Source organism: Brevibacillus parabrevis (assembly GCF_003710905.1).
In the GTDB taxonomy this organism is placed as follows: Bacteria; Bacillota; Bacilli; order Brevibacillales; family Brevibacillaceae; genus Brevibacillus; species Brevibacillus parabrevis.
Genome location: NZ_RHHV01000001.1, coordinates 57307 through 98376, shown reverse-complemented (window position 1 = coordinate 98376; position 41070 = coordinate 57307). Strand labels below are relative to the sequence as shown.

General features: G+C 53.0%; 36 protein-coding genes (1 of these 36 only partly in view). 5 read left to right on the top strand and 31 right to left on the bottom strand.

Annotated elements, in window-relative coordinates:
• Positions 1-189 (top strand): hypothetical protein (locus tag EDM60_RS28900; RefSeq protein WP_208715188.1); only part of this gene is annotated, 189 nt, incomplete at its 5' end.
• 124 nt (positions 190-313) lie between these two features.
• On the opposite strand, the gene EDM60_RS00495 is transcribed toward EDM60_RS28900, so the two are convergent.
• The 13 genes from EDM60_RS00495 to EDM60_RS00435 all read right to left on the bottom strand — a co-directional run bounded on the left by EDM60_RS00495 (position 314) and on the right by EDM60_RS00435 (position 15846).
• Complete coding sequence (locus tag EDM60_RS00495) at positions 314-1099, bottom strand: 3-hydroxybutyrate dehydrogenase (RefSeq protein ID WP_122962218.1); 786 nt, start codon at positions 1097-1099, stop codon at positions 314-316.
• Between the two features lie 74 nt (positions 1100-1173).
• Positions 1174-2556: a GntP family permease gene (locus EDM60_RS00490; protein WP_122962217.1), complete on the bottom strand. Its 1383-nt coding sequence runs from the start codon at positions 2554-2556 to the stop codon at positions 1174-1176.
• Positions 2557-2943: 387 nt separating this feature from the next.
• Positions 2944-4326 carry a sigma-54 interaction domain-containing protein gene (locus EDM60_RS00485; protein ID WP_122962216.1) on the bottom strand — a complete coding sequence of 461 codons (1383 nt, stop codon included), beginning with the start codon at positions 4324-4326 and terminating at the stop codon, positions 2944-2946.
• Positions 4327-4371: 45 nt separating this feature from the next.
• Positions 4372-4851 (bottom strand): MmcQ/YjbR family DNA-binding protein, encoded by a 480-nt coding sequence (locus EDM60_RS00480; RefSeq protein WP_229049794.1) that lies wholly within the window; start codon positions 4849-4851, stop codon positions 4372-4374.
• Entirely contained in the window at positions 4841-6067 is a 1227-nt protein-coding gene (locus EDM60_RS00475) for an MFS transporter (protein WP_122962215.1), read from the bottom strand. Before EDM60_RS00475 ends, EDM60_RS00480 begins: the two co-directional genes overlap by 11 nt.
• A 288-nt stretch (positions 6068-6355) precedes the next feature.
• Positions 6356-6922 carry a nitroreductase family protein gene (locus EDM60_RS00470; RefSeq protein WP_122962221.1) on the bottom strand — a complete coding sequence of 189 codons (567 nt, stop codon included), beginning with the start codon at positions 6920-6922 and terminating at the stop codon, positions 6356-6358.
• A 101-nt stretch (positions 6923-7023) separates the two neighbouring features.
• The gene (locus EDM60_RS00465) at positions 7024-8043 is read right to left on the bottom strand and encodes a FecCD family ABC transporter permease (protein ID WP_122962214.1); all 1020 of its coding nucleotides are present in this window, start codon (positions 8041-8043) and stop codon (positions 7024-7026) included.
• The gene (locus EDM60_RS00460; protein ID WP_122962213.1) at positions 8036-9043 is read right to left on the bottom strand and encodes a FecCD family ABC transporter permease; all 1008 of its coding nucleotides are present in this window, start codon (positions 9041-9043) and stop codon (positions 8036-8038) included. Before EDM60_RS00460 ends, EDM60_RS00465 begins: the two co-directional genes overlap by 8 nt.
• 20 nt (positions 9044-9063) lie before the next feature.
• A complete protein-coding gene (locus EDM60_RS00455; RefSeq protein WP_122962212.1) occupies positions 9064-10071 on the bottom strand; it encodes an iron-hydroxamate ABC transporter substrate-binding protein in 1008 nt (335 codons plus the stop codon).
• Between the two features lie 111 nt (positions 10072-10182).
• Positions 10183-11829, bottom strand: a complete 1647-nt coding sequence (locus EDM60_RS00450; RefSeq protein WP_122962211.1) for an AraC family transcriptional regulator — start codon at positions 11827-11829, stop codon at positions 10183-10185.
• A 226-nt stretch (positions 11830-12055) separates the two neighbouring features.
• Positions 12056-13684: a DUF3880 domain-containing protein gene (locus tag EDM60_RS00445; RefSeq protein ID WP_122962210.1), complete on the bottom strand. Its 1629-nt coding sequence runs from the start codon at positions 13682-13684 to the stop codon at positions 12056-12058.
• On the bottom strand, positions 13681-14907 hold the full coding sequence (locus EDM60_RS00440) for a DUF3880 domain-containing protein (protein ID WP_122962209.1): 1227 nt from the start codon (positions 14905-14907) through the stop codon (positions 13681-13683). Before EDM60_RS00440 ends, EDM60_RS00445 begins: the two co-directional genes overlap by 4 nt.
• A gap of 39 nt (positions 14908-14946) precedes the next feature.
• Positions 14947-15846 carry a phosphotransferase family protein gene (locus EDM60_RS00435; protein WP_122962208.1) on the bottom strand — a complete coding sequence of 300 codons (900 nt, stop codon included), beginning with the start codon at positions 15844-15846 and terminating at the stop codon, positions 14947-14949.
• A 288-nt stretch (positions 15847-16134) separates the two neighbouring features.
• On the opposite strand from EDM60_RS00435, the gene EDM60_RS29360 reads away from it, so the two are divergent.
• Entirely contained in the window at positions 16135-18138 is a 2004-nt protein-coding gene (locus tag EDM60_RS29360; RefSeq protein ID WP_122962207.1) for an ABC transporter ATP-binding protein, read from the top strand.
• An 83-nt stretch (positions 18139-18221) separates the two neighbouring features.
• On the opposite strand, the gene EDM60_RS00425 is transcribed toward EDM60_RS29360, so the two are convergent.
• From EDM60_RS00425 to EDM60_RS00410, 4 genes are all read right to left on the bottom strand, one after another.
• A complete protein-coding gene (locus EDM60_RS00425; RefSeq protein WP_122962206.1) occupies positions 18222-20453 on the bottom strand; it encodes a heavy metal translocating P-type ATPase in 2232 nt (743 codons plus the stop codon).
• Between the two features lie 1066 nt (positions 20454-21519).
• A complete protein-coding gene (locus EDM60_RS00420) occupies positions 21520-21819 on the bottom strand; it encodes a hypothetical protein (RefSeq protein WP_063229105.1) in 300 nt (99 codons plus the stop codon).
• 275 nt (positions 21820-22094) lie between these two features.
• Positions 22095-23507, bottom strand: coding sequence for an MBL fold metallo-hydrolase (locus tag EDM60_RS00415; protein WP_122962205.1), 1413 nt, complete (start codon positions 23505-23507; stop codon positions 22095-22097).
• 49 nt (positions 23508-23556) lie between these two features.
• The gene (locus EDM60_RS00410; protein WP_122962204.1) at positions 23557-24765 is read right to left on the bottom strand and encodes an FAD/NAD(P)-binding oxidoreductase; all 1209 of its coding nucleotides are present in this window, start codon (positions 24763-24765) and stop codon (positions 23557-23559) included.
• Between the two features lie 217 nt (positions 24766-24982).
• Between EDM60_RS00410 and EDM60_RS00405 the strand changes: the two genes are divergently transcribed.
• Positions 24983-25348, top strand: coding sequence for an ArsR/SmtB family transcription factor (locus tag EDM60_RS00405; protein WP_122962203.1), 366 nt, complete (start codon positions 24983-24985; stop codon positions 25346-25348).
• A 12-nt stretch (positions 25349-25360) separates the two neighbouring features.
• Here EDM60_RS00405 and EDM60_RS00400 read toward each other — a convergent pair whose 3' ends face one another.
• The gene (locus tag EDM60_RS00400; protein ID WP_122962202.1) at positions 25361-27547 is read right to left on the bottom strand and encodes a heavy metal translocating P-type ATPase; all 2187 of its coding nucleotides are present in this window, start codon (positions 27545-27547) and stop codon (positions 25361-25363) included.
• Between the two features lie 138 nt (positions 27548-27685).
• Here EDM60_RS00400 and EDM60_RS00395 point away from each other — a divergent pair, with 138 nt between their 5' ends.
• Positions 27686-28132 carry a FixH family protein gene (locus EDM60_RS00395; RefSeq protein ID WP_122962201.1) on the top strand — a complete coding sequence of 149 codons (447 nt, stop codon included), beginning with the start codon at positions 27686-27688 and terminating at the stop codon, positions 28130-28132.
• Positions 28133-28153: 21 nt separating this feature from the next.
• Here EDM60_RS00395 and EDM60_RS00390 read toward each other — a convergent pair whose 3' ends face one another.
• The 12 genes from EDM60_RS00390 to EDM60_RS00335 form a co-directional block, all read right to left on the bottom strand.
• Positions 28154-28840 carry a sulfite exporter TauE/SafE family protein gene (locus tag EDM60_RS00390; RefSeq protein ID WP_122962200.1) on the bottom strand — a complete coding sequence of 229 codons (687 nt, stop codon included), beginning with the start codon at positions 28838-28840 and terminating at the stop codon, positions 28154-28156.
• A gap of 123 nt (positions 28841-28963) precedes the next feature.
• The gene (locus EDM60_RS00385; protein WP_122962199.1) at positions 28964-30358 is read right to left on the bottom strand and encodes a sensor histidine kinase; all 1395 of its coding nucleotides are present in this window, start codon (positions 30356-30358) and stop codon (positions 28964-28966) included.
• On the bottom strand, positions 30355-31035 hold the full coding sequence (locus EDM60_RS00380; RefSeq protein ID WP_122962198.1) for a response regulator transcription factor: 681 nt from the start codon (positions 31033-31035) through the stop codon (positions 30355-30357). Before EDM60_RS00380 ends, EDM60_RS00385 begins: the two co-directional genes overlap by 4 nt.
• A gap of 212 nt (positions 31036-31247) precedes the next feature.
• The gene (locus EDM60_RS00375) at positions 31248-31859 is read right to left on the bottom strand and encodes an alpha/beta hydrolase (RefSeq protein ID WP_122962197.1); all 612 of its coding nucleotides are present in this window, start codon (positions 31857-31859) and stop codon (positions 31248-31250) included.
• Positions 31856-32806: a ring-cleaving dioxygenase gene (locus tag EDM60_RS00370; RefSeq protein ID WP_122962196.1), complete on the bottom strand. Its 951-nt coding sequence runs from the start codon at positions 32804-32806 to the stop codon at positions 31856-31858. Before EDM60_RS00370 ends, EDM60_RS00375 begins: the two co-directional genes overlap by 4 nt.
• A gap of 42 nt (positions 32807-32848) precedes the next feature.
• Positions 32849-33484, bottom strand: coding sequence for a nitroreductase family protein (locus EDM60_RS00365; protein ID WP_122962195.1), 636 nt, complete (start codon positions 33482-33484; stop codon positions 32849-32851).
• Positions 33485-33739: 255 nt separating this feature from the next.
• Positions 33740-34828, bottom strand: coding sequence for a saccharopine dehydrogenase family protein (locus tag EDM60_RS00360; RefSeq protein ID WP_122962194.1), 1089 nt, complete (start codon positions 34826-34828; stop codon positions 33740-33742).
• A gap of 86 nt (positions 34829-34914) precedes the next feature.
• Positions 34915-36327, bottom strand: a complete 1413-nt coding sequence (locus EDM60_RS00355; protein WP_244226797.1) for an MFS transporter — start codon at positions 36325-36327, stop codon at positions 34915-34917.
• Positions 36328-36332: 5 nt separating this feature from the next.
• A complete protein-coding gene (locus tag EDM60_RS00350) occupies positions 36333-37049 on the bottom strand; it encodes a class I SAM-dependent methyltransferase (RefSeq protein WP_122962193.1) in 717 nt (238 codons plus the stop codon).
• The gene (locus EDM60_RS00345) at positions 36994-37761 is read right to left on the bottom strand and encodes an ABC transporter ATP-binding protein (protein ID WP_122962192.1); all 768 of its coding nucleotides are present in this window, start codon (positions 37759-37761) and stop codon (positions 36994-36996) included. Before EDM60_RS00345 ends, EDM60_RS00350 begins: the two co-directional genes overlap by 56 nt.
• Entirely contained in the window at positions 37737-38519 is a 783-nt protein-coding gene (locus tag EDM60_RS00340; RefSeq protein ID WP_122962191.1) for an ABC transporter permease, read from the bottom strand. Before EDM60_RS00340 ends, EDM60_RS00345 begins: the two co-directional genes overlap by 25 nt.
• A complete protein-coding gene (locus tag EDM60_RS00335; RefSeq protein WP_167470222.1) occupies positions 38494-39489 on the bottom strand; it encodes an ABC transporter substrate-binding protein in 996 nt (331 codons plus the stop codon). The genes EDM60_RS00340 and EDM60_RS00335 overlap by 26 nt, the downstream gene beginning before the upstream one ends.
• A 145-nt stretch (positions 39490-39634) precedes the next feature.
• On the opposite strand from EDM60_RS00335, the gene EDM60_RS00330 reads away from it, so the two are divergent.
• The gene (locus tag EDM60_RS00330) at positions 39635-40726 is read left to right on the top strand and encodes a helix-turn-helix transcriptional regulator (RefSeq protein ID WP_122962189.1); all 1092 of its coding nucleotides are present in this window, start codon (positions 39635-39637) and stop codon (positions 40724-40726) included.
• 55 nt (positions 40727-40781) lie between these two features.
• Here EDM60_RS00330 and EDM60_RS00325 read toward each other — a convergent pair whose 3' ends face one another.
• On the bottom strand, positions 40782-41070 hold the 3' portion of the coding sequence (locus EDM60_RS00325) for a VOC family protein (protein WP_122962188.1). 98 nt of this gene lie beyond the right edge of the window; the window shows 289 of its 387 coding nt (coding positions 99-387); its start codon lies off the right edge, out of view; its stop codon occupies positions 40782-40784.

Below are 41070 nucleotides of genomic sequence, written 5' to 3'. Positions count from 1 at the left end.
TACTGGTTCAAAGCTGGCAAATCATTAATGATAGACTCATCAACGCTTTCGCTGTTCAGTTTTCAAAGAGCATTTTTTGTCGAACGTTTTACATCTTATCACGTTCGTTATTTGCGAGTCAAGAAGTTTTTTGTTGAATCTTGTTTTCTTTTCTTGTGTTTTGTCGTCGTTCTTGGCGACAAGGAATAATCTATCACATCTAAAAATAGAATACAAGGTTTTTTTGCTAGTTTTTTAAAAAACCTTTGTACAAATCAAAAAGGGCCCCTCTAAACAAGAGGCCCCGCTACCCTTTCTCTTCTCTATATGGAGCTTACTGCGCCGTATATCCACCATCGATGACGACTGCTTGCCCTGTAATGCCTTGCGCTCTCTTGCTCGCCAAAAATGCAGCGTAGTCCGCCACCTCCTGCACTTGCAGCAGCCGCTTTTGCGGAACGAGCGGATAAATGACTTCCTCCATGACTTTTTCCAATGGCACATTCCGCGTTTTGGCCAGATCAGCCAATTGGTTCTGAACTAGCGGCGTATCGACATAACCTGGGCAGATGGCATTGACCGTAACCCCATCTGCTGCCCCTTCAAGCGCTGCTACTTTGGTCAAACCGATCACCCCGTGCTTGGCACTGTTGTAAGCGGCCTTGCCTGCAAAACCGATCAGGCCATTGATCGACGCCATGTTGATGATCCGTCCATACCCTTGCTGTTTCATGATCGGAAATGCATGCTTGATGGCGATGAAAGGGGCCGTCAGCATGATTCTGATCATTTGCTCGAACTTGGCGGTAGGAAAGCCTTCAATAGGCGAAACGAACTGAAGCCCTGCATTGTTCACCAAAATATCGAGCTTGCCGAATGTCTGCACCGCTTGCTGGATACTTTGCTGCATCTGCTCCTCGTTCGTCACGTCGGCACTCACGCTCACAGCCTCGTAGCCTTCGTTTTGCAACTGGAGCGCTGCTTGCTCGGCAGCGTCCCGATTCAAATCCAGCAGCATGACTTTTGCACCCTCAGAAGCGAACGTCCTCGCGATCTCCAGCCCGATCCCGCTCGCTGCACCTGTCACCAAAGCCACTTGATTATTCAACAGTTTCTCCATACTCCTGCTCCTCTCCAAAACACTCTCTCTTCCCGTTCAAGGCGGGCTGCTATGTTGCAAATGACCAAGCCAATCTAGAAAATCGATACCGCGAAAGCCAACAGAAAGACAGCGGCTGTTTTCAATACAGTGATCGCAAAAATGTCCTTGTACGACTGACGATGTGTCAAGCCAGTGATAGCCAGCAGGGTAATGACTGCTCCGTTGTGCGGCAGCGTATCCATCCCCCCAGAAGCCATCGAAGCAATCCGGTGCAACAGCTCAGGACTGATTCCAGCAGCATTGGCCATCTCCAGGTATTGCTTGCCCATGACCTCCAGCGCAATCGACATCCCGCCAGAAGCGGAACCGGTCACGCCTGCCAACACGTTTACGGCTACGGCTTCGGACACCAGGGGATGATCGCTTGCCCCCAAAATCCAGCCTTGGATCAGCTTGAAGCCAGGCAATGTTTTGACGACGTTACCAAAACCTACTTCGGACGCGGTATTGAAAATCGCCAGCAAAGCTCCCATCGCAGCAGCAGTCAGTCCGCTCGCCAGCTTGTTTTTCACCTGCTTGACGTTGATGAGCAGCGCTGCGAGAATCCCCAGGCTAAGGGAAATGATCAACGCCCAGGACGACACGACGTTTTTCACTTTTTCGATTTTGAACGAGTCTTTGAGCATGGTGGCATCATACCAGCCCTCCACTGTCCAGATGCCCCGGCTGAACAAGTAATTGCCGACAAGGACAAGCGCCAACGGCAAAATCGCTACCCAGATGTTCATGTAGGACTCGGTTTTCAGAAGCTCTGGTTCATTCGAATGCCCCTCGCCGTAACCTTCTCCGGCGGCTGCGGCTTGCTTGCGTCTCCGCTCCAGCCACGCCATCCCTCCGACGAATACGATAATCGCTCCGATAATGCCGACGACCGGAGCCGCATAAGCGTCTGTACCAAAATAAGTAGTAGGAATGATGTTCTGAATTTGCGGCGTACCCGGCAAAGCATCCATTGTGTACGTGAACGCACCGAGCGCGATCGTTCCCGGGATCAGACGTTTTGGGATGTTCGCTTCACGGAAAATCGCTGCGGCAAACGGGTAGACAGCAAAGGCAACGACGAACAGCGAAACCCCGCCATACGTCAAAATCGAACATGCCAGCACGACAGCCAAAATCGCACGGTTGGAGCCCAGCGCCTTCACGATCGTATGCGCGATCGACGAAGCTGCTCCACTCAACTCCATGACTTTTCCGAAAATGGCACCCAGCAGGAAAATAGGGAAAAATGATTTCACATAGTTTGCTGCATTGGTCATGAACGTTTCCGTATAGCTTGGCAGAAGCGCGATTCCCGACAAAACGACCGCGAGCAGCGTAAAGATCGGGGCAAAGACGATAACAGGGTAGCCCCGGTACGCAAAAAACATCAGAAGGCCGAGCGCGATCACGATAGACAACACTTCAATGATCATAGGATTCTCCTTTCAGATTGCCCTCCAGCTTGGAGGCGCAGTGTTTATAATCACCGCAAAAGAAACCGCTTACAACCGTTTCTGAATTGCATGGATCGTGCCAACTCTGTCACCTTTTCGACAAATCCAGCATTCGCGCCACTTTGTAGTCACCGGGCACCGACACCCGAATGATAGCGCTTGCAAAATTTCCGGATTTCCGGAATTATGCGTCCGCTTTTTTGGAATCTAGCAAAAAACTAGCCAAAAACAGCTCCGGCAAAATGTCAAAACCTTCTGCCGTCGACACCTTTCTCCTTTTTTCTATTCCGGAAACGCGGAATCTGGCAAAAATAATAGCCGGGAACTCGGCCTTGTCGCCCTGTCCCGGCTTTCAGTACGCATCCATTATTTCCGTTGGGAATACTTCTCCCACTTTTCATAAAAGCTGGACTTGCTGATTTGCAGCAACTTGGCTGCCTCCAGCTTGTTTCCGCCCGTTTGCTGCATCGCAAGCGCAAGCGCCTCCTGCTCCGTCTGTTCCATGAGCTGCTTTAAAGGCATAAGCTCTCTGAACGGCGCATCCGCCACAGGAACAACTGCCGTCTCGTCCGATGCCGGCAGCCAAATGTGCTCTTTTTTCAGCACATCGTCCTCCATCAGATGCAATGCTCTCTCCAGCACATTCCGCAGCTCGCGTACGTTCCCCGGCCAAGCATAGCCCCGCAGCACATTCCAGACCTCTTCGTCGATCACTTTGACCGTGATGCCTGTAGACTCGCCCAGTTGCTTGAGCAGGTTGGATACCAGCTCCGGCAAATCTTCCAGCCGCTCTCTCAGCGGAGGGATCGACAAGGTGACTACGTTCAGACGGTAGTAAAGGTCGGCGCGGAACTTCCCTTCCTTGATGCTCTGCAACAGATCGAGGTTCGTGGAAGCAATCACCCGCACGTCGATTGGCGTCGTCCGGACAGCGCCAACCCGCTCCACTTCCTTTTCCTGCAAAACGCGCAAAAGCTTGGCCTGCAAAGGCAGCGGCATATCCCCGATCTCATCGAGCAGAATCGTCCCGTGATTGGCCAGCTCGAACTTGCCCTTTTTCCCGCGGCGAACCGCTCCGGTGAACGCTCCTTCTTCATAGCCAAACAGCTCCGATTCCAGCAAAGTATCCGGGATCGCCGCACAGTTCACGCGAATGAACGGCCCCATCTTCCGTTTGCTCTGCGCGTGAATCGCGTGGGCAAACAGCTCCTTGCCTGTCCCGCTCTCCCCGGTAATCAATACCGTCGAATCGCTGGTCGCCACCTTTTGGGCAAATTTTTTCAGTTCCTGCAGCTTTTGGCTGTATCCGACGATCTGGTCAAAATGATAGGTCGCCCCCATCCTGCGCCGCAGTTCTTTCTTATAGTAAGTCAGCTCGTCCTTCAGCTGATCGACCATCGCAGCCAGGGCAGTCAGCTCCTGCACATCCTGAAACAGCACCGTTCCGAGTACAGCGATCACGTTGCCCTCGTCCATGATCGGAATGCGGTGGGCGATCATCTTTTGTCCCTTGATTTGCTGGATATCCGCAATCTCCGCTACACCTGCCTGGCCGACAATGTGCATCCGCGTATTTTCGATCACATCTGTAACGGGTTTGCCGATGACATCCTGCACGTTCAAAAATTCCCGATAGCTCCGGTTCATCAAAAGGATTTTGCCGTCCCTGTCCGTCACGATCATCGGCTCATGGGCATTCTCGAAGACGACCTCAAGCAACTTGCTGATTTGTTGGAGATTCCAATCCAACTGGGGCTCCCCCTTTGTCTGGTAGATCGCTTGAATGACAGCTCCTCATGATTCCATGAGCGACGGAAGCTGCGCCTGCATTTGTTTTGCCAAACGCTTGGGAGCTGCACACAAGTAACCCTCCAGCAAATAGTCCGCAAGCAGGCTGTAATCCGCAACGTTTTGGGCGCGAATGGAAACCCAGCCGTGGTGACCGATATACGGCGTCTTGTAAAAGTGCTCCTGGGCGAGCAACAGCTCTTGTGTCGTCTTGAGCACTTTGAAGGAGAGGGCGGGGCCTTCTGCGCCCCCCTCTCCCATAATGACAAACGGCTTGTCGCTTACCCGAAACGACGTATGCCCGAAGCCATCGACCTTTTCCGTCACTTCAGGCCAGCGGATCGCAAGCTCCCTGACCGCCGCTTCCATTTCCAGCCCTTCCTTGGACGTAATCCGCTCATGCGTCATCTGATCGCAACCCCCATCCTCTATCACCAATTTTCCTTGCCGCTTTTCCGCCGTTACGGCTGTTTCCTCATGATCCAATCTGTTCTGCGCTTGGCATCGGCTTTCCTTCTTTTACGCGATACAGCGGCAGTATAAAGCTCAGGCCAATCAAAAACAGAATCGCCGCGATTTCATACACAAGCATGAGGGAAAGATGCAGCTTCAGCACCCCTGCCACGCTCATCATGATCACCATGGAACCTGTAAACAGCGGGGTCAAAATGCCGTTTACCCGTCCGATAAAGGAGCTTTCCGTATATTTGAGCAGCATCGTATTGATCCCGATCTGAATGCACGGCAACAGCAATCCGGCCAAAAGCTGGGCGAGCAGCGTCAGCCACAAGTGAGTAGACACCCCGCATACGCCAAGGGCAACGGCATTGCCCAGCATTCCGAGAACGAGCAGCCTTTGCGGAGGCACATTTTTCGCCAGCGCCATCGTCAGCGCCCCTCCTACAATCATGCCCACACCTTGAACCATCAACAGCCATTGCAGGCTCTCCTTAGGCAGCTGGAGCTGTTCGGTCACCAGGAATATCGCCAGAGGCTGCACCATTCCTATACCTAGCCCCGCTGCCATGAAACAGATGCCCAACAAGGATAACACGCGACTTCTGAGCACATAGCGAATCCCGCTCGCCATCTCTTCCAGCAAGGCAGATTCCTGCTTTTCTCCCTCTTCCACCCGATCAGGCGGCAACATGTACAGCACCCCGGCAGAAGCCAGAAAGGCAACGGCCGTAATGATCATAGATACTTCCATCCCCCATTGCTGGAACACAAATGTACCCAAGATTGGCCCCAGAACCATAAAGATGGCAAAAAGCGTCTGATAGGCGGACATCCCCGCTTGCATCTGCTCCGCCGGAACATGCAGCTTGAACAGTTTCATGCCCGATGGTTGGGAAAACTGCGAGAGCACGGCCGAGATCAGCGTTGCGAAAAAGATCGCCTTCCACGTTCCGAAGACAAACGTGACCAGTACGGCAATCACGGACAAGGCACTGAGCACATCGCACCAGACCATCGTTCGTTTCGGCCGCCAACGGTCAGCAAACGTTCCCGCGAGAAAAGAAAACAGAAAGATCGGCGCGTATTCCGCGACAGAAATCATGGAAACAGCGAACGGATCGCCTCCGGTATGGTCCATGACATACAGCAGTATGGCAAAATTGCGTACCCATATCCCGATTTGCAAGAACAAGCCCGACAACAAAATCGCCCTGACGTACCGATTTTTAAGCATATTTGACATAAAAAAGCCTCCTTATCCATTTGCGATCTGGACAGGAGGCACAGCATATCATCGTCAAAAAGATATAGAAACCCTCTGCAAAGAAACATCAAAGGCTCTACCATCCATTTGCCAATATGCACACATACTACTCCCATCCAAAAAACGCATCGTCTTATCCGATTGTTTTTGTGGAAACAGGAGTTAGTAAATCATTGGCTTGATGGTCACCCTTTCTTGTAGAGTGTCCCAAGAGTACCACAAAAAGTAACTGCCTGACAAGAAAAAATGTTCCCCTCTTGTCCTGCGCTACGCTTTATCCACAAACGTGATCCGCTCGGCTGCCGGAACGCGCGGCTGCGGGCTTGGAATCGCTGCCGGATAGCCGATGTGCAGGTTACCCAACACTTTTTCTCCCGGAGCAATGCCCATCGCCTCACGAAATTCCGGCTCGTGAATCCAAGGGTAAGTCTCCCAGGTCAGACCGATGCCTTTTTCCCACGCCAGCAAGCTGAAATTGTGGATGACGATGCTGGTGGACGCGAAATCATCCTGACGCTCGATCAGGTTGGGGCTTTCCTTCATAATAACTGTCATCAGCATCGGAATCGCCATGATTTTGTTGTAGAACTTTTCCCCTACTTCTTTCTTTTTGGCAGGGTCCACTTCGCGTTTTTCCTTCATGATCCGCACCGCTTCAGCGATTCTTCTGCGGCCTTCGCCATGCGTCACAATAAAACGCCACGGCTGGGTCATATGGTAGTTAGGCGCCCAAACGGCTGTATCCAACAGCTCGGCCACCAGCGCCCGGTCTACCTCGCGATTTTCAAAACGGTGAATCGAGCGGCGTTCTCTGATCAATTTTGCCAGTTCCATTTTCGTTCCTCCCTTTTTGCTTTCTCTCCCAAAATCAGAGGAGCGCCCCTTGCTCAAAGTGGCGCCCTCCTCCCGACTCTATCCAAATGGACTGCTTTTCTCTATTTTTTGGCTCTGCTAAGCAGATAGAAGAAATACGGCACCCCGATGATCGAGATGACAATGCCAACCGGCAGTTCAACCGGAGTGAATACGGTCTTGGCGATAAAGTCCGCCGCAATCACCATCAACATCCCGATTGTGCCGGATAGCGGCAAAACATGTCTGTGAGCAATACCCGTCAGGCGCTTGGCTATATGCGGAGCCATCAGACCGACAAAACCAATGCTGCCGGAAACGGAAACGCACGCGCTTACGATCCCGATACTGGACAGCAAGAGCCGATTGCGTTCTTTTTCCACCGACACCCCAAGGCTTTTCACCGATTCCTCGTTTAGCTGCATCAAGTCGAGAATATGCCCTTTGCGCAACAAGACAGGAACAAGCAGGATCAACCAGGGGAGCATTCCGCTAATATGCGTCCAGTTGGCGTTCCAGATGCTTCCGGTCAGCCAGACAGTAGCCATTTCAAAATCGTTCGGGTTCATTTTCAGCGACAAGTACAAAGCTACTGCTCCCAGCCCTGATCCGATCGCGATCCCGACCAGGATCAGCCTTTGCGGGTCAAGTGTTCCGTTGCGCCAGGCAAACATGTAAATCAACGCGGCGGCCAACAAGCCCCCGGCCAGACCAAACAGCGGCATTGCCATGATGGAGAACCAACTGGCATCCGTAAACTGTCCCTGGAAGAAAAACATGAATGCTACGACAGACGCACCTGCCCCGGCGTTGATCCCCAAAATCCCCGGATCAGCCAGACCATTGCGGGTAATGCCTTGAATGACAGCACCTGCAACACCCAAGCCATAGCCGACCAACGCTGCAATGACAATCCGCGGCAACCGAAATTCAAAAATAACGAGGTCCTGCTCAGGAGACGACCCGAGCCGCAACAAAGTGCGAACCACATCCATCACGGACATGTCGAACACGCCGTTTGTGATGCTAATGTAAGTTGCCAGTACAATCAGGATTATCTTGACTGTCAGAACCAGACGAAATCTGCTTCTGTTATCACGCATGCTTGCCTCCCCCTCTCTTGTAAATCAGATAGAGGAAGAACGGCACACCGATAAATGCGGTAACAACTCCAATTGGCGTCTCAAACGGGCTGTTCATGAAGCGGCTGAAGACGTCAGACAAGCCAAGGAAAACGGCTCCCATCACGCCTGCGCACGGAACAATCCAGCGATAGTCCAGGCCGACCAGGAAACGGGTCATATGGGGAATAATTAGCCCGACAAATCCGATTTTTCCGGCTAATGCTACCGAAATGCCTGTAAGAATAACGACAGCCGTCGTTGCCAGCACTTTGACCAAGACCGTCTTTTGTCCCAGACTGAGCGAGATTTCCTCCCCCAACGACAAAATCGTAATGGACTTGGACAAGAACAGAGCCATGATAATGCCGACGACAGCAAAAGGAACCGCCAGCCAAATCAGCCCCGGTTCAAGCTGATGCAACCGCGCGTTATACCAGAAGCTTACATTTTGCGAGACTTGAAAATAAGAAGCGATAGCCGCAGAGACACCGCTCAAAAACGTTCCCGTAATCGTCCCGATTACCGCCAAAGCGACAGGCGAAAATCCATTGGGCAACAGCCTGGACAATCCGAGTACCATCACAACTGCCAGCGCCGAACCAGCCAACGACATGAAAATCATTGTCGTATTCGACGAAGCAGGCATCAGCACCATGCACAAGGTAATGGCAAAGGCCGAACCATCGGATACCCCCATAATAGAGGGGGACGCGAGGTAGTTCCTCGTCATCCCCTGCATCAATGCTCCTGATATTGCCAAAAACGCTCCGATCATGAGTGCGCCCAACACTCGTGGCAAACGGGAATGCATAATGATTTGATGATTCACATTCCCTTCGTCAAACTGGAAGAGAGCTTGATAGACGGTGTATGCGTCAATCTGCTTAGCCCCGTACAGAATAGACAACACGATCACTAGCGCAATCGCTACGGGCGAAATCGCAAGTATGAGGATAGGTACTGCTTTTTTTGATTGCATGCGATTAACCTCGCCTACTATTACTTGGCAGACAATTTTTCAACAGCAGCTTTCAGGAAGTGTACTTTACTCCAAGCTGTTCCGCCTTGTGCGAGCGGATCAACCACGTTTACGAATACTTTGCCGTTTTTCACAGCGTTGATGCTCTTCCAGATCGGGTTGTTTTCCAAATCTTCCAGTGCTTTTGGATTGTCTTTGTTCTCATCCGCAGAGAATTGGACGAAAATGTAATCCGGGTTCATTTCGCTGAATTTCTCCAGCGAAACCACTTCTTGTGCCTTCGCTGCTTTTACTTCTGCTGGTGCTGTGAAACCCAATTCAGAGTAGAGGGATGGGTTGAAGAACACTTTTTCCGGATAAATGTTGATACTACCTTGGCGCAAACGGATTGCTACCACTTTCTTGTCTTTCACGCCCTCACCCAATTGAGTTTTTGCTGCCTCGACTTCTTTTTTGTAGTCGTCGATCACTTTTTGAGCCTCAGCTTGTTTGCCAGTCAATTCACCCAGCAAGAGCAGGTTTGCTTCCCAGTTGGTGGAAATGTGGGAAACCGGGAACGCTGTAGTGATTTTGGTCAATTTCTCAAAAGTTTCAGGCGGGAACTTGCTGCTGCCCAGAATGACTTCTGGTTTCATGGACACGATGCTTTCCAGGTTCAGCTGGATTTTCTCGCCAGTGGATTTTGCTTCTCCGGTGATCGGAGCAAACATCTCAGGGAACTTGCCACCGATGGAAATGGCCCCAACCGGTTTTACGCCGAGCACGAGCGCATCTTCCATGGACTCCATGCTGCCTGTGATAGCGATCCGTTCTACTTTGCTTGGGACAGTGTATTCTTTATCGAGGTATTTGATCGTGCGTGTCTCTTGTTTGGCACCCTCTTCAGCAGGTTTTTCCGCTGTTGTCGTAGTCGCAGCAGGTGTGGTGCTGTTGTTCGTGGCTGTGGAGTTTGCAGCCTGGTTGCCGCCGCACGCAGTCAGTGCAATTGCCAGCATGGCGATGCTAAGACCCAGATATACCTTTTTCATTACTTGAAAAGCCCCTCTCATATGTTTGTATATGATCTTTATTGATAACGATTATCATTCGTGATTATAATGCATCTGCTTATCCGCGACCATGGACGATATCCAGAATCGTCATGGACGATCTCCTGAAAATAGACGCAAGCATTGGTCAAGAACCCGATTATGGGCAAGGGCTGAATACTCTCGCCACGGATCGGAAGTAATCAGGTACGCCCGGTTGTTTCGCACCGCTTTCAAATCCCGCCACTGCGCAGACAGCTTCAACTGTTTGAAGGTTTCCAAAGTCTCGGCTTCCTGGCAAACGAGCATCAGCACCCTGTCAGGATTAAGCGCAGCCACATCGGCAAGCGATACGGTCTGATCGTAAACATCCTCTGTCGTAACAAAAGCCGGCTTCACTTGCAGCCCTTTGTAAAAAACCTCGTTCATGCTGCGATTGCAGTGCACAGTCAGCTCATTTTTGAACACGCGCAAAATGAGAAACGTTTCTTCCTCAAGCGTTTTTCGCAGCCCTTCCCGTCCTCTGGCCATTTTCTCGTCATAGGCAGCCAGCCAGTGTCTGGCCTCCACCGACTCTCCCAAAAAATCGCCGATCATCAGCAACTGCTCTCTCCATCCTTGCGCTTCGTATGGCACGAACAAAGTTGGCGCAATGCGAGCAAGCTGCTCGGTCTCCTGTTCATTGGCCTTGTCCAGCGAAATGATTACATCGGGCTTGGCTTCTTGCAGCATTTCGATGTTTGCCTTCCAGTTTTCATTCTGGCGAAACGCGCTCAGATGGACGGGGATGTCGTTTCGGTAGTTTTGGTAGTAATAGGCCGTCCATTTCGGATGCAGTGGAGCTGCGAACGGCATCATTTTCAATGCCAGCATCTGCCCAATGATCGGGGCGCGATAGGCGGCGATTTTGCGCTGGCGGCTTTTCATATAAAAGGTAGGCGAAACTCCCACCTCTTTTTTGAATTTGCGGCTGAAGTAAAACTCGTCGTTGTATCCTACCTGGTGAGCGATTTCACGCAGCTTTACGTGGGATTGCGCCATGAGCTGCTTCGCCCGGCTAATGCGCAGCTCCGTGACGTAATCCATCGCGGATACACCGTATGTTTTCTTGTACAAATCCACGAAGTATTTCGGGCTGACTTCGGCAATCCGGGCGAGCTGCTCAATCGTGATATTTTGCGAGTAATGCTCTTCCATGTAGGCACGTGCTCGTTCCAGCGCTGTAGCTGAATCTTGCGCCGTGAAATCGACGTTCTTCACGATGTGGTACCACATTTCTTGAAACATGGTCTGGCTGCGAAAACGGTCGATCCCGCCTGCCTGCTGCCATAGCTCTGCAATCGAATCGCAGTACAGCACAAGCTGCCCCGCGGAGCGGACAGATACTTCCCCCATTAATGGAAACTCGTGCTCTTCCCGCAATACGCGAAGACGTCTCCTTCTCTGCTTGGACTCGCTAAACGCGTCGAAGCGCATGACGTACATCTGCAATTCGTCAACCGAGTCTGGATCGATCCCGAACGTGCTCATCGGGGGGCATATATAAATCGCATCCTGACGCAACTGATGCTCGACATTTTCCAATCGCAAACGACCTCTCCCGCCGGTTACGATCAGCAATATGTGTGAATTTGTAAACTGTTGGCGCAGACGTTCATGCTCGTCTCCTTTTATCCAGGCAATATCGCGGAGCTTGAACATGACATCGGCCATCACATGCTCGGTAAACTCCTGGAACATCGCTTGTCTGTCATTCATCTTGGTCACACCTTCAGTCTTGCAGAATATTTCTTCACGGCTCTCTATGTACAAACAAATGGATCGATTGGTTTTTTGATAACAATTCTCATTTCTGTGCTAAAAGTATATCAAACTCATCCATCTCTTCCTATCTTCAATTATTAGCAGCGCCAACAGCGCCAAAAAAGCCCCACCTCCACAAAGCCGGGCTTTCTGACGCTGTATCATGCACCTGCGGGCCTTGTCATACGCTGCCCGCTTCGCTCATATATTTTACTATTTTGGCGACGTAGTGCTGCGTTTCTTCGGGAGCCAGCAACAGCCACTGTTTGTCCGCTTGCTGAGCGGCCATCCGAACGTGGTTTTTCCCCCAGTTGTACGCCCCTAGAGCCATGGGCAGATCGCCTGCAAATTCATGCAACAGCTCCTTGATGTACATGGCTCCGCCTACGATGTTTTGCCACGGATCGTTCCGATCCACGCCCAGCCCCTGCGCTGTCTTCTGCTTGAGCTGCATGATTCCGAACGCTCCTGCTGTACTCATGCCCGCATTTTGGCCGAAATCGGACTCTGCATAGGCGATTCCGTAGAGCAGACACGGATCGAGTTGAAACAGGCGCGCTGCTTTGTCCAGCCACTTTTTCACTCGCCTGCACTGCTCGTCATCTTCTGCGATTCGCTGCGGAATGCGCAAAAACTGGCCGATCTGGATCAGATCAGAGACGAGTCGGTTCGCCTCGCGCAGCCTCTCGATACTTATCCCGTAAGTCTGGGCAATTCCCCACAAACTCTCTCCTGGCTTGACCGCATGCACCGTGTCGCTGCTGCAAATCGGCTGGCCCAGCCGCAAGAACTTTTCTTCTCGCTGCATAGATGCTGTCCTGTCGTTAGCGACAATCCCTTCCTCTACAAGCGTGCGAATGATAGATTTGGCGCGCTGTTCGTACGTATGGGCTTGAACCGTCCGCATCGCCTGTGCCTGAAGTTCCCTTCGCTCGCCACTTTTTTCCATATAATATGAAAGCAATTCTGCTGTCTGTAGCGGAGACGAAGATGCCAGCCTATCATGGCCGGGAGTAAAAATCCGCCTTAAACCGGAAGCTTCGCGCGCGAGCAACAAACTGCCACACGCTGCGGCTTCCAGCATGCGTTGCGAAATATGCTGTTCGGACGATTGCAATTCGATCACGATGTCCGCTTCCTGATAGACCCGTCTTGCTTCCAGAGGACTTGGCTTAGACATCGTCCCGTTCTGCGGAATGCTCCAGCCAAAAAACGGCTGCATCTGCCCCCACTCTTTTCCATAAAAGCGAGCCGGGATGCGCTTCGCAAGCAGAGGCCAGATGAGCGTATGCAGTGCGTCAGCGAGCTCATGCCCCCACTGATGCCGATACATATAAGGAAACGGAGAAAATACAACTGCCACAGGTGTGCGCGATTCGTCGGGGGTTGGGCTTTCGCCTGGGCCATACCACTTGGGGTCGTAGCCAACATCCATGTGCGCCGCCCGGATTCCAGCCGCTTCGTAGCTCGGAACACTTTCTGGCGAGACGGTAAAAACAAAATCTGCCTGCATCCGCAAAGCTACAGGCAGTGACCACATATCCAAGAAAGCAGGATCTTGCTCTGCCCAGTAAATCAGAGGTACTCGCGCCTTTTTGGCTTGCTCGCCCGCATACGCTTGCTGCGTGGGAGTCAGCTCTGGCCCCCAGCCTGTCATCATGATGAAATCCGGTTGGAAGCGCTGGAGCAGCGCAGGCAGATTGGACTCCGTCAACAGCCCGGAAATCATCACTTGATGTCCGGCATCGCAAAAACCGTGCGGCAATCCGTGAAGGAGCGCCTGATTTTTTTCCAGAAACAAAATTCTCATGTGCTCCCTCCGCCGCTTTCGTTTGCTTCGCGGCTGCGCTCCCTGATTTTCAAGTATTGGTCGATGTAAATATCATAGGAAGTAAGCCCGTTCTCCTTCATGATGTGTTCGATCGTCACCCCGTAGGTTTGGGCAATTTTCCAGAGCGTATCTCCCCGGCGGACATCGTGCACTTCATAGCGTTGCCGGATTCGCTCCGGGTAGGAGATCAGCTCGCCTGGTCCAGTCGCAGTCTCGCTATCGGTGGACAAAATTCCTTGCGCTTGCAGCACCTGCACCATGTAATCTGCGCGGTGTTGATAGGACGCATGGCGAACAACCCGTCTTCCTTGCTCCTGAATTTGTTTGCGTTCCTCCGGATGCTGCAAATAGTGCTCGATGATTTGCCGCGTCTCGTGAGATGTGGAAGCCGCGAGCAGGTCTTTTCCTGACGTGAACATGCTGCGGACTGCCAGTGTATCCTGTGTAACAAGGAAGCCTCCCGATCCCAAAATCTCATACGTCCGCTGTGTCAGCTGCGTCTCGTAGTTTTGCAGGCCAATGACGATGTCTGCCGAGCTGTACACCTTGTGGGCATCCGGGTAAGACAAATAACCGTGAATCCACTCTTGCGGGATGTCCAGCCCCAGATATGGTTTCATTTTGTCCCAGTCGCGGCCGTAAAAGTCGATGCGCATGTTGGCATGAAGCAGCGGACGAATGAGCGTAAACAGGGACACCAGCCGAAAATGGTCAGCATGCTGCTTGAAGACGTGCGGATACGCATTGGCAACAACGGCGATCGATGTACGATACGCATCCTCTGCCGGAACGGGACAATGAATGCTGGAATGGAATCCAAAATCCATGTGTGCCGCCTTGATCCCTCGTTGTGCGTAATAATCTACCCGCTCGGAGCAAATCGTAAAGACAAAGTCAGGTTGCACCCTTTGAATCAGCGGCATCGTAAAGCTCTCTGTAAACGTAGGGTCTTCTGTCGCCCAGTAAATGAGCGGAACATCCGCCTCATGCACATACCGATTAATCCAGTCCAGTTTGACAGCCGTTTGCTCAGGCCCCCAGCCGATGGCGATCACCAAATCTGGCTGAAACTCCCCGAGCATCTCGGGAATGTTTTGCTCCGTCAACGGCCCTGAAATCATCACATCGTGTCCTGAATCGCGAAATCCGTTTGGCAGCCCGTGAATCCACATGGGGTGGCTTTCCAAGAACAATACTCGCATTTTCTCACCTCGCCGTCCTTCCTTCCTGTTTCCGTTCCCTCAGGTTCCCTTGGCTCGGGCAAATGCCTGCAATTTTCCAAGTGCATACTGAATGAGTTTTTGATTTTGGCAGTCAATTCCGTAAAATAGTGTCCAAAAGCTGATCGTCTTGACGTAAAATGATGTTATGCGGTCAAAAAACACCGGGTCAGTCTCCCTGGTGTAATAGCTCAATACTTTGTGGGCAAAGGCTGCGCCGTACGCCCTGTAAATCCCGACAAAATCGTAGGCGGGGTCTCCTACTCCCATTGCGCCGAAGTCGATAATCCCGTTCAGCCGCCTTTTCTCGAAGTCGTAGAGCAGGTGCTCAGGCTTCAAATCGTTGTGCAACAGCGCCGGCTTGAACGCGAAGTAGTCCGGATTCGCCACAAACGCCTGAAAGGTCTGCCTGGTCCACTGTTGCAGCTCAAGAGGCATATAAGAAAAAGCCTTCCGTTCAATTCGCTTCAGAAGATTTTCGTAAAAAGCTTTGGTCAACGCCGGGTCAATCGCCTTGTCGAACGACTTTTCCAGCGGATAGGAATGCAGCCCGCTCAAAAATCCCCCAATCGCTTTGGCTACTTGCTCTTGTTCCTTGTCAGACAGTCCGCTCATCTCTTCACGAAAAAGCGGCTTCCCGTAAATCATCGGGTATCCGACGTACTTGATGTCGTCTGTCTGCGTGGAGGAATAGACAAACTGGGGAATCGCCACAGGCACCATAGGCCCTAGCAGCGGTAAAATTTGCATCTCCCGGCTGATGATCGCTTTCGCCTCCTCTGTCTTGGGGAAGCGGAAAATCATCTTTTCTCCTACGATGACGACAAAATTGCTCCAGCCTGTATCGTCCACGCGAAATGTTTCGTTTCGCAGCTCCGGATATCGGTCTTGCAGCAGCTTGCGCAAAGGCTCGAGTTGCACACGAAATACGCCCCTTTCCAGACCGCATTCATACTCAATTGATGTATTGTATGACTTGGCTTACGAAAGGCAACGATAAAAAAGCCCCTAATGAAGCCTGCCTAGCAACATTTGGGGTTTTGCCGATAGGTATGTGCTGAATAGAAAAAAATTTTTTAACAATACTCAGCAAATATAGTATAATGGTGATAATGATTTTCATTTTCGTAAAAATTCATACTAGAGAGATTGTTACACATAAATGGCGGGTTGTTTGATCACATCATCACGTTGGAAAGGGAGGATTCTATGGAAAAAGTTTTGGAAGTAAAGGACTTACACGTTTCATTTGACACGTATGCAGGTGAGGTAAAAGCAGTGCGGGGGGTTTCTTTCGACCTGCACAAAGGGGAAACACTGGCTATCGTAGGTGAGTCCGGCTCCGGTAAATCCGTTACGTCTCAAGCACTTATGCGCCTTATTCCTTCTCCTCCGGGCCGTATTCCCAAAGGACAAGTCCTGTTTGAAGGCAGAGACTTGGTTACTTTGACAGAAAAAGAAATGCAGGATGTTCGCGGACGCGACATCTCGATGATTTTCCAAGATCCGATGACGTCGCTCAATCCGACGATGACGATCGGAAACCAAATTATGGAGAGCTTCATCAAACACCAGAAGCTGAGCCGCGCTGAAGCTCGCACACGCGCTGTCGAGCTGCTGGAGCTGGTTGGCATTCCGTTTGCCAAAGAGCGTGTCGATCAATATCCGCACCAATTCTCTGGAGGTATGCGTCAACGGATCGTCATTGCGATCGCGCTGGCCTGCAATCCGAAGCTGATCATTGCGGACGAGCCAACAACCGCGCTGGACGTGTCCATTCAGGCGCAAATTTTGGAGCTGCTGAAAGATATCCAGAAAAAAATGGGTACTTCCATCATCTTCATTACCCACGACCTCGGTGTCGTAGCGAATATGGCTGACCGTGTAGCGGTTATGTACGCTGGAAAAATTGTCGAGATCGGAAATGTCGATGAGATTTTCTACGATCCGAAGCATCCGTATACATGGGGGCTGCTTGGCTCCATGCCTAACCTCGATACGAGCGACGAAGAGCTGATGTCCATTCCTGGCTCCCCGCCAGACATGTTCAAGCCTCCTGTCGGCGATGCGTTCGCAGCACGCAACCCGTATGCGCTGCAAGTCGATCTGGAATTTGAGCCACCGATGTTCAAAATCTCGGAGACGCACTATGCTGCAACCTGGTTGTTGCATGAGATGGCTCCGCAAATCGATCCTCCTGCATCCGCAGTGAGACGCAAAACAGACAGCGACGAAAAGAAAGTCGAAGCGCAACGCCCGCAAGCAGCGAAATCGTATGACCAGCGCGAAAAGCTTGTAGAGGTCAAAGACCTGAAACAGCATTTCGATCTTGGCGGCGGCCATATTTTGAAAGCGGTTGACGGAATCAATTTTGACATCTACAAAGGCGAGATTTTCGGACTGGTAGGAGAATCCGGGTGTGGCAAGTCCACAACTGGCCGCACCATCCTCCGCCTGTACGATGCGACAGACGGCGAAGTGCTGTTCAAAGGCAAGAGTGTTCACGGCAAAAAAACAGGCGAAGAGAAGAAATGGCTGAACCGCAAAATCCAGATGATTTTCCAGGACCCGTATTCGTCTCTGAATCCTCGCCTGACTGTATCCGATATTATTGCAGAAGGTCTGGATATTCACAAACTGGCTACCAAAGAGCAGCGCATCGCGAAAGTACACGAGCTGCTGGAAACAGTCGGTCTGAACCGCGAGCACGCCAACCGCTATCCGCATGAGTTCAGCGGTGGACAACGCCAACGCATCGGAATTGCCCGCGCTTTGGCTGTCGATCCCGAGTTCATTATCGCGGACGAGCCGATCTCTGCTCTGGACGTATCCATTCAGGCTCAGGTTATCAACCTGCTCAAACGTCTGCAAAAAGAAAAGGGCCTGACCTATTTGTTCATCGCCCATGACCTGTCGATGGTGAAATACATCAGTGACCGGATCGGCGTGATGTATCGCGGCAAAATCGTTGAGCTGGCGGAGAGCAACCGCTTGTACGAAAACCCGATTCACCCGTATACCAAGTCTCTGCTTTCGGCCATCCCGCTGCCAGACCCGGATTACGAGCGCAACCGCAAACGGATTGTTTTCGACGATCAGGAATACTTGCAGAACCAGACCGAAGAAAGAGTGCTGCGGGAAATCGAGCCAGGCCACTATGTCGCTTGCACGCAAAAAGAATTTGAGCGTTACGGCGGCGGCGTCCTGGTCTAAACGAGGACAAGCCTGCACCAACAAACGAAAAAGGGAGATGAGCCTCGATGGCTCTCTCCCTTTTCTTTTTGCCGTTCAGCGCATTACGGTTTCATTCTGAGCAAGCGCATGCTGTTTAAAATCACGATCAAAGCAGCGCCTGTATCGCTCAGTACAGCCAGCCACAAGGTCAACCAGCCCGGGAAAATCAGCACGAGTGCAACCAGCTTCACCACGATGGAGAACCAGATGTTTTGCTTGATGATCACAAGCGCTTTGCGACTGATTCTCACCGTATGCGGCAGCTTCTCCAGATTGTCGGCCATCAGCACGATATCTGCCGTTTCCATCGCGGTATCCGTGCCTGCCCCGCCCATGGCGATACCCAAGTCGGCGGTTGCCAGCGCAGGCGCGTCGTTGATTCCGTCGCCGACCATGGCGACGACTTTGCCCTCTTGTTGCAGCTTTTTCACTGCTTCGACCTTGTCCTGCGGAAGCAGCTCGGCAAAATAGCGATCGACTCCCGTCTGGGCCGCTACCTTTTTCGCTGTCCCGGCATTGTCGCCTGTCAGCATGATGATTTCGCTGATTCCGGCTGCTTTTATTTGACTGATCGCGCCAACCGTAATCTCGCGAATCGCATCTGCTACGGCAATCATGCCGAGCAGCTCGTGCTTCGTGCCAACCACAATCAACGTGTTGCCTTCGACTTGCAAGGAAGCGATTTGTTCCTTCCAAGGACTCATGTCAATCCCCAGCTCTTCGAAAAGCGCCGGCTTCCCTGCGTAATAAACCACACCATCTACCGTCGCCTGCACGCCTTTTCCTACCAGCGCCTGATAATCGTCGCCCGCTCGTGCCGCTATCTGCTTTTGCTTGGCGTAAGCGACAATCGCCTGGGCAATCGGGTGGTTGGAGCGCTCTTCCATCGTCCGGGCAATGGCAAGGATGACGTCCTCCGCCTCTCCCACTGCCACCACCTGAGTCACGCGCGGCTTGCCTTCTGTCAGCGTGCCTGTTTTGTCAAAAGCAATCGCTTCAATCGCTCCTGCCTTCTCCAAAAAAGTCCCGCCTTTAATCAGCACGCCATTTCTGGCGGCATTCCCGATCGCGGAAACAATGGCAACTGGCGTCGAGATAACCAACGCGCAAGGGCAGGCAACCACAAGCAGCTCCAATGCCTTGTAAAACCATTCTCCCCATGTGCCAAAGCCAAACAGCGGAGGAAACACAATCACGAGCAAGGCGAGAATCAGCACAATCGGCGTGTACATGGCGGCAAACTTGTCGACAAACGCCTGCGTCGGAGCTTTTTTCTCCTGGGCCTCTTCTACCAGATGGATGATCCGCGCAATCGCTGTATCTGCGACGAGCTTCGTCACTTTGATTTCCAAAGCGCCGCTTTCGTTCACGCTGCCTGCAAATACGGCGTCGCCAGCCTGTTTGTCGACGGGAATGGACTCCCCTGTAATCGGAGCCTGGTTCACGCTGGAATGACCCGCCAATATATCGCCGTCGAGCGGAATTTTCTCTCCTGGCTTGACCACGATCACATCGCCTACGCCAATCTCTTCTACGGACATCCGGGTCAGCGTCTCGCCTTTTTTCACCCACGCTTCCGGCGGCGCGAGATCCATCAAATTGCGAATCGAGTCGCGCGTTTTTTCGATCGACTTCGTTTGCAGCAAATTGCCGATTGAGAACAACCAGACAACCGTTGCCCCTTCCAGCCACTCTCCGATCAGAGCAGCCCCAATCGCAGCAACTGACATCAGTACGTTCATGTCCAGCGACTTGCTTTTGATCGCGTAAAAAGCACTGCGCGCCGGACGATAGCCGCCGCTAATAATGGCGAGTGCGTAAAGAATCGTGCTGACCGATGCGTCCAAGCTGGTCAAGGAGCTTGCGAAGCCAAGCGCCAGAAAAACTCCGGAAAGAGTCGTGAGCAGCGTGCCCGCCTGATCTTTTTTGACCGCCTCACCAGACGTTCTGCGCTCCAGCCGCTGGGCGCTGTACCCCGCCTTGGCGACTTCCCTGATCACCGCGTCATCCTGCAAACCGTCAGAGACAAGCTGCATTTTTCCGGTTGAAAAATTAACACTGACATCCTTCACCGCTGGAAGTGTCCGCATGTGCCTTTCCAGCGACTTGGCGCACGAGCTGCAATCCATGCCGTGCACACTGTAGACAATCGCCTTTCCGGACAGAGCGGCCGTACCGTCAGAGGCAACGGCAGCCGCAGACTCCAGCACTGTGAGCGTTTTTTTGCCATGGGTATGTTCTGAGCTGCAATGGTGCCCGCTGCAGCACCCGTCATGTTTTTGTTCATTTGCCATATGCTCTCACCTATTTCCCAAGCATCTATTTTCCCCAACTCATCTGAATATATCCAACAAACATTCAAACAAACATTTAATTATTATATTATCGGATACCAGTTCCTGGTTCAAGATTCAATTTAGAGTTTTTCGCCTATTTATTTGACAAATTCAGGAACGGGAGATGATGAAGGGCTTCGGTGTGGCGGGGAAATGCTGAGTGGTGGATTGAAGGCTTGCTTGGGGAGCTGCTTGATCGAAAAAGCTTGCTTGGGGTAATGCTTTGTAGATTACGTCATCGGTACTTCAGGTGAAGCGAGGAAAGAGACGAATCGCTGTAGCTTCTTGGGATACCTCTGTGGGCTTAGACTGCACGGCTCCGGGGAAAAAGCGAAACCGCGTCAAAAGCAGAGGACTCAGAGAAGCGGACGCACGTTGACGCTTAAAACCGTGTTTCGCTTTTTCCTCGGAACCTCGGTCGGTATCCCAAAGAGCTTTCTCGCATTTCGTCTCTTTCCTCGTCAGCGGCTGGTTGTGATCGGCGCGGGTTTCAAAGGAAAATGCCAATGCCAAAAAGCTTGTTTGAGCTGACGCTTTGTAGTCTGCGTCATCGGTACTTTAGCGGTGGTGATCGGGGTTTCAAAAAAAACACAGAAACATGAGCAAGAGTCTTCTTGAAAACGGTCGCTTCATGCAACCCGGTCATGAAAAAACTTGTTTAATTTCTGCTCTGGATTTCCCCCTGAGCAACCATCCAAAAGCAATATCCGACTAAAGTTAAACGTTGGCCGAGGAAACAGGAGAAACAAGCGAAAGGGCTTTGGGACTCCTTCCGAGACGGAGGTGAAAAAGGAAAACACGCCTTTAAGCGGCAACGTGCGTCCGCTTCTTCGATCTCGCTGCTTTTGACGCGGTTGTCCTTTTTCGCCGGAGACGGGCAGTCCACGCTTCCCCGCTAGAGGCCCAAGTCCCTACAGCGGTTTCTCCTGTTTCCTCCCTCCACCACAGCCGCGATCAACAACCGTACTTAGCCCCCAGACACTAAATAAAAAAGCTCCCCACAATGGCGGAGAGCCTTTCTTCGCTACTTCATCTGCTTTTGGGAGACAGCGACGGGAGTTGTTTGCCAACGTTCGCCGCAATCGAGACAAACGCATTTGACTACTTTTTTCCTTTCCAGATACATCCTGACCGCAAACAGGATAAACGCACCCATCAAGCCGAGAAACAAGAAAATAACAGGCGTGCCTTGTACCGATATGCCAATGAGGGCAAGGACGATCAGCACCGCTGCGTAAATCACAACATACAGCCGACGGTTGATCGCTTCCGTATAGTCGACTTTTTTGGAATGACACTTGGTACACTTTTGTTGGAAACTCATCGTTCTCTCTCCCTGTTTTATGCTCTTTTCGTAAAGAGTGTTGCGTTACGAAAAGCCCGTGAGTTGACAGGCATCATCACCATGCCTATCTTGGCATGCATTCAACGGCAACAAACGTTCCCTATAGAGAACTACCCTTATTCTGCCAATCCTTTACGGCCAATGTCAATAACAACATCTTTGCAAAAAGAGTATACACAAAAAAAGGGAGAGACACCACCAAGACTCCCGCGACATAGCGATCTGCCCGGTAGCAGCGCCCTACTCAGCCTCTGTCACCGAGTAACCGGCAACCCACGCCTTCTCCATTCGTCAAAGCCGCCGCTCAGATTTTGCACTTGTAAAAAACCGTTTGCTTTCAGCAAGCTCACCCCGATCGCCGACCTTCTGCCGCTCTTGCATTGCACCAGTATTGGCTTGTCACGCGGCAAGTCCTGCATGCGCTGCGGCAAATAGCCGAGCATGATGTGCTTCGCGCCCGGGATCTGCCCCTCTGCCAGCTCTTTTTCGTAACGAACGTCAATCACGTATAGCTCCCCTGCCGGAACCTGCTCTTCCACCGCTTCTGGCGTGACTTCCTGATACTGCTCAAAAGCAACAGCAAGCTTTTCTCCCCTGCCAAGCTCCATCGTGCCCTTTACCTGATCCAGCCCGATCGACTGCAAATCGTGCAAAACGGCGGGAACAAGCTGCCTCTCGGCCAGCACAAAAATCGGGCGCTCGTAATCGAGCAGCCACCCGGCCCACGTAGGGAACGACTTGTCGCAGGGCAGATTGATGGTGCCCGGCACATGCTTTTGGGCGAACGCTTCTGCCGGACGGACGTCTATGACTACTCCCTGCTGCTTCCATTCTTCCAGCACGCCAATGGAAGCTTCCGCCTGCACAGGTGCCGCTATCGCTTGCAGCGGTTGTGGCCCGACTTTGTTCAGATGTTTCATCATCGCAAAGTATGTAGGAGGCTCAGGCTGGCCCTGGAGCAATTGCTGCACAAACTCCTCTTCACGCTCATGCTGCAACGCCCAGTTCGTACGTTTTTCATAGCCAACCGTCGAAGACTGCACAGCCCCGATTGCTTTGCCGCACGCACTGCCTGCCCCATGCCCCGGCCACACTTGCAAATAGTCAGGAAGCTGCTTAAACCGCTGTAACGAGTGAAACATCTTTCTCGCCATCTCGTCAGCCGAGCCGCTTACGTTAGCCGCCTTTTCCAGCAAATCGGGACGCCCAATGTCACCGACAAACACAAAATCGCCCGTAAAAATGCCCATCGGTTCCGTGTCCGGCCAGCCTCTGTCTGTCAAAAGCAGGGCAATATGCTCTGGCGTATGCCCCGGTGTATGCAGAACTTCGAACGTCAGATGACCGATACGGAATGTTTCCCCGTCGCGCAGCAAGCGGTGCTCGTACTGGGCTGCATACTGATACTTCCAGTCCGGCCCGCCTTCGTCTGACAAATACAGCGTCGCTCCCAATCTTTCCCCGATTTCCCTTACTCCCGAGAGGAAATCGGCATGAATATGGGTTTCCGTCGCAGCGACAATCTTCAGTCCATTTGCTTTCGCTGCCTGTACATATGGCTCAATATGGCGCGCCGGATCAATCACGATCGCTTCCCCTGTTGCCTGGCAGCCTACCAAATAAGATGCCTGGGCGAGTTTTTCATCGTAAAAATATTTAAGCAGCATGAAAATCAGCCTCCTGTCTTTTATCAAGCAGCCATCCGCTCGCGTAGTCCTACAACTTTCCCGGAAGCATGCCGTGCCAGTACATCCGCGGGAGCAGCTCTTTTTTCAGCCAATACATGCTTAACCGTTCCTTGGATTGGTCAAAAGGGAATGTCTCGCGCGGATTCAGCTCGTAATCAAATTCAGCCAGGATCAATTTGCCGTAACCAGTGACGAGCGGGCACGATGTATAGCCGTCGTATCGCTCGGTCATCGGTTTTCCTTCAAGGAGCGACAAGACGTTTTGCATGACGACTGGTGCTTGCTTGCGAATCGCCGCCCCTGTTTTGGAGGTAGGCAAGTTGGTGCAATCGCCTATGCCAAAGATGTTGGGGAAGCGAGCATGCTGCAGGGTGAACGGATCGACATCGACCCAGCCGTCAGCGGCAGCGAGCGGACTGTGCTTGATAAAATCCGGCGCACTCATCGGCGGCACGACATGGATCATCTCGTACGGCATGGCTACTTGCGCTTTTGTGTCCAGGTTCTCGAAAATGGCTTGCTTTTTATCCGCGACGATTTCTACGAGATTATGCTTGAAGATCGTCTCAATCTGTTTTCTTTCAATGACTTTTTGCAAGGCTTCCGCGTATTTTTTCACACCGAAAATAGCCGCTGCGCCGGAGACAAAACGCACGGTCGAGCGGGAGCGCACCTTTGTTTTGCGAAAGGAATCGTCAGCGAGGTACATGATTTTCTGCGGTGCTCCGCCGCATTTCACAGGAGTGTTCGGGTTGGTAAACAGCGCGTTGCCTCCCTGAAAATGGCGAATTTGCTCCCACGTGCTCTCGACGTAGTCATACGAGTAATTGCTGCACACCCCATGCTTGCCGATGCTTTCCTTCAATCCCTTTACCTTACCCCAATCGATCTGGATGCCAGCGGCGACAACCAGAAAATCATAATGCACAGCTGTTCCCGACGTTGTCATGACGGTATTGTTTTGGGGCAAAAATTTGGTGACGGCATCCTGTACCCAGACCGCTCCTTTGGGAATCACGGAGGCTTCGTCGCGCTCCGTCGACTCCCGGCTGACGACACCCGCACCTGCCAGTGTCCACAACGGCTGATAATAGTGCTTGCTTGCAGGATCAATGATGGCGATCTGGCCGATTAACGCGCGTGATTGGCGCAGCAGACGCGCCGCAACCGATATGCCTGCACTGCCTCCGCCTACAATCACTAGCTTGTAACGTGTCCTTTGCGTTGCTTCCGTCACGCTCACCCCTCCTTGTATTGGATGAGAAACAACCCTTCGCCTATTCATATGGCAAGAGACAAGCCAAGTTGCTTGATCAAGCAAAAAACGATGCTGCCAAACTTTTTCATCCAAAAATACGGGGCTGCCCCCTGATCAGTGCGCCGCTATCTTTTCTCTTTTCATGTGAATGTCTATAATAGTAGGACATTGTAGTGGGCAAGAGGTGATTATAACGATGGACGACATCTGTGAAATTCAATGTTACGACGAAGAAAAGGTCAGTCGCTTGAAGCCGCACGCTGGCGAATCATTAGGGGTAGCGAAAATATTCAAAGCGCTGGCGGACGACACCCGGGCGAAAATCATTCATATTCTGTCCATGGAAGACGAGCTTTGCGTCTGCGACGTGGCAGCCATCATCGGCAGTTCCATCGCCAACACCTCGCATCATTTGCGGCTTCTTCGCAATATGGGGTTGGCCAAGTACCGCAAGGAAGGCAAGCTCGTCTTTTACTCGCTCGACGATGACCATGTGCGCCACTTGATCCTCGCGGGCGTAGAGCACGCAAAAGAACAGAAAACGAATGTCCGAGCTACCTGATGGCTCGGTTTTTTATTTTTCCATGCGCCTGTTGCGCATGCGCAAAGAGTTCAGCACTACCGACAGCGAACTGAACGCCATGGCGATGCCCGCAAGCCACGGAGCCAAAAAGCCAAGCATCGTCGCCGGGATGGCAATGGCATTGTAAAAAAACGCCCAAAACAAGTTTTGCCGAATATTTTTCATCGCCATTTGGCTTAGCCTGATGGCGTGGACAACGCCGCGTACCTCTCCGTGCATGATGATGACATCTGCCGAGTCTTTGGAAATGTCGGCTCCGGTGCCCAAGGCAATGCCGACACTGGCTGCGGACAGGGCTGGCGCATCGTTGATCCCGTCGCCGACCATGGCGACTTTTTTCCCTTTTGCTTGCAGCTCCCAGATCAACTCCGCTTTTTGCGCAGGCAGCACCCCGGCGTACACTTGCCCGATGCCGGCCTGTCTTGCCACGCTTGCCGCCGTATGCGGATTGTCTCCGGTAATCATGATGATTTCCTTGCCCATTTTTCTCAGCTGGGCGACTGCTTTTTTCGCGTCTCGCTTTAATTGATCCGACAGCACCACGTATCCAGCCAAACGCCCGTCAATGCCGACCAGCAGCACCATTTTTCCTTCCGCCCCGTGAAGCTCCACCTGACTTTGCAAAGGGGCGATGTCCATGTTTTTTCGAGTCAGCAGCTTGGAAGATCCGACTACAACCGTATGGCCTTCCACAGTCGCCTCGATCCCATAGCCGGGAAGGGATGCGAAGGACGTAGCTGCCGGAATGGACAAGCCTTGTTTTTTGGCATGAGCCACGATGGTTGCCGCCAACGGATGCTCAGAGGTCAACTCCGCCCCGGCCACCAGACGCAAAAACGCCGCCTCGCTCCATCCCCGTGTATTAATCCCGACGACCTGATGAGCCCCTCGGGTCAATGTTCCCGTTTTGTCAAACACAACCGTATCGACCTTTTGCAGCACTTCCAAAAATTTTCCCTGCTTGAACAAAATGCCCATCTGTGCCGCCCGTCCAGACACCACCAGGATCGACATGGGCGTAGCCAGACCGAGTGCGCACGGGCAAGCGATGATCAGGACAGCGATCGCCTTTTCCAGCGCGCCGCCCAAATCTTGCGCGGTAAAGACGTAGTACCAGGCAACAAAAGTGATCACGGCAATCGCGATGATAATCGGCACGAACACGTCCGTGATTTCATCCGCCACTCTCTGGATCGGGGCTTTGGACAGCTGCGCTTCCTCCACGGTGCGAATCACTTGCGTCAGCGCGGTATCCTCGCCTACTTGTGTCGCTTTTACCTTGAGCCAGCCGCTCTGGTTCAACGTGGCGCCGATTACGGAATGGCCGCCCCATTTTTCCACAGGCAGACTCTCTCCGGTAAACATCGACTGATCGACGCTCGCGTGCCCTTCCAGCACGATTCCGTCTGTCGGAATCCGCTCGCCTGGCTTGACGATGAAAATATCGCCCGTTGCCAGCTCTGCTACCGGAACAGCCCGCACCTCATCGCCGCGCAGGACATGCGCCATCGTCGGTTGAAGCTGGTGAAGCTGTCCGATGGCATTTTTCGTCCGGTCTTTCGCCATCGCCTCCAAATATTTGCCCAGGAGCAGAAACGTAAAAATGACGGCGCAAGACTCGTAATAGACTGTCAGACCGTGACTCTCCTGCCCGATGGTCGTAAACGTCAAATAGTGACTGTACAAAAAGGCGGTCGAGGTGCTCAGCACAACCAGCACGTCCATATTGGCGGAACGGTTTTTCAACGCGTTCCACGCCCCGATGTAAAACGACTGCCCGATAAACAGCTGGATCGGCAGCGTCAGTGCAAACTGAAACAGCGGCAGAAGAAACAAGCTCGGCACCCAGATGAATGACAGGACGGAAAAGTGCGCCGCCATCGCCCACAAAAGCGGGATCGTCAAAATAGCCGAGAAAATAAACCGCCGAAGCAGCAGCTTTTTTTCCTCCTGAAGCTCTGCTTGCTTCAAACTCGCGGAAAAACCGAGCTGTTCAATCTTGGTCAAGATCTCCTGATCGTTGGTTTGCGCAGGATCAAAGGCTACCCGAGCCTTGTTGGTCGTCAGATTGACGTGGACTTCCTGGACGCCCTGAACTTTTCGCAGCCGCTTTTCAATCCGGTTGGCGCACGCTGCACAAGTCATCCCTGTGACCTGATACGTTTGGTTGATGGTCATGAAAAACTCCCCTTCAGCTTCCGTACATGCCCTCATGTCCAACCTATGCGGCAGGACAATTCAGTAGAAGATGAAGTATGAATGGCAACTGTCATGAATACGATAGGGAAGCTTGTAACTCATGGGAAAGTGGTGAGAATGCTGCGAAAATCCGGATTCTTTCGGCTGTCGTCCCTGCTGTTGTCCGTTCTCCTTGCACTCGTTGGCTGCGCCTCTGCGGATCATGCTGAACACGCCAGCACTGCTCTCGCACAAAAAACAGATACGCCAATGCTTGCGGAGCTGTCCATCCCGTTGCAGGTCGAGCTTGATCCAGCTCCGGCGAAAAACGTGAAAGAAAATACGCTGCGCATTACCGTGCCAGCCGAGCATGCAGCCAAGCTGGCCAAAGCAAAAGTCTCCGTGTCCCTGACCATGCCCAATATGGACCACGGCGCTATCGTCTTTGAAGCGATGCAGGAAAAAGCAGGCGAATACGTCGCGCAAATCGTGCCGACCATGCTGGGAGAATGGCTGGCTACGATTACTTTCGAGATGGACGGCACAGCCATGAGCACAGCGTATTCTTTTGAAGTGGAGCCATAATAGCTAAAAGCATTGTAATGACTACCACAGCCACGGATTGACGGTGGGAATCCAGCCGTTGATGGCCATTCCCCGCAAGACGGACAATATCCCGATGCAGAGCGCAAGAGCGTTGCCCATGACCATCACCTTGGAGCGAAATGCTTTCGACAAAACCAGTGAAAACAACGCGATTGCCACGAGCGCGGGCAAAGTGCCCAAGCCAAACACGCCCAAGGTCGTCATCCCTTGCAGGACGCTGCCAGTAGCGGCGGCTTTCATGTGCATCGTATACGTCAGTCCGCAGGGCAAAAAGCCCAGCAGCAGTCCGCTTGCCAGCACAGGCACTGTTCCCTGCCGCTCTTTTTGCAATTGCAACAGCTTTTGCGCGGCGGGGAGTTTGAGCGGACTGTATTTATCCAAAGGCAGCGCCACTTTTTTGACGACCCAGAGAATGATCAACAGCCCTCCGGCGATATTGGCAATTCCCTGCAATCCGACTACGACTCCTGCCGCATTCACAAACGATCCGACAAAGCCCATAAATGCGCCTACGGCCATGTACGTCACAATTCGCCCCGTATTGTATGCCAGGATCGTTTGCGCAAGCGACGCTTTGGATTGAAGCGTCATGGTGGACATGATCCCGCCGCACATCCCGATGCAGTGAGGAGCGCTGAGCAAGCCTGTCACAAAGACGAGCCAGTAGTCGTACAGTCCAGCATTCATCCCGCAGCCCCTCTTTTTCCATTATTTTCACGCTCATGCAATGACGCATCATCCTTTTCCTAACGTAATGGCTGCGGCTAGTATTTATGACTTCGCGGCAAATGAAAACGCCCCCGGCTTGTCTTACTTGCGGGGGCGTTCCTGGGCTGGCAAAGTGACCTTGATGGTCGTGCCGACTCCTGTTTGGCTGTCGATTTCGATGCTGCCTTTTGCAACCTGGACAATTTTCTGGACGATGGCTAAACCGAGTCCGCTGCCTGTCGCTTCCCGGTTGCGGGACTTGTCGCCTTTGTAAAAGCGCTCGAAAATGTGCTGGCGCTCCTCCTCCGAAATGCCGATCCCTGTATCGCGGATGATGACGGCGATGTCGGGCGATTGCCGAATCGAGACAAAGATGGTGCCATGCGGCGGAGTAAACTTGATGCTGTTGGACAGCAAATTGATCCATACTTGATTGAACAGCTGCTTGTCTGCGGTGACGAGTGTGTCCGGCAGTTCCAGCTCTAGCTCCAGCTTTTTCTGCTGCCATTGGCGTTCCAGCAGCAGTACGACTTGTCGCAACTGCTCGTCCAGCCGATATTCGCTCGGCTCGTACAAGCCCGTTTCCTTGTCCAGCGAAGCGAGCGTCAAAAGCTGTTTGCTCAGTGAGGAGAGTCGCCTGCTCTCTTCTTCGATAATCGCCAAATACTCCGCCTTTTGCGCCTCTGGCATGCCACCGCTGCGGATCGCCTGGGAAAATCCCTGGATGGAAGCAAGCGGAGACTGGATTTCGTGCGAGACGTTGGAAACAAACTCTTGGCGCATGTCATCGAGTTGCTTCAACGATTCTGTCATCTGCGCAAAGTTGGCCGCCAGCTCCCCGATTTCGTCTCGGCGCGAGATGTCGAGCTGGATTTCGTACTCGCCTTCCGCCAGCTTTTTCGTCGCCTGGCTCAGTTTTTGGATCGGCCGAACCAAATAGCGGGTGAATATCAGAATAAACATCAAGCTGAGCAAAAACATGGCGGCAAGCAACACGGCAAACATCACATGGACCTCGCCAAACTGCTGCTCGATGCTGGGCCGCACAAACAAGGCGTATTTCCGTCCTTCTGCTTCCAGCGGCAAACCGATGCTGTTTTTCAGCGTATTTTCAAAAAATCCGGTAACGAACAATCCGTGTTGTTCTTCGGCGATTCCTCTGTACGTTTCCCCGGCAAGCACCTTTTGCACGATCTGCGGCTCAATCTGCTGGTCGCGGAAAGGCGCTCCAAACGTTTGGACTTGTCCGTTCTCGTCTACGAGATACAGCTGAAAATTGAGATTGGCTACATGGGTCATAAAGGCTGGCAAGTCCATACTGGCGGCATTATGCTCGTACAAATCGATGATCTGCTGGCCGATCCGGGTAATTTTTTGTTCATTGTACGTGCGCATGTTACGCTGGTAATATTCGTTGGCAAGGAGAAAGCCGAGCGTCCCGCTGACGATGACAATCGCGACAAACATGAGCACGACCCGAAAGTAGAGGGATCTCATCCTCCGCGCACCTCCAGCTTGTAGCCGAGGCCGCGAACAGTGCAAATGACAAAGTCATCGGTCTTGTCCGTAAATTTTTCCCGCAGCCGTTTGATGTGGACATCGATCGTGCGGCTGTCGCTCTCGTTATCTCCTCCCCACACCAAATCCAGCAGTTGATCCCGCGTAAAAGTCCGGTCGGGAAAGCTGGCGAGCTGGGCGAGCAGTTCAAACTCCTTGAGAGGGAGATGCATGACTTCGTCTTTGATTTTTACAACGTGGCTCATCCGGTCGATGACGGTGTCATGCATGACAATGACCTGCTTGCTGACCATCTGGTAGCGGCGCAGCAAAGCCCTGATCCGATACAGCAATTCCGTCGGCTCGAACGGCTTGGTGAGGTAGTCGTCCGTTCCGGCCAAAAATCCTTTTTCCTTGTCCCTTACTTCGCCTTTTGCCGTCAGCATGATGACGGGAATATCGTAGTATTCGCGGATCTCCTTGCACAGCTCCCAGCCGTTTTTCCCCGGCATCATCACATCGACGATCGCCAACTGAACTTTTTCCTGCTCAAGCAAAACGGATGCCTGGCTCCCATCTGCGGCAGCCAGCACGCGGTATCCTTCTTTTTCCAAATAAAATCTCAGCAGTTCACGAATGTGCGCATCGTCATCTGCGACCAAGATCGTCATTTTCATCAGGCTTCTCCCCTTGCCGTGTCTATCTCAAGGCTGATGATCTGATTATAACGGGTAGCATCTCCCGCGATGCAGTCCCTTACGCAATTTTTCCGGTTCAGTTCCGTTGCGGAAAAAGGGACGCAAGGTTGCTTTCATCAGTATAGTTAGGGAATATGAACGGCAGATGAACAAAAAGCCATCGCTGCCTAAGCAACAATGGCCTTCGATTCTTATTGGTTAAACGTCTCTGCAAACCAGTTGGCGGAAGCGTCCACTTCCATCCTGGTCAACTGGTGACCGTATGACTCCCAGTGCAAAGTCACATCGGCCCCAGCCGCTGCCAACAGCTGCTTCAGCTCCTCCGACTCCTCGGGAGAGCAAATCGGGTCGTTCGTTCCCGCCCCGATGAACACCGGGATGCCGCTCATGTCAGGCAGGGGAATCCCGCGCCTTGGCACCATTGGATGATACAGCACCGCCCCGCGCAACGAATTGGCGTAATGGAACAGCAAGCTTCCGGCAATGTTCGCGCCGTTGGAATATCCGACTGCGACGATATTCTCCCTGTCCAACTGGTAGTTGACCGCTGCCTGATTCAAAAATTCATGCAGCTCCTCCGTGCGGAACACCAAATCTTCCTCATCGAACACACCCTCTGCCAGGCGACGGAAAAACCGGGGCATGCCGTTTTCCAGGACGTTGCCTCTGACGCTGAGAATAGAAGCGCCGGGATGAATCAGCTCAGCCAGCGGCACGAGATCGTTTTCGTCCCCTCCTGTTCCATGCAACAGCAACAGAGTGGGGGCTGCGAGATCGCTTCCTTTTCGAAAAATGTGTTTCATTCCTTGTCCTCCGCAAGCACGCGCACGGCAATCGGCGGCAGTCCCTGCTCGATCTCGGCGCGATGTGGTTCATACCATTCGGGCAGCATCAGCTTTTCACCGAGCGACTCGAATGGCTCGTCTCGTTCAAAGCCTGGCGGGTCAGTGGCAATCTCAAACAAAATCTCGCCTGGCTCGCGGAAATAGATGGCGTGGAAATACTGCCGATCAATAATATCGGTAGGATGGAAGCCAGACTGCGCCACTCGCGATTGCCACAAGCGGTGATCCTGGTCATCCTTGGCCCGCCAAGCGATATGGTGCACAGTTCCTGCTCCGCCTGCGCCTCTCGGCATTGGCTCGGCGTTGACATCAATGATATTGCCCAGGTCGCCGGGTGCCTGGAAGCGGACAAGCCCGTTTTCTTCGCCGACTCGGGTCAGGCCCATCAGCTTTTCCAACACTTCCATCGTGTGCTTCGGCGCAACGCTGTACAGAATCGCCCCACCGAATCCTTTGATTGCCTTGTCAGCGGGAATACCTCCAAACGTCCACTGGCTCGCGGGGCCGCCTTCGCGCTCGACAATCTCCAGTTGCAAACCGTCCTTGTCGGCAAATTGCAGATAGATTTCCTGGAAGCGCTCTACGCGGCGATACTCCACCTGGAACTTGTCGAGACGCTTTTCCCAAAAATCGAGCGAGCCGACAGGAACGAGAAAAGTAGTGTAGCCGACTTGTCCACCGCCTATGCGGCCATGTCGCGCCGTTTCCCACGGGAAGAAAGTAATCGCCGTTCCGGGACTGCCCACCTCGTTGCCGAAGTACAGATGGTACACTTCGGGGGCATCGAAGTTGATCGTTTTTTTGACCAGTCGCAGACCGAGAATGCCTGCGTAAAAATCAACGTTATCCTGTGCATTTTTGACAAAGGCTGTAATATGATGAATACCTGCTGTTTGTTGAGACATAGCTGATGACCTCCTTCATATATTTTTGCTTCTATTTCTCGATTATTCGGCCTGGAATGTGTTGTAGCTGACGAACTCCCCTACCGGCTTGCGGTACCCTCTCACGCGTTGGCTCGCTGTATCTTCTTTTCCGATCGTAATCATCATCGTCGGCACATAACGATCCGGAATGCGCAAAATATCGCGGACTGCCTCCGGATCAAAGCCGATCATCGGGCACGTGTCCCAGCCCTTGTCTTTGGCGGCAAGCATGAAGAGCATGGCCGACAGGCTCGCATTGCGAATCGCTTCATCCCGTTTGAACTGATCTCCACCAGCTTCGTAGAAGGAATGGACAGACGATACAGTTTGATCGTATTCGCGCTGATCCATGACTCCCAAATGCAGCAGCCCCTCGTGGATTGGCCCCACATTTTTGTACGCCTCCAGATCGCCGAGCACCAAGATGACAGCGGACGCAGTTTTTACCTTATATTGTCTCTGTGCTGCTTCATATACTCGTTCCTTTGTCTCTGGCTCGGTCACGATCACATAGTGCGCGTGCTGGAGATTAAAAGCGGATGGGGCAAATTTGACGAGCGACATGATCTCCTCAAGTTCAGCTGTCGTAATAGATTCAGTAGGGATAAATTTATTGGCAGATCTCCGGTTTTTCACTAATGCAGTAAACTCGCTCATTTTGATTTCCTCCTCGACATCACCGAATGGTGTGTGCCATTATCATCATTTTTAAAAATCTTTAATTTAAGATATTAACACAAAAAACAACTTAACGATTGCCCTTGAGGATACTGACTGCAACAAACTTGGTTGGTCGAGAAGCTGATGAGCGCGTGCAGTAAATATCTTTAATTTAAGATAATTATAGAGCCAGCATGACTCGTTGTCAACCTTTCGGGCCAGAAGAAAGTTTTTCTCCCGGCCCTGCTTCATCTATCGGGGCAATTCGCTTACAGAAACCTGCAAATCCGCTTCTTTTGGCAGCCATGCCTGCATTTGTTCCCATTTAAACAACTGTTCAATATGGTACACGCCTTGCGGAAAATCTTCCGAGTAGAGTGTTTTAGCTGCAAATGCGGCCACTTTTGCCGTCATATATGACTGGTCGCGCCCTTGCAACTGACACGTCGCCATTGCCGCGCGATTGCCCGCTTTTCCCCGTGCCTCGATCTTGATGGCAAATAGATCGTCTCCCCATTTCCAACGCAAAAACGATTCCACGACGGCTTTCCGTACCGCTGACCGCTTGAGCAGTCGGCAAATTCCGCTGCGGCGAAACGCAGCCACTGCTCTCGTCACCCATTCCTGATCAAAACAAAGCCGTGTGGAGACTGACGCTACACCGAGCGTTCCGGCGAGTGTCTGCTGATCGGAAAAAGGGAAGCGGTACGCTTTCTTTTTCCCCAGTTTTGCTCCGAAATCGACCAGTTTGCCGTCTGTCATGCTCTCTACGCTCACCCGGCGATGATCTTGCGTCACATCATAGCGCGTGCACAGATGGTCTACGGTCCATTCCATCGCCGCCTTGCCGTGCCGATCTCCCAAACCGAGCATGATGAAAATATCCAGCTCCGTCACTTCTTCCAGCAAACGATGCGCATGGGCTGCGAGCAGATTCGTCAAGCCCGGCGCAAGTCCGATACTGAGCACGGCAGTTCCTGTAACCTTCGCTTGGGAACGCCTGCCCCATTGCTCCAGGCGGGTCAAAAAGGCACCGGATGCAGACACATCGATGTAGTGCGTTCCGCTCAAAAGGCACTGCTCGGCGAATGCCGTATCATGCTGGTCCAGACACATCACCACCAGCTTTACTTCCGCAAGCAGCTCCTGCTCTGGCGGCTGTCGAAGATCGAACGCGAGGGGGCGCACTTTCCCCGCTGTTTCCCGGCAAAAAGCCTCGGCCTTTTCCATGCTGCGCCCGGCGGCATACACCTGGCCTGGATACAGCTCCCCGAGTTCCTTGCAGATCGTTGCCCCTACATGTCCGTAACCGCCCACCACCAGGATTTTTTGTTTTTTCATGCGCCTCGTCCTCTCTTCTGTAAAAGCTTCTCGGCCCTGCCCCCTGCGTGGACTGGAACGATTGAAGCCTGGCATCCGTCTGGTCGCTATCCGTTTGCTCGCTTTTTCCGGTCGTTGCTACGGGTCGCATACCCCCAGATGCACAGGCAACATAAGCTGAGCCAGCCACCCATGATAAACACGGTTTTGTACGCTTCCAAATCTGGTTGCGCCCCTGCTGTTTGTCCGTTCATCATCCCCAGGCCAAGTGCCGCGCCTGTCACCAGTCCTGCGTTTCGGGTGAGCGCGATCATGCCCCCGACTGCCCCGGCATGCTCCAGCGGAACGTGCTTCATGATGTAACTGTTGTTTGGCGAGGCGATCAACCCCATCCCGGCGCCCACCAGCGCAATCGCTGCGATCAGTTCAACCGTGGACATGTGCCCAAGCCATACTCCCAAGGCGGCCAGTCCTGCTCCCATGCTCCCCAGTCCGGCCAGTACAACGGCTTGAGCCTGATAACGGTCGGCGGCCCAGCCCCCAAGCGGCCCCGTCAATGCCAGCAGCAGAGGGTACGCTGTGAGCAGATAGCCAGCTGACAGAGAAGACATTTTCGCATAATCAAGCAGGTAGAACGGCATAACGACCAAAACCAGGTTGGCCAACACGAACGAAGCAAAACTGATCAAAAGCCCTGTCGAGACAGCAGGAAGCCGAAAAACCGCGACAGGCAAAAACGGCTCTGCCTGATGGCGTCCTCGCCAGATCAACAGCCAGAGCACGACGATGGCAAGGCCGTAAAGCATGATTTGCCGCGCCGATAGCCAGCCCCATTCATTTCCGCCAGAAATCGCAAAAATCAGGGAACTGGCTGCAATCGTGAACAAGCCCGAGCCAAAAATATCGATTGATTTCGCCTGTTTTTTCGGCAAGTGAACAGGAATGTAGCGAAACGCAAGCACAGTCGCTACAACCGCTACCGGAACATGCGCGAGAAACAGCCATTCCCAGCTGAGTACGGAAGCAATAAATCCGCCTGCAATCGGGCCAGTCATCCCGCCGAGCGCTACAGCCGTGCTCATGATCCCAAGCGCTCTCCCACGCACTTCCTTTGGGAGCAGCAGTGTAATCAGAGCGATATTCGTAGCCTGAAACATCGCCGCACCGACGGCTTGCACGACCCGCAGGACAAGCAGTGTGGCAATCGTCGTCGAACATGCGACGAGAACCGAGCTGATGGTAAAGAGCAAAAAGCCGTAGTTGTGAAGCATCCGGTGGCCGTATCGGTCACCGAGCTTGCCCATGACGGGAAGCAGCGAAGCGATGACGAGCAAATATCCGGTCGTAATCCATTGGGCCACTCCCAACTCCGTCTGAAACAGTTGCGTAAAAGAAGGCAGCGACACGTTGACGACTCCTGCCGTGAAATGCGACAAAAAAGCTCCAAGGCAGATCGCTGTCATCATGCAAAAGCGCTGTTTCGCACTCATAAGCGTCTGAAACTGCACGCCTGTTTGCATCATCATCACCTGCTACTTTTGACCGCGAACCAGGCATTGATCAGATAAGAACCGAAGTAGCGCGAGCTGTGCTCGAACCCAGCCTCTTCCATCAGCTCTTGCACTTGGCAGGCTGGGATCGGATCAGATTCTTGGCCCATGGAGGCCGCAAAACGCTCCCACTCGGCAAGAGAAATGCCGTTGTCGGTCATATGCGTGCGCCAGGCTTGCATTTGCATGGCAAACGCCTGCGACTGCGGATCGCCAGCAATGGCTGCGAGACAAAACGGGGCACCTGGCTTCAGCCGTGCCGCAATCTGCTGCAACAGCTCTCTTTTTGCGGCAAGACCTTTGACAAAATGAAGCACGAGCAGACATGTCGCCGCATCGTAGACTGTCTGTTCCGGCAGCACGTCGACCGTTCCTTCGTGCAAAACCGTACGCGCAGCCAAGTCCGCGCCAGCCGTTCTGTGCCGGGCGCGTTCGAGCATTTGTGCGGATGGATCAACACCTGTAAACGTCCAATGCTCATGTTTTGCTCCCAGTGTCACGATTTCCTGACCGCCGCCAGCGCCTACAACAAGGATGTGCTCCTGCTCTCCGGTTTGCGGCAGCTTTGCTCCCAGCAGGCGCTCCGTCATTTCGTACAAGTAGGCGTACCCGGGAATTTTCAGCGCGATTGTCTGCTCATATTTCGCTACTTCCGGATGGTGCCAGCTTAAAGGCCGCTGTTTTTCTGTCATCTGTCTCTCTCCCGTCTTTTCCTGTCGTCAATTGCCAAAGCCTCCGTTGATCTGCTTGCGAGAAGTACGTGCCGCCATGTTGCTCCACCGAAGCTGCCGTTACATCAGCCAAAATGTTCATTGGCCTACATCCCAGCACAACAATGCGCGTTCCGAGAGCGAGCGCTTCGTCCAGATCGTGTGTCACGAGCAAAACGGTCGGCTGCTCGCTTTCCCACAGCTTCCTGAACAACTGGTGCATGCCAGCTCGTGTAGCAGCGTCCAGACTTTGAAAAGGCTCATCCATAAACAACAGTCCAGGCCGCGCGGCAAAAGCGCGAACGACCGACACACGCTGCCGCATCCCGCCGCTCAACTGGTCAGGGTATGCGTGCAGCACCGCACTCAAATCAGCAGCATCCAGCATGGCAAGCACCCGCTCTTGTTCTTGCTCTTGCCGTTGCTCCAACACCCACAGGACGTTTTCTAGCACCGTCTTCTCAGGCAGAAGGCGCGGTTCCTGAAAAACGTAGCCCAGCCGTTCCCCTTCATCGCGCGAAATGACTCCCTGCGCAGGCCGGATCAGCCCGGCAGCCATTTTCAGCAGAGTCGTTTTGCCAATCCCCGATGTTCCCATCAGGCACGTCACTTGACCTTTGGCTGCCTCCAGCGAAAAGTTATCGAAAAGCAGCCGACCAGCTCCATATTTCAACGAGATTCCTGTAAATCGCATGCGGCGCTCCCCCTCCTTTCGCGCGGCCGGGTGATTTTGCGCACGAGCACTTCCAAAGCCATCCCCAACAAGGCAACGAGCAATGTCCAGGCCATCACTTCTTCCGTTTTCAAGTAAATGCGCGCTGTGTTCATCGAAGCTCCGATCCCCGTCTGTCCGCTGATCAGCTCCGCCATGACGATCGTTTTCCAGCCCATGCCGACGCTGACGGTAAGCGCAGCCGACCAGAACGGAGCGAGCGCTGGCAAAATAATATCCACGAGCTGCTTGCGGCGATTGACCGAAAAGACGCGCGCCATCTCTAGCAGCTCCTTGGGCAATTGCCGCACGCCCTGCAAGGAATTGAAAAAGAAGAGCGGAAACAGGGCGAGTGCCACGACGAAAATTTGCGCCCCGCCATTCACCCCGAGCCAGAGAATGGCAAGCAGCATCCAGGAAACGGGGGGAACTGCCTGCAACACGGAAACGGCCGGGCTAACCAGCTTGAACACCAGCTCTTGTGCGCCTGCGAAGACGCCAAGCCCGGTTCCAAGCAAAAAAGCGATACCAAAGCCTGCTGCGAGCCTGAGAAACGAGTAGAGCAGCGGCTCCATCAGGCGGCCTTTTTCGTATAAGCCAATCAACGTCTGCAAGCTCTCCCACGGCCCCGGCAAAATGACAGGAGGATACACGCGGGACAGCCCCTCCCAAGTCAAAAGCAACAGCAAGTACGTAAGGCCGCTCGGCCAATTGTTACGAGCCGTAGTAAAAATCGGCATCTGGCACTGATCCTCCAATCGAATCGGGAGCGATTTGCAACAGAACGCCCAGGTAACGCTCCACTTCCGGTTTGGCTGTCTGCGCGTCCTTATAAAGCAGCGTAATTTTGGGCAGAGCAGAAGCCAGCACCGCCTCTGGCATGCCAAACTCTTCTGCCGCGATTTTCAATGTCTCGCCCGCTTGCTGGTTGACCTGCCGGACAGCCTCCTGATACGACTGTTCGAAGCGGGCGATATCCGCTGCATGCGTTTTGGCCCAGTCGCGATTGACGAAAACGGCCGTTTGCGGCAAGTCTTGTCCGAACTCAGCCTGCCACTCTTTTTGAAAATCGACGACTTCGCTCACTTTCCCTTTTGTTTTCATCCGAAAGCCACTCAGTACAGGCTCAGGCAACACAGCGTGCTTGATTGTGCCCGCCGCCAGTTGCTGCATGATGTCCGGAATTACGCCGTAGGCCAGGTTCACTTTGCCTTGCAGTCCTTTTTTGGCAAGCAGATGTTGCGTCAAAATATCGGGCGGCCCGCTTTGCCCCGGGATATAGACCGTCTCGTTGCTCAATTGCGAAAGCTCGCGCACGTTTGGGTCAAGTGAAATCAAATACATCGAGCCGTACGTGTTGACGTGAAGCAGCTGGATCGGCATTCCCTTTGCGTACAGATTGGCCCCGACATTGATCGGAGCAGCGTACAATGGCGCTTCATTGCCCTGTATGCCAGCCAGCAGTTGCTCTATGGAATCCCATTTGGCTATTTGGAACGTACCGTCTGCCTCTGTCTTTTCCATATAGACGGCAGGAATCAGAGACGGTGCCTTGGGCGTAAGCAGCGTGATCGCGGCAGGGCTGGCAGCAGGCCCCGGCTGCTCGGCTATGTTAGTTGCCGTGTTCGTTGTGGCGCAACCAGTCAAAAGAATCAGCGCAGCCAGACTGCTTGCAAACATGCGGGTAGCGTGGCGGTAAATGGATTTCATAGCAATTCTCCAACTCCTCGTTGACTTTTGGCATCTCTTCATTAAGAATTATTCTCAATTATAGAGATGCACGATAGGAGCACCATCCCACAAATATGGGATTTTTCTGCGAATCCGCTGAATCTATACGCACAGGAGAGCACAGATGAATGCAAAATGGGAAGCAAGCAAACGAAAACTGCTGACTCTGGCAAAGCGGCATTCCTCTTCTCAGGACTACCGGACGGCGCTTTTGCAGGAGCTGCGGGAGTTCGTGCCTTTTGACGGGGCGTGCTGCACGGCGGTAGACCCGCAGACGCTTCTGTCTACAGGGGCCATAACCGAGGACGGGATTGAGGCGATTCATCACGGGATTTTTGAATATGAGTACCTGCGTGAAGACTTCAATCGGTACGATCAGTTGAGCCAGTCAGCAGAAGCGGTCGCCACGCTTCATCAGGCAACCGGAGGCGAGCTTGTGCGCAGCGCGCGTTACCGCCATGTCCTGTTCCCTGCCGGATTTGCCGATGAACTGCGTGCGGCGCTCAAGTACGATGGAGCTTGCTGGGGATTTTTGACGTTGTTTCGCTTTCAGGGGCGGCCTTTTTTTAGCGAGGAAGAGCGCGAGTGGATGGCGGAGCTGGCACCGTTGATCGCCTACCAGCTGCGAAAAACGAGCCTGTCCCTGCCTGCCGAGGAGACTTCCTGGATGGAGGAAGAGACGGGGATTTTGCTCATGTCTGATCAATTGGCGATCCAATCGGCCAACACGACCGCAGACAGATGGCTCTCGCTTTTGCGCAAGTGGGAGTCGATCGATCGCCGCACCTTGCCGCGACCAGTGCGAGCTGTCTGCTCCCGGGCGTTGGCGCAATTGAACGAGTCTGATCCGAAAGCGTCCATGGCAAAAGTGTGCATCCGCATGCCGGATGGCCCTTATGTCGCGATTCAAGCAAGTCCGCTGCACGGCCAGGACGGCGCTGTCCATCTGGCGGTTTTGTTCAGCCCGGCCAAGCCAGCCGATATTCTTCCGATTGTGTGCGAGGCTTACGGATTGTCCGAGCGTGAAAAACAGCTGCTCGCTCTGATCGTGCGCGGCTTCTCTACCAAAGAGCTTGCGCACAGGCTGCACATCTCTGCCTACACGGTGCAGGATCATTTGAAGTCGATTTTCGTGAAAACAGGCGTATCCAGCAGACGCGAGTTGATCTGGCAGCTGTTTTCGAGATTCGGCGTGGAGGCAAGCGAAGGGAAATGAACAGCAGCCTGGTCGCACCACTATTCCGGTGCAATCGGGCTGCTTGTTGTTCCAATCACGCCATCTGATAAATCTGGATCAGGTTCCCGCACGTATCGTTCAAAACGGCGAGGATCACGTTTCCAGCCTCGGTCGGAGGCGTCTTGAAAACTACGCCGAGCTGAGTCAAGCGCTCGTACTCTTTGTTGACGTCACTCACTTCAAACGCCGTCGCAGGGATGTTTTGCTCAAAAATCGCTTTTTGGTAGGTCGATGCAGCCGGATTTCCGTTCGGCTCCAGAAGCAACTGTACACCGTCCGGCTCTTCCGGAGACACCACTGTCAGCCACTTGGCTCCTCCCATC

What these genes read in the sequence shown, in the direction of transcription:
- EDM60_RS00495 (WP_122962218.1), bottom strand. Translation starts at nt 1,099, where the DNA reads ATGGAGAAACTGTTGAATAATCAAGTGGCTTTGGTGACAGGTGCAGCG.
- EDM60_RS00490 (WP_122962217.1), bottom strand. Translation starts at nt 2,556, where the DNA reads ATGATCATTGAAGTGTTGTCTATCGTGATCGCGCTCGGCCTTCTGATG.
- EDM60_RS00475 (WP_122962215.1), bottom strand. Translation starts at nt 6,067, where the DNA reads ATGTCAAATATGCTTAAAAATCGGTACGTCAGGGCGATTTTGTTGTCG.
- EDM60_RS00470 (WP_122962221.1), bottom strand. Translation starts at nt 6,922, where the DNA reads ATGGAACTGGCAAAATTGATCAGAGAACGCCGCTCGATTCACCGTTTT.
- EDM60_RS00465 (WP_122962214.1), bottom strand. Translation starts at nt 8,043, where the DNA reads ATGCGTGATAACAGAAGCAGATTTCGTCTGGTTCTGACAGTCAAGATA.
- EDM60_RS00460 (WP_122962213.1), bottom strand. Translation starts at nt 9,043, where the DNA reads ATGCAATCAAAAAAAGCAGTACCTATCCTCATACTTGCGATTTCGCCC.
- EDM60_RS00455 (WP_122962212.1), bottom strand. Translation starts at nt 10,071, where the DNA reads ATGAAAAAGGTATATCTGGGTCTTAGCATCGCCATGCTGGCAATTGCA.
- EDM60_RS00450 (WP_122962211.1), bottom strand. Translation starts at nt 11,829, where the DNA reads ATGAATGACAGACAAGCGATGTTCCAGGAGTTTACCGAGCATGTGATG.
- EDM60_RS00445 (WP_122962210.1), bottom strand. Translation starts at nt 13,684, where the DNA reads ATGAGAATTTTGTTTCTGGAAAAAAATCAGGCGCTCCTTCACGGATTG.
- EDM60_RS00440 (WP_122962209.1), bottom strand. Translation starts at nt 14,907, where the DNA reads ATGCGAGTATTGTTCTTGGAAAGCCACCCCATGTGGATTCACGGGCTG.
- EDM60_RS29360 (WP_122962207.1), top strand. Translation starts at nt 16,135, where the DNA reads ATGGAAAAAGTTTTGGAAGTAAAGGACTTACACGTTTCATTTGACACG.
- EDM60_RS00425 (WP_122962206.1), bottom strand. Translation starts at nt 20,453, where the DNA reads ATGGCAAATGAACAAAAACATGACGGGTGCTGCAGCGGGCACCATTGC.
- EDM60_RS00420 (WP_063229105.1), bottom strand. Translation starts at nt 21,819, where the DNA reads ATGAGTTTCCAACAAAAGTGTACCAAGTGTCATTCCAAAAAAGTCGAC.
- EDM60_RS00415 (WP_122962205.1), bottom strand. Translation starts at nt 23,507, where the DNA reads ATGCTGCTTAAATATTTTTACGATGAAAAACTCGCCCAGGCATCTTAT.
- EDM60_RS00405 (WP_122962203.1), top strand. Translation starts at nt 24,983, where the DNA reads ATGGACGACATCTGTGAAATTCAATGTTACGACGAAGAAAAGGTCAGT.
- EDM60_RS00400 (WP_122962202.1), bottom strand. Translation starts at nt 27,547, where the DNA reads ATGACCATCAACCAAACGTATCAGGTCACAGGGATGACTTGTGCAGCG.
- EDM60_RS00395 (WP_122962201.1), top strand. Translation starts at nt 27,686, where the DNA reads ATGCTGCGAAAATCCGGATTCTTTCGGCTGTCGTCCCTGCTGTTGTCC.
- EDM60_RS00390 (WP_122962200.1), bottom strand. Translation starts at nt 28,840, where the DNA reads ATGAATGCTGGACTGTACGACTACTGGCTCGTCTTTGTGACAGGCTTG.
- EDM60_RS00385 (WP_122962199.1), bottom strand. Translation starts at nt 30,358, where the DNA reads ATGAGATCCCTCTACTTTCGGGTCGTGCTCATGTTTGTCGCGATTGTC.
- EDM60_RS00380 (WP_122962198.1), bottom strand. Translation starts at nt 31,035, where the DNA reads ATGAAAATGACGATCTTGGTCGCAGATGACGATGCGCACATTCGTGAA.
- EDM60_RS00375 (WP_122962197.1), bottom strand. Translation starts at nt 31,859, where the DNA reads ATGAAACACATTTTTCGAAAAGGAAGCGATCTCGCAGCCCCCACTCTG.
- EDM60_RS00370 (WP_122962196.1), bottom strand. Translation starts at nt 32,806, where the DNA reads ATGTCTCAACAAACAGCAGGTATTCATCATATTACAGCCTTTGTCAAA.
- EDM60_RS00365 (WP_122962195.1), bottom strand. Translation starts at nt 33,484, where the DNA reads ATGAGCGAGTTTACTGCATTAGTGAAAAACCGGAGATCTGCCAATAAA.
- EDM60_RS00360 (WP_122962194.1), bottom strand. Translation starts at nt 34,828, where the DNA reads ATGAAAAAACAAAAAATCCTGGTGGTGGGCGGTTACGGACATGTAGGG.
- EDM60_RS00355 (WP_244226797.1), bottom strand. Translation starts at nt 36,327, where the DNA reads ATGCAAACAGGCGTGCAGTTTCAGACGCTTATGAGTGCGAAACAGCGC.
- EDM60_RS00350 (WP_122962193.1), bottom strand. Translation starts at nt 37,049, where the DNA reads ATGACAGAAAAACAGCGGCCTTTAAGCTGGCACCATCCGGAAGTAGCG.
- EDM60_RS00345 (WP_122962192.1), bottom strand. Translation starts at nt 37,761, where the DNA reads ATGCGATTTACAGGAATCTCGTTGAAATATGGAGCTGGTCGGCTGCTT.
- EDM60_RS00340 (WP_122962191.1), bottom strand. Translation starts at nt 38,519, where the DNA reads ATGCCGATTTTTACTACGGCTCGTAACAATTGGCCGAGCGGCCTTACG.
- EDM60_RS00335 (WP_167470222.1), bottom strand. Translation starts at nt 39,489, where the DNA reads ATGAAATCCATTTACCGCCACGCTACCCGCATGTTTGCAAGCAGTCTG.
- EDM60_RS00330 (WP_122962189.1), top strand. Translation starts at nt 39,635, where the DNA reads ATGAATGCAAAATGGGAAGCAAGCAAACGAAAACTGCTGACTCTGGCA.